Raw genomic sequence first — 57,671 nt, 5'->3', positions numbered from 1 at the left:
GGGCGTCGAATTGCCGATTGGCAGATAGACCAGTCCCAGCTTTTCATCCGCACTTATCGGGCCCCAACTGTTGGGGGTGGCCGGCGTGTAGGTTTTGCCCGCTGCCGGTCTGCCGGGAACATCGGGAGCGCCCATGTCCCACGCCCACGCCAGTTTTCCGGTCACCGCGTCGAAGGCGCGGATCACGCCGGAAGGCTCGCCCCAGAACTGACCGTCAAGCACCATGCCGCCGAGCACGACCTTGCCCTGCACGATCGCCGGCGCGGACGTCGGGTAGTAATAATGCGCCGGTGCCGGGCTCATGCCGTCGAGCAGATCGACCCGACCCGCACTGCCGAAGCCCGCGCAAAGCTTGCCGGTCCGCGCATCGAGGGCAACAAGCTGGGCGTTTCCGGTGTTGGTGAGGATCCGCTCGGCACAGGGACCGTCGCCACCGGGCACCCGGTAATAGGCGACACCCCGGCAGGTGCGCCCCTCGCCTCCGGCGGCCGCCATCCGCCAGCGCACCGCGCCGGTCTCGGCATCGATCGCGAACACGTCGTTGACGCCGTTGCAGGCATAGAGCGTGTCGCCGATCATGATCGGGGTCACCTCGAGCCCTTGTTCCCGGCTGAGATCGTTAGTGTCGATGGGCGTGCGCCAGGCGAGTTGCAGGTCGGACACGTTGGCAGCCGTGATCTGCGCGACCGGGCTGAACCGCGTCCCCGCCAGATCGTTGCCGTACTGCTGCCAGTCGCTGCGGCCCGGCCCAGTAGCGGGCTTCACGGCGGCCGGATAGGCTGATGCGACGCCGGCCTGCGTGATCGGGTCGACGGGATCGGGATCGGCCGCATGCAGACCCGCTCCCACGACGAAGGCGACGGCACAGGCGGCCAGGAAAGTCCCCGCCGTCATCCACCGGGCCAGGCGCGGAACAACGGTGGCCTCCGGCTGAAGGCTGCGCACGAACCACGGCGTCAGCATCCAACTGCCCACCACCAGCCAGGCGACCATCCGCGGCATGATCGACCAGCCGGCATATCCCGCTTCCCAGATCGTCCACACCAGCGTCGCGACGACGATGGCGGCATAGACCCACCGCCCCTCGCGCCGCGCCCGCCATATCAGCACCGCGGACCACGCCAGCGCCGCGCCGGCCAGAAGGTAATAGGCAGAGCCGCCCAAGCTGGCGAGCCAGCCGCCGCCGATGACGAGGATCAGCGCCAGCAACGCCAGAAACGCGGCATAGATGCGGCGTTGAACCTTCCCTGTGGATCGACCTGGCGACACCCGCCTACCCCTTTCGCAAACCCCGGATCGTCAGAAAGTCGCTGCCTTGCTCATGTGCTTCGAGCAGATCGCGTCAACGGTAATCAACCGACCATTTGTCGATCTGCAGGCGACCGAAACCGCCGAACGGCTCCACGCCGATAGCGACGCCGGTGTACCATTCGCGGCCGGAAACGACTTTCTGCTGCTTCAGCCACTTCAGGGCCGCCAGCATGTCGATGCGACCGCTGCGCACATCGGCACCATCTTTCGCCAGGAACATCACGAATTTCTCATCCCTGACCACGAGCCAGTGACGCCCCTCTCCATCAGTATAGCTGCCGATCGGCTTTCCCTTTTCGGCATATCCGCGCGCCTTGTCGGGGATGTGGAGGAACCAGCCGATCTCCAGCAGCTTGGACTCCGGTTCTTCCGGATCGCTGCGCAGATAGAACTCCGTCAGCACATCTGCAGTGCCCGCCCGGGTCTGCCGGGACCAGGCAAAGGTCTGCGATAGAACCTTGATGTCATCGACCCGACGCGCGGGAACCGGCGCTTCGGCTGCCGCCCCGTCATAGTTGCCATGCTCGATGCCCATGTACCCCCAGACGCCGGCGACGCCGCCGCGCGGAGAGAATGGCGGCCAGGAAAACTGGAAGCCGGTGTTGTTCGGAAAATGCACAAGATCGATGCGGACCTTGTCCGCATGGGGTGCCCAGAAGCGCATGATCCCCTGTTCCCCGCCCCACGGCACCGCGAAAGCCAGGTATTCGCCGCGTGAGAAGTTGTTGCGATCGCCCACCGACATGCGGGGATCGTTACCTTCGTATGTCATCCAGAATGCGAGAACACCCACCCCCAGCAATACGAACAGAACCAAGCCAACCAATGCCGTGCGAATGAAATGCAAGAGTGCCACCCCGAGGTTGTGCAATTGGAGACGAGTGGCCTGAAAATAGCGAAAAGGGCTGCGCTGTCCACCCGGCGGCGATTCAGCAGCGGGACGACCTGGGTCCACCCCGCAAGGCCACGGCAGCAAGCTGCCGAGCCTTGCGGTAGGGGCAGCGAAGCTTGAGCCGAAGCCCTTGCCGCTGCGACGTGGCCCGCTCGTCTACTGTTCCGCCGGATGCATGGCCTTGATCTTGTCCGCCAGCGTGCGGCCATCGCCGTTGTTGTGGATGCGACCCTTTGCGACGTCATCCCAGGTGATCAGCGGATAGAGATTGTGCTTCTTGGCCTGCTCTTCGAACAAGGCGCGCAGTTCCGCCACCTTTTCCGGGTACTTCTTCGCCAGATCGACGCGTTCGGTGTAATCAGTGTTCAGATCGTAGAGCTGCCAGGCGTTCTCGTCGAACGCCACCTTGCTGCCGGGGCTGCCGGTGATGAGGCCGTTCGGATAGGGCAGCGAAGCCTTCCAGCCGTCGCGATAGATCGCACGCGAGCCGAAGATGTAGTAATACTGCTCGCGGTGGCGCGATGCTGCGGCCGCGTCGGTGATCGAATAGGCGAGCGAAGTGCCCTCGATCGGCTGCTGGGCAATGCCGCGAATGGCTTCGGGCGCCTTGATCCCGGTCAGCTCCAGCGTGGTCGGCAGGATATCAATAACGTGTCCGTATTGGGACCGCACGCTACCGTCGCCCTTGATCCCGTTCGCCCACGAAAGGATGAGCGGGTTGCGCGTGCCGCCTTCGGCATTGGCATCCGATTTCCAGTGGCGGAACGGGGTGTTGGCGGCCTGCGCCCAGCCGAGCGGGTAATTGCCCTCGGTCGCCGCAGCGGTGCCGATCTGGTCCAGCTTGCCTAGGTTGTACTTCAGTGTCTCGGCATCGCTCAGCGGCTTCGACATGATCGAGCGATCGACATCGCCTTCGGGCGTGCCCTCCTTCGAAGCGCCGTTATCGCCCACAATCACCACGAACAGCGTGTTGTCGTACTGCTTGATGTCCTTGAGGTGCTGGACGATCCGGCCGATCTCGTGATCGGTGTAGGTCAGATAGCCGGCGTAGACTTCCATGAACCGGGCATAGAGCTTGCGCTGTTCGGGCGACAGCTTGGCCCATGCCGGCACGCTGGCATCACGATCCGGCAGGATGGCCGTGGCGGGGATGATGCCTTCGCTTTTCTGCCGGTCGAATACCTGCTGGCGATAAACATCCCAGCCTGCATCGAAGCGGCCCTTGTACTTGTCGCTCCACTCGGCCGCTACCTGGTGCGGCGCGTGGGTGGCACCGGGCGCGTAGTAGAGGAAGAACGGCTTGGTGGGGGCGGCCTTCTTCTGGCGATCGATATAGGTGATCGCCTTGTCGGTGATCTGCTCGCTCAGGTGCCGGCCATCAGGCTTTACGTGCGCCTGATCCTCGACCAGGTCGGGCTTGTACTGGTCGGTCTGCGAACCCAGGAAGCCGAAGAAATGGTCGAAACCCTTGCCGGTCGGCCAACGGTCGAACGGGCCGGCGTCGGTGGCGTCTTCGTCCGGGGTCACGCCGTACTTGCCGACAGCAAAAGTGTTGTAGCCGTTGTCGCGCAGGACTTCGGCGATCGTCCCGTCCTCCGATGGCAGACGGCCGTCCCAACCCGGAAAGCCGGCGGACAGGACCGTGTGCGAAAAGCCTGAGACGTGGACCGATGCCGAATCGCGGCCGGTCAACAGCGCGGCGCGGGTGGGAGCGCAGATCGCGGTGGTGTGGAAGTTGGTGTAGCGCAGGCCCTGATCGGCAAGCGCTTCGAGCACGGGCGTATCGATCCCCCCGCCGAACGCGCTGGCGGCACCGAAGCCGACGTCATCGAGCAGGATCCACACGATGTTCGGCGCGTTCTTGGGTGCCTGGACCGGGGCTGGCCACCATTCCTTGGATTCGGCCAGGGTCCGGCCGATCTTGCCCTGATAGGCGGGCTCTTGCGGAGCTTGCGCGGCGACGGGAAAGGATGCCGCCGTGGCAAGGGCGGTCATCGAAAGCAACAGGTTACGTCTCACGGGAAATCCCCCAGGATAAGTGCACCGGACGAAGCCGACGCGCTTGCGGCCCGCCCATGCGGGCGGGTTCGGGCGCGGCCGCATGGCCGGATGATGAAAGATGAGAACCCGGGCGCGGTCGCCTTGGGATGTCCGCAGCCGCGCGATGTTTGCGTGGGCTGGAGCCAGGAGGCTCGACAAAACTCAACTACATCGATAGAGAATATGCTGTCAAGCGGTCCGACCTGTCCTCACGAGGTCCGCGCATCACACGCCCCCCGCACGTTCACGAATGAGGACCACGATGCCTTCGCCCGATCAGGCCGCCGCCCTGCCGTTTCATCTCATGGCCAAGCCCAGCGGCCCCGCCTGCAATCTAGACTGCGCCTATTGCTTCTATCTCGACAAGGAAGCGCTGTTTGATCGCAAGCAGACCCGCCGGATGTCCCCCGAAGTGCTGGAGGCCTATGTTCGCCAGACGATCGCCGCCACTCCTGCCGGCGCGCCGGTACAGTTTACCTGGCAGGGGGGCGAACCGACACTGCTGGGGCTCGACTTCTATGCCCGGGCGGTCGATCTGCAAAAACGTCATGGCGCGGGTCGAACCATCGAGAACAGCTTCCAGACCAACGGTACGCTGATCGATGACGATTGGGCCCGTTTCCTTGCCGACCATCGCTTTCTTGTCGGGTTGAGCCTCGACGGTCCCGCCTTCGTCCATGACCGCTATCGCCGCTATGCCAACGGCAACCCCTCGCACGCGCTGGTCATGCGGGCGCTCGAACGGCTGCAGCGGCATGGCGTGGAAACCAACGCGCTTGCCTGCGTCGATGCCCATAGCGCCCACCACGCGCTCGAGGTCTATCGCTTCCTCAAGGCTGCAGGGCTGCAGTTCATCCAGTTCACCCCCGTCGTCGAACGCCTCGCCGGGGCGGGGGACAAGGCGCGCGGTTTCGAGCTCAACGGCCCCGGCCGCGATGCCGATGCGGCGCTGGCCGAGTTCTCGGTGGCACCGCGCGATTGGGGCGTGTTCCTGGCTACCGTCTTCGAGGAGTGGCGCAGAAACGATATCGGCCGGGTGTTCGTGATGAACTTTGAATGGACGCTCGCCGCGTTCATGGGCGCGCCGGGCGTCGTCTGCCACCACCAGCCCGAATGCGGCCGGGCCCTGATCGCCGAGCATGACGGCAGCGTCTTCAACTGCGATCACTTCGCTTATCCCGAATACAAGCTGGGCAACCTTGTGAACGATTCGCTGGCATCGATGGTCGATTCGACCGCGGCGCGTGAGTTCGGCAAGGCCAAGTCCACCACGCTCCCCGCGCAATGCCGTCGCTGCCCATGGCTCAAGGGCTGCTGGGGCGGCTGCCCCAAGCACCGTTTCACGCAGAGCGAGGATGGCGAAGCCGGCCTCAATTATCTCTGCGCAGGCTATACGCATTATCTCGGCTCGGTGACGCCGTGGATCGCGGCGCTCGCGACAGCGATCCGCGATGGCCGCGATCCGGCCGTAGTCTCGACGATGCGCGCGCCGCAATAGCCCGGCTGACGGGTCGGAAAGGAAACCTATTCTTGACGAACGAATTTCAACTAAATAAGTAGACATTATCCCAAGCGGGAGCGGCGTCCAGGTCGCCCCGCGAGTTTCAAGGGTTCCTGGACCGCGGCATTTGACCGGGAAGCAGCTTGCTCCGCGTAAACAACCGCTAAAGCGCGCGATGCTGGGGCGACAGCGCCAGGCCTCGTGTTCCCCTCAACAACAGAGGTGACATGATGCGAATGACCATGACGCGCCGCTGAGCGCATTTGCCGGACCGGGTGGTCAGCCTTCCTGGATGGAGGCGCGATCAACGCCCGGCCGACCCACCACACCGAAACCCCGCCTGCCGTCCGCGCGCAGCGGGATCGCCATGCCAGCCTAGTCTGCGGGACCGCCCGCAGGACCGGTCCACGCGCGGCTGCCGCAGGTCATCGCGCCCGATTGGGTCAGCGAGGGACGCCCCGCGTCTCCCGTTGCCACGGCACCGCGCCGGGCCCGGCAAGGCACACAACCACAAGGTTCCAGGGATCAAACAATGAAGACCGCTTTCAAACCCGTTTCCGTCGCCCTTCACGCTTCGGCCAGCGCGATCGCGCTGCTGGCAGGCGCACCCGCCTTCGCGCAGGACATTGCTGCATCCTCGGCATCCGTCAGCGTCGCACCCGACGCCGAGGAAAGCTCGGAGTCGATCGTGGTCACCGGTTCGCGCCGCCGCGATGAGAATGTCCAGGACATTCCGCTGGCGGTATCCGTGGTCAGCGCCGATTCGCTCGAAAAGCGCGGCGATTTCACTCTGGGCCAGATCCAGCAGCAGGTCCCCAGCCTGCAGGTGTTCAGCTTCAACCCGCGCAACACCAACATCAACATCCGTGGCCTTGGCTCCAACGTCGCCCTCACCAACGATGGTCTGGAGAACGGCGTCGGGTTCTACATCGACAACGTCTATTACGGCCGCGTCGGCCTGTCGCAGTTCGACCTCGTCGATCTGGACAGCATCGAGGTCCTGCGCGGACCGCAAGGCACGCTGTTCGGCAAAAACACGACGTCGGGCGTCATCAACATCACCAGCCGCAAGCCCAGCTTCGACCCCGAATTCTCCGCCGAAACGAGCATCGGCAGCTACGGGTTCCACCAGATCCGCGCTTCGGCCAGCACCGGGATCGTGCCGGATCTGCTGGCGGTGCGCCTGTCCGCCGCGTTGAGTGAGAACGACGGGTTCACCGTCAACAAGACCACCGGCACGCGCGCGCAGGACTATCTCAACAAGTCGGTCCGCGGCCAGTTGCTGTTCACGCCCAACAGCGACGTTTCGATCCGGATCATCGGCGACTACTCCCGCCAGAAGCAGCATAACGTGATGAACCTGTTCGTCGCCAACCACACCACTTACGCGGACGGCGTCACCATCCCGGGCAGCTTCGCGATCCGCGCCGCGCACTTTCCAGGATATACTCTGCCCGATTTCAACGCCTTCGACCGCGTGGGCGAAGCGAACAGCCACTATCAGGCCAACATGGCGGGCTATGGCGTTTCGGGCCAGCTCGACTGGGATCTGGGCAGCGCCGCGCTGACCGCGATCAGCGCCTATCGCTGGTGGGACTGGGATCCCGCCAACGACGGCGACAGCACATCGCTGCCGGTGGTCGTGAAAGCCCAGCAAGCCAATCGCCAGCGCCAGTTCAGCCAGGAAATCCGCCTCGCCTCCAAGGGCAACCGCACGTTCGATTACGTGGTAGGTGCCTATTACTTCTGGCAGACCGTGCGCGGTTATGGTGCAACCGGTTACGGTTCGGCCGCACCGACCTGGTTCCTCGCTGCATCGACCCCGGTGACCAACGCTGCTCTCAACGGGTATGAGGTCAACTCCTACTCCGAGCCGCAGACCAAGACGGTCGCCGCCTTCGGCCAGACCGACTGGCACATCACCCCAAGCCTGACCCTGACCGCCGGCATGCGCTTCACCCACGAGGAAAAGAAGGGCAGCTTTGAACAATGGGTGGCCGGAGCGGCCGATATTTCCGGTTTTTCGGCCGAAACCCAAGCGGCGATCCTCGGCACTCGGGCCAATTTCAACAAGGTCGTGCCGCGATACGAGACCAGCTTCAGGGACAACAGCCTGTCGGGCCTCCTCTCGCTGGCATGGAAGGTGGGTCCGGACGCGCTGATCTATGGCACTTACGCGCGCGGCAACAAGTCGGGCGGTCTCAACCTGACGCAGCTTCCCGCCAGCATCACCGATCCGACGGTTCGCCCGGAAAAGGTGGATTCGTTCGAACTCGGCCTCAAGAGCCAGTTCCTCGATCGCCGCGCCACCTTCAACGCTGCAGCATTCTGGACCGAAATCAGCGACTATCAGACCGCGATCACGGACGTGGACCCGGCGAACACTGCGGTCGTGCGCCAGTATATTGCCAATATCCCCAAGGTGCGCTCGCGCGGGGTGGAGGGAGACTTCCGTTTCGCACCCAGCGACGCCTTCTCGGTCTACGCCTCGGCCAGCTACACCGACGCGAAATACGTGACGTACACCAATGCCCCGGTGGCTCCGGAACTGCACGGCATCCTCGCCAACAACCTGTCCGGCGAGCAACTGCCCGGCGTGCCCAAGTTCGCCTATAGCCTTGGCGCGGACGCCAGCGCGCCGCTGGTCAACCTCGGCGGCAAGGAGGTGGGTGTCTATGCCCACGCCGACTGGTCGTGGCGCGGCCACTTCAACACCTCGTCCAGCAACTCGGCCTGGGCCGAAGTCGCGAGCTTCGGCCTGCTCAACGCGCGCGTCGGCCTGAAGACCGACGACGGGCTGTGGGACGTCTCGCTCTGGGCCAAAAATCTGCTCGACAAGGACTATTTCCTCTCGCTGTCGGCTGCCGCGACGGGCGTCGTGACCGGGCAGGTGGGCGAGCCGCGCACCATCGGCGCCACTTTGCGCACCAAGTTCTGAACCCGCTTCCGCACCTCCCTCCAGGAGCACGAACATGCTGCACGATCCCCGGACGATGTATGGAGCGCTGCCGGCGCGCCGGCTGAGCAGTGCCAGGCTGCTGCGCTTCTCCGCCGTGGCCATCCCCGTCATCGCTGCGGCTCAGCCGGTCATGGCCTACGTGCCGGCAATCCTGGCCAAGGACTACCACGTCCCGCTAACCACGCTGGGTCTGGTGTTCCTGGTGGGGCAGGTGCTCAACTCGCTGCTCGACCCGGTGATCGGCGCGCTGAGCGATCGCACCGCCAGCCGGTTCGGGCGTCGGCGGCCGTGGATCGCCGGCGGAGCGGTAGCTTTCCTGTCCGGCGCGACGATGCTGTTCTTCCCGCCCGCCGAGGTGGCGGTGCCGTGGATCGCGACAGGTGCCCTGCTCTACTACGTGGGCGCATCCTCGATCCTCACCGCGCTGCTGGCCTGGTCGGGCGAGATCAGCGAGGATTACAACGAGCGCACCCGCATCGCTTCGACGTTCACTTTGCTGAGCTCGTGTGCGCTGGTGCTCACTTTGCTCCTGCCCGCCGTGGCCGACCAGCTTCGCCCGAACGATGGCCCATTGCGCCTGCACCTTTTCGGCGCGCTGGTCCTTGCCGTCGGCATTCCCGGGTTGCTGCTGACGCTCACATCGGAGCAAGACCGGCCGGCCGTCTCCGCAAGGACGCCGCTCGCCCTGCGCGATGCCTTGCACGCCGTGTTCGGAAACCGCCTGCTGCTGCGCGTGCTCGCGTCCGACACCGCCGTCACCGCCGGCCAGGGCGTGCGCACCGCGCTGCTGCTGTTCGTGGTCACCATATACTTCGGCAAACCCGAGTGGGCTGCCGGCTTCTTCCTGTTCCAGTATTCGTTCGGCATCCTTGCCGGCCCGATCTGGCAGCGGATCGGCACCGCGCTCGGCAAGGGCCGCGCCGCCGTGCTGGCCGAACTGGTGCAGGCCGCGATCAACTTCGGCCTCGTATTCCTGACGCCGGACCGGTTCTGGCTGCTGCTGCTGCTCGCCTTCCTCCAGGGTCTGTCGCAAGGCTCGGGCAACCTGCTGCTGCGCTCGATCGTCGCCGACGTTGCCGATCTGCACCGATCCGCCACCGGCGAGGAGCGCGTGGGCCTGTACTATTCGGTGTTCAGCGTCTCGCAGAAGCTGGGCGGAGCGATCGCGGTGGGCATCGCGCTGCCGCTGGTCGCCGCCTTCGGGTTCGATCCCGCCGCCGCCCGGAACACGCCGGACGCGCTGCAGGCGCTGGTGCTGGTGTTCGGCCTGGGCCCGGCGCTGGCCCACACGCTGGCCGCCATCTGTGTCTTCGGGTTCCCGCTCAACGCCGAACGCCATGCCGAGATCCGGCGGCAACTGCGCGCGCGCGACGACGTCTTCGCCCACGCTTCGGCCACCCCGGCCGAGTGACCGTCCCTCCAGCTCCCACCGCCCACACAGGAGAAATGACCATGAATGCGATTACCACTTACGCCAATGCCCGCGATCCCCACTCCCCGCTGGACATCGTCCCCGTGACCGGCACCATCGGTGCCGAAATCCGCGGCGTCACCCTCTCGGGCGACCTTGATGCCGAGACCGTCCAGGCGATCAAGGATGCGGTGGTACGCCACAAGGTAGTGTTCTTCCGCGACCAGCACGAACTGGACGACGCGCGGCATGAAGGCTTCGCCGGGCTGTTTGGCGATCCGGTGGCGCACCCCACGGTACCGGTCGCCGAAGGATCGCGCTACTTGCTCGAACTCGACAGCAAGGAAGGCTATGCCGCATCGAGCTGGCACACCGATGTAACCTTTGTCGATGCCTACCCGAAAGCGTCGATCCTGCGCGGCATCACCATTCCCGAAGCGGGCGGCGACACGCAGTGGGCAAATGGCGAGACCGCTTACGAAGGCCTGCCGGAATCGCTGCGCCAGCTCGTCAACAACCTGTGGGCGGTGCACACCAACCTCTATGACTATGCCGCAGTGCTGCAGAATGCGCCCAAGGGCGACGGAGCGGAGAAGGAGCGCCAGCTTTTCCAGAAGAACGTGTTCGCCTCGACCGTCTATGAAACCGAGCACCCGGTGGTGCGCGTCCACCCGGTCTCGGGCCAGCGCAGCCTGCTGCTCGGCCACTTCGTCAAGCAGTTCGTCGGCCTTAACCAGGCGGATTCCGCGCGGCTGTTCCAGATCCTGCAGGACCACATCACCCGGCCGGAGAACGTCGTGCGCTGGCGCTGGCGGGCGGGCGACGTGGCGTTCTGGGACAACCAGGCGACCCAGCACCGCGCCGTAGCAGACTTCGGCCTCCAGCGCCGCACCCTGCGCCGCGCGACCGTCAGCGGCGAAGTGCCGGTCGGCATCGACGGCCGCCGCAGCCGCACGGTGCGCAAGGAAAAGGCTACCGAATTCCAGCCGGCCTGAGAGCCGGGGCGCTTCACCACAATCGTCAGGGGCAGCGACCACGTGTCGCTGCCCCTCGTTTTCATAGCCGCATGCGCCTTTACCGGCAGCGAACCTCTTGTTTGTGTTGCCCTCCTTTCTTGGCTAGCCTCGCTCGAGGTCGTCCAGTGGAAATCGAAAATTGAGTCTCAATCTCGCCGCGACTTTTGCGTTGTTGCTGATCCTGCTGTTGTTCAGCGTAGCAGCGTTGGTCGAAGCGCGCAGCGAGCGGTTGCGCAAAGCGCCCCGGATGCGACATGTCGCCTACACGCTGGCGCTCGGCGTTTACTGTTCCAGTTGGACTTTCTACGGTGCCGTGGGGAGCGCGGTTCGTGACGGCTGGTCCTATCTGCCCATCTACCTTGGGCCGATACTGCTGCTGATAGTCGCGCCCCGCTTCCTCAGAAGCCTGTCCCGGGCGGTTGCGGAGGAGCAGGCCGCGACCGTTTCAGACTTTATCGCTGCACGTTTTGGCCATGACGTGATCGTGGCGCGGCTGGTGACCATCATCGCCCTTTTCGGGACCATACCCTACATCGCGCTTCAGTTCCGGTCGATCGGCAGAGCGTTTTCAGCGGTTTCCGGTCAGAACGTGTCGGACACGATGATGGTCGTGGCTGCGGGTCTTCTTGCCGTTTTCTCCATCCTTTTCGCCGCGCGCCGATTTGAGCTGGCCGGTCGAAGCGAAGGCCTGCTGTTTGCGATCGGGGCGGAATCCCTGATCAAGATCGTCGCAATGCTGCTGGTCGCCACGCTCGCGATATCGATGCTGATAACGGCCCCCGACGCGGCGCTCGCGCAAAGTCGGGAAATATTGAGCGCGCGCTTCGCACCCGGCCATCTATCGCTCGATTTTGCGGTGATCTTCCTCATCTCGGTGATGGCGATCGTCGTTCTGCCTCGTCAATTCTACATGGGATTGGTCGAGGCGCAGCAGACCGACGATCTGGTCCGCTCGCGTTTCGGGCTGGCGGCCTACCTGGCTGCGATGGCCATTGTGGTTCTGCCAATCGCGCTGGCCGGATCGGCGTTTCTCTCCGCGGGACAAATGCCGGATCTGTACGTTCTGCAATTGCCGACGAGCGTCGGCCGGACGGCGATTGTAGCGATCGCCCTGATTGGCGGCATCAGCGCCGCCGCATCGATGGTGATTGTCGATTCGTCCGCCTTGGCGACCATGGTGTCCAACGACCTTATTTTTCCGTCGATCTTGCGAAGCAGACAAGCGCTGGCGGACGGGGCGATCGGACGACAAATGCTGCGCGTCCGACGTGCGTCGATCATAGCGATCATTGCGCTTTCGCTGGCCTGGGCGGAACTTGTGTCCGCGCGGGAATCGCTGGCATCCATCGGGCTCGTGGCATTTGCGGCCATGGCGCAATTCACGCCGCATCTGATCTTGGCGGTGGCGCGCCCCGACAGGGACCCTATTCCGGCGCGTGCAAGTCTGGCGATCGGACTGATGCTCTGGGCTTACACGCTTGGCTTGCCGCCGATCCTGCCAACCGCATTGCTTGATTTCCTCGCGACCGGCCCTTTCGACCCGTTACGCCTTTTCGGCATTGGACAGGCGTCGCCTCTGGTTCACGGTGTGGTCTGGAGCCTGGGAGCCAATCTTCTAGCTTTTGCGCTGGTGTCGGCGCGTGGCGTCACAAATGGCCCGCTGTCGCTTCAATTGCGGGCGAATCGCAAGGTCAGCGATCTTGAGGGGCTGCTGCAACTGACCGCAAGCTTTGTGGGCGAGGAGCGTGCCGAACGGGAATTTCCCGCAGTCCGGAACGGGGTGCCTATTGACCGGCGGTCGGCAAAGCGGGCGCAACAGCTCATTGCCGGGATCGTCGGCACGTCGTCAGCGCGATCTTTGGTCGCATCGGCGTTGGCCGATGGTCAGATGAGCCTGCAGGATGTCGCCCGCCTTCTCGACAAAGGTGGCCAGTCCCTCCGTTTCTCTCGCCAGTTGCTTGCCGACACCTTCGAGAATGTCGATGCAGGCATCAGCGTGGTGGATGCGGAACTCAATCTTGTCGCCTGGAACAGCCGCTACGAGGAACTGTTCGATTATCCGCCAGGCATGATCCGCGTCGGCGTGCCCGTCGCCGACCTGATCCGTCACAACGCCGGCCGGGGAGATTTCGGACCCGGCGATGCCGAGCACCATGTCGAGAAGCGGCTCGACCATCTGCGCCGTCGGCTGGCGCACAGCTTCGAGCGACGGCGCAACGACGGGCGCGTCATCAAAACCGTCGGCGGGCCGATGTCGGGCGGTGGCTACGTCATGTCGTTTACGGATATCACGAGCGAGGCCCGCATCCGTGAAGAGCTGCAGCATACCCTCGACGAACTCGAACACCGGGTCGCGGAACGGACCCGAGAGCTGTCCGAAGCCAATCGCAGGCTCGCCAAGGCCGATCGCGAAAAGACCCGGTTCCTGGCGGCCGCCAGCCACGACCTGCTCCAGCCGCTTCATGCCGCGCGGTTGTTCGCGGCAGCGCTGGATCGCGACACGCAGGGCCCGACCCGGCTCCTTGCCCATCGCGTTCAGAGCGCCATTGTCGCCGCGGAGGATCTCCTGCGGGCGCTTCTCGACATTTCCAAGCTGGACGCGGGCGGCGTTAACCCTCGGCCGGAGCCCGTTTCACTGCAAGACTTCCTCGGTGATCTATGTGAAAGTTTCCGGCCGCTTGCCGAAGAGAAGGCGCTCGTTCTTCGGCTGGGGCCATGCCCCGGCGCTGTTCATACCGACCCCGCCCTGCTGCGGTCGGTGATGCAAAATCTGCTGACCAATGCCCTGCGTTACACGCCAACCGGCCGTATCCTGATCGGAGTGCGGGCGCGCGGAAATGAATGGCGGATCGATGTGATCGACACCGGTATCGGGATTCCCGAGGACAGGCTTGGCGCGATCTTCGGTGAGTTTACGCGCATCGGGGAAATCGATGTCGATGGGCTCGGGCTTGGCCTTGCGCTGGTGGAACGCATCACACGCCTGTTGGGAGGCCGCATCGACGTCGTGTCCGCGCCCGGGAAAGGCAGCCGCTTCAGCCTGTCGCTCCCGAAGTTGCACGGATCGGCCCCGGCGAATCCTGCGACTTCGAGGCAGTTCCACGCCAGCGTTCAGCAACCACTGTCCGTGTTGGTGGTGGACAATGATGAGGCGATCGTCGCCGCGACGAGTGCGCTGTTGGAGAAACTCGGCCATCGTCCGGTGCCCGCGCGGACCATAGCCCAGGCGGTCGCGGCGCACGATGGCGTCGATCTTTTGCTGGTCGACTATCAGCTCGACCATGGCGAGGACGGATTGTCGCTGATCGAAGCTGTGCGCCAGCAAGGCTCAACCCGGCCTGCCCTGCTGATCACAGCCGAGAACAGAGAAGACATGCGCGCGCGCGCTGCGCGATTGAACGTGCCGATACTGACTAAACCGGTTGATCCCGAGCGGCTCATGCAGGCGATCGCACAGCTTTCAGTGACGAAGATCGAGACCTAGCGATCGGGCGACAAGGGCCGCCTGCGTCCGGTTGCTCACGTCCAGTTTGCGCATGATGGCGGTCATATGCGCCTTTACGGTCGCTTCGCTGATGTGGAGGCTATAGGCGATCTGCTTGTTGAGCTGGCCATCCAGAACGGCGAGCAGCACCTTCAGTTGCATCGGGGTCAGGTCGGCGACGGCGTTCCGGACGTTGGCCACATCATTATCCTCGCGGGGAGGGACGCGGCTGCGACCATGCAGAGCCCCGGAAATGGCAGCCTCTATCGCCTCGAGCGCACTATCTTTCGGAAGGAACCCGATGGCACCGAATGCCCGTGCCTCTTCGGCTGCGGCAGCGCCCTCTGCGCTGGACACGACAAGGATCGGCACGTCCGGTTGTTCGGCGTGGAGAAGGGCAATACCCGAATAGCCGACGGCACCCGGCATTTTCAGGTCGAGCAGGATCAGCCGAAGAACGGCGGCGTCACTCGCCGCGCGCGCCGCGGCGGCCAATGTTCCCGCCTCGATGATCCGGGCCTCGGGCAGCACGCGTCCGACGGCTAGAGCAAGCGCCTGCCGGAAGAGCGGGTGGTCATCGGCAATCAGGACGCTTTCGGTCACGCAGTCTCCCGATGCGGTCGGTTTGCCCGAAGATGGTCGACGACGGATGGATCGGCAAGTGTGGAGTTGTCGTCGAGGTCGCTTACGACGAACGCCAAGGCGCCCTGCCCCTTGATTTCAAGCGGTACGCCGACGACCCCAGCTTCGGCGATCATCGGCTCTCCTGACTGTGGATGTGCTTTTGATCCTCCCTAACTCGTAGCGCGCACGATGCGACCTTAGACCAAGGTCGTAGACGTCCGACCATGGTCGCTCTGCCGGAATGGCCATCGTCCTCTCAAGGTGGGCTTCCCGAATCTCGAAATCGGGACGGAAGGAGAGGGGAATGAACAAAGGAGGTAAAGCGCTGCTGGGCGCGCTGCTTGCCGCATCGGCACTGACAGCGCCACAAGCGGCGGTCGCCAAGGCTGCGAACAGCATCGAAGCGCGGCTTGAGCGGCTGGAAGCCGAGATGAAGGGCCTGCGTCGCGATCTGGATGTCAGCAAAATCGAAAACGAAGCGCTCAAGGTTCGAGCCGAACGGGCGGAAACGCGGGCGTTGGCCGCCGAGGCCGAGGCGCAGGAGAATGGCAAGCGACTTGCCGTCGTCGAGGCGCGCCCGGCAGTTCCTCCAGCGCCGAAGCCGCAGGCCGACGGTTTCAAATCCGGTGCGACGACGATCAAGCTTGGCGGTTACGTGAAGTTGCTGGCTGGCACGACGCGGTTCGGTAACGGTGAGTTGGCCACTAATGCGCTTGGCCGCGACTTTTATTTGCCGCAGCAAATTCCCACCGGGACTGCGCCTGCCAGCAGGATCACCGAGTTCACGGCGAAACAGTCGCGCTTCTGGCTGAACTTCGGCACGGATGTGGCCGGTCACGCGGTCAAGGCCTATCTTGAAACGGATTTCCAGACCGCGCCGGGCACGCAAGGGTCGCAGCGGACCACGAACGGCTACAACCTCGCCTTGCGGCGCGCCTATCTGCAGGTCGATCGCTGGACCTTCGGCGAAGACTGGAGCACCTTCCAGTTCACGGGTGCCTTGCCGGAAAGCACCGATTATGTGGGCGGCGCGGAAGGCACGGTGTTCGTTCGCCAGCCTCTGGTCCGTTACAGCGCACCGCTTGGCAAGGGCATGACCCTGCACCTTGGGATCGAAAACCCCGAGAGCGGAACCGCGACATCAGGGTCACCGACACTGATCGAGAATGGCGACGACCATCTGCCCGATTTCACGGCGCGGCTGGTGCATAGCGGCAAGTCTGGTGAGCTGTCGCTTGCCGGCGTTTTCCGACAGATCCGGACGGAAACGGGCGCGGTCTCCGCTGACGCCAGCGGCTATGGTGCCAGCCTGGGCGGAAAGCTGTTTCTCAATTCCGCCAGGACCGGCGATGTCCGCTTCATGCTGACCTATGGCCGCAACATCGGCCGCTATGTCGGGCTGAACTTTGCGCCCGACGCGGTCTATGTGCCGGCAAGCAACACCTTGGCGAACGTCGACGTCCTCGCGGCGATCGGTGCCGTTCGCGTTCCGCTTGCACCGCGCCTTCGCGCCAATCTGATGGGTAGCTACCAGAGCGTCAGTTACGACGGATCCCTTTCGCCAGCGGACATCGCGACGTTCAACAAGTCGGCTTGGAGCGCGGCAGCGAACCTGTTCTATTCTCCCGTCGACAGCGTCGATGTGGGCATCGAATACCGCCACGGTGCGCGCAAACTCGTCAACGGCGCGGATGGCTCGACAGACCGGCTCGAAGCCGCATTCAAATACAGCTTCTGAACACAGGAGGGAGAGGACCAATGGACCTGAACCTGCATGAAACGCCCGAACACTATACGGGCTTACCCAAACACCATCAGGCAACGCACGACGAAAAGCTCATCATCGGCGCGTCATCGCTGGGCACGGTGTTCGAATGGTATGATTTCTATCTTTACGGCCTGCTGACGGCCATCATCGCAGCGAAGTTCCTCACCGGGCTTAACGCGACGACGGCGTACATCATGGCCCTTCTCGTGTTCGCGGCCGGGTTCATCGTCCGCCCGTTCGGGGCGCTGGTGTTCGGTCGCATCGGAGACATGGTCGGTCGCCGCTACACATTCATCATCACCCTGCTGGTGATGGGTCTTTCGACTTTCCTCGTCGGCTGTCTTCCCACCTACGAGACAGCGGGCGTGGCTGCCCCGATCATGCTGGTGACCCTGCGGATGTTCCAGGGCCTGGCCCTGGGCGGCGAATATGGCGGCGCCGCCACCTATGTCGCAGAACACGCGCCCGAGGGAAAACGCGGGTTTTACACAAGCTGGATCCAGATCACCGCCACGGCAGGTCTCGCCATGGCGCTGCTCATTGTGATCCTGGTGCGGTCTCCGGTCACCGGCGTCGGCGAAGAGGCTTTCAAGGAATGGGGATGGCGCGTTCCATACCTCACGTCGGGCGGCTTTCTCGCAGTGGGCCTGTGGCTGCGCCTGAAGCTTCACGAAAGCCCGGTGTTCCAGAAGATGAAGGCGGAGGGCACGTCGTCCAAGCGTCCGCTGACCGAGGCCTTCGGAGAATGGAAGAACCTGAAAATCGTCGTGATCGCCTTTTTTGGCGCCATCGCCGGCCAGGCGGTCGTCTGGTACACGGGCCAGCTCTACGCGATGTTCTTCCTGGAGAAGATGCTCAAGGTCGACGGCATCACCGCCAACACGCTGATCGCCGTCGCCCTGCTGCTTGGCGCACCGTTCTTCCTGTTCTTCGGCTGGCTGTCCGACAAGATCGGACGCAAGGCGATCATCATGGCGGGTTGCGCATTGGCGACCGTCACATTGTTCCCGGTGTTCCACAGCCTGACGTCGGCAGCCAATCCGGCCCTCGCCAAGGCTCTCGCCCAGGCACCCGTGACGGTGACCGCTGATCCGGCCGAGTGTTCGTCGCAGTTCGACCCCGTCGGCAAGAACCCGTTTGACACGACCAGTTGCGACATCGTGAAAAATGCCCTCGCCAAGGCGGCTGTAAACTACACGAATGTTGACACCCCGGCGGGCACCATCGCCTCGATCAAGGTGGGCGACGCGACCTTTGTGGCACCTGACCCCGCCAAGGTCAGCGGAGACGCGCGCAAGGCAGCCATTGCGGCCTTCACGGCAAAGGTCATCGGCGCGCCGGCGGTTGCCGCAGTTCCGGCAAAGGATGGCAAGCCGGCGGTTGAAGCGAAGGCCGCTGTCACCGGTGAGCTGGCCAAGGTCGGCTATCCGGCAAAAGCTGATCCTGACCAGATGAACAAGCCGCTCGTTGTGGCGATCCTGTTCTACCTCGTGCTGCTCGTGACGATGGTCTACGGCCCGATTGCGGCGATGCTTGTCGAACTCTTCCCGAGCCGGATCCGCTACACATCCATGTCGTTGCCCTACCACATCGGCAATGGCTGGCTGGGCGGGCTTCTGCCGGCGATCGGGTTTGCGATGGTCGCGTCCAAGGGTGATATCTACTACGGGTTCTGGTACCCCGTAGTGGTTGCGGCAGCGACACTCGTCATCGGGCTGTTCTTCCTGCCCGAAACCTACAAGCGCAACATCGACGACTAATCGCTCCCCCGGGAAGACGCCGCGCCTTGAGCTTGGTCAAGGCGCGGCGTCGACCACGGACGCACACAGCCGCCGACCCTCGACGGAGTATTCCATGACCACCCGGCTCAGCACCCGATCCGGCGTCGTTCTTGACGTTCACCCCGCCCGCAAGACAGATGAAGCCGCGCTTGCGGCCTTTTTCGATTCCGTAACCGACGAGGATCGTCGCTTCCGCTTCCTGGCCGCGGCCGCGCATGTCAGCCACGAACAATTGGCACCGCTGGTCAGCGCCGATCACTTCCGATCGGAGAGCTATCTTGCCTTCGATGCCGGAAACGGACAGCTTGTCGGGTCCGCATTGCTTGCCTGCGACAAGGCGATGGACACCGGCGAGATCGCCGTTTCAGTGCGACGCGATTACAAAGGCAGGGGCGTCGGCTGGGCGCTGCTGGACTTTCTGGGCAGCAAGGCTCAAGCGCGCGACCTGCGCCGCGTGATCGCCATCGAAAGTCGCCAAAATCACGCCGCCATCGAGCTGGAACGCGAAAAGGGCTTCACGCCTGAATCTTTCGAGGGCGACCCGACCCTCGTGGTCCTTTCCAGGACATTCCGGTAAAAGCTGAGCCCGCAAGCGAGCGAAGCGTATCAACGCGATTGGCGCGAGAGCACTGAAACCCCGGAGCTCTTCCCGCTGCCGCAATGGCATTGCCGACCATCTGATCTTTCCGCCCTCACCCAGCCTCGCCGCTGCAGGAGGGCGGACCTGCTTGTATTTCACATGCCGGGACCAAACACCTAGGTCAGTTTTCTTTTCCTATCCAAACACGGCCCAGCCTTGACCCAAGGCTGGAAAGCCCTTTGACTGGGAAACCGCCGATGTCTGAGTGGAAGTGCCTTTAAGAAGGTGGTGCCGCTTAGGTGACTCGAACACCTGACCCCATCATTACGAATGATGTGCTCTACCGGCTGAGCTAAAGCGGCATATACCCGATATCGCCGTGCCGCCCGATCGGGCTGCAGGACAGGTGGCGGCGTTTAGCCAGCGTCGGGGCGTCGCGCAAGTGGAATTGCATCGTCTGCCCGGATGCCGCGCGGCGGGGCAAAAGCTGGCGGCAACCGCCCGGGGATAGGTTCGGCCACGCGGGCCGGGGCGGTCGCCGCCAGAAGGCTTTGCGAGTATGCACCGCCCCGACGGAGCGCGAAGGAAGGGGTCGTTGTCTTCCCTGCTCCGGGTGCCTGGGCGGGTCCTGGCGGCATCGTGGAGGACACCGCCCGGACAAGTGCGATAGTGGACGCAGCGGCGGCGCCGGGCGGTGGGGCTTGCCACCCCGGACTTGTGAGAATTGCCACCATCCGGCGGGCCCGCCGCCGGTGGCGCGGATCAGGCGCGGCCGAGCCGCGCTTCGCGCGCACGCTGGATCAGCTCGACATCGCCGGCGGCGGCGCGGACCACTTCGGCCAGACGCCCGACATCGAGGATCGAGAGGGTCCGGCCCGCGCTGCGGGTGATGCCCTGCTCGGTCAGATAGCCGAGTTCGCGGGTGACCGCTTCGCGGTGCGTGCCGATGCGGTTGGCCAGTTCGGCGTGAGTGGGCGACGGAGCCAGGGTCGCCGCGTTGTCGTCGATCCCGGCGTCGAGCGCCATGCGCAGCAGTTCGCAGTGCAGGCGGCTGCGCACCGCCAGGGCGTTGAGTTCGAACACCCGCTCGGTCATCGTGCGCACCATCCGCACCAGCCGGAGCGCCAGCCAGCCGGCGCTTTCGGGCGTGGCGAGCGCGGCTTCGCGGAACTGGCGGGCCGGCACCCGCGCCACAGTGGCCTTGCCGACGGTGGTGACGCTGGCCGAGCGCGGCGCACCGTCGAGCGCGGCGAATTCGCCGACGATCGCGCCGACACCGGCATCGGAGAGGATAATCTCGCGGCCGTTGCGTGAGACCAGTTCGACCCGCAAGGTGCCGTCGAGCACGATGAATACATCGTCGGTATCGTCCTGATGCCCGATCAGGGTCTGCCCCGCGCGCAGTTGCACCAGCCGCGCATGCGGGGCCAGCGCCGCGCTCAGCTCCGCCGGCAGCCCCGCCGGCAGCAGCGCCGAAAGCTTCTCGATCCCGCTCATTGGCCGCCTCCCTTGCCCCTGCATTTCCTTTTGGCGGATTTTTCTTTAGGCGCAATCGCCATGGTCGCTTCGGTAGAACCCTTTCACGCCATCGCCATCAGCCGGCTGGCCCACGAAATGGCCGCGACGGGTGCGGCGGTGATCCACATGGAGTTCGGCCAGCCTTCCACCGGCGCGCCGGGCCCGGCGATCGCGGCGGCGCACCGCATTCTCGATGCCGATCCGATGGGATACTGGGAAAACACCGCGCTGATGGAGCGCATCGCCCGCTATTACCGCGATGCTCACGGGGTGACGGTGGCGCGTGATCAGATCATCCTGACCTGCGGGGCCTCGCCCGCGCTGGTGCTGGCGCTGACCAGCCTGTTCGCGCCCGGCGCGCGGGTGGCGCTGGCGCGGCCCGGCTACGTTGCTTATCGCAACACCCTGCGCGCGCTGTACCTGGAGCCGGTGGAGATGGACTGCGGCGCGGAGCAGCGCTTCCAGATCACCGCCGCCGCGCTCGACGCGATCGATCCGCCGCCCGATGGCCTGATCCTCGCCAGCCCGGCCAACCCCACCGGGACGATCATCGCGCCTGAGGAACTGGCCGCCATCGCGGCGGTCTGCCGCCGCAAGGGCATCCGCGTGGTTTCGGACGAGATCTATCACCGGCTGGTCTATGACGGCGAGGCGCAATCGATGCTGCGCCACCTGCCCGATGCGCTGGTGGTGAACAGCTTTTCGAAATTCTACAGCATGGCCGGCTGGCGGCTGGGCTGGCTGGTGCTGCCGCCCGAACTGATCGCCACGGCGCGCGCGCGGATGGGCAACCTGTTCCTCACGCCGCCCTCGCTGGCCCAGCATGCGGGGCTGGTGGCGTTCGATTGCGTCGAGGAACTGGAGGGGCACTTGCGCACCTATGCGCGCAATCGCGAACTGCTGCTCGATGCCCTGCCCCGGCTTGGCCTTGCCCGCATCGCCCCGCCGGACGGTGCGTTCTACATCTGGGCGGACATCGGCCACCTGACGGACGACAGCCTGGATTTCTGCACCCGGCTGCTGCGCGATACCGGAGTGGCGACGGCGCCGGGGATCGACTTCGACCCGGTCAACGGCCACCGCTTCATGCGCTTCAGCTTCGCGGTATCGACCGGCGAGGTGGCAACGGCGATCGAGCGTATGATCCCCTGGTTCGCCGGCCAGAAGCCGGGCTGACCAGACCTTCATGCCTGCCAGTCAGGTTGTAGCAAGTTGGAACGGCGGCATATGTCGGGGAATTTTCCGTGGTTGACCCGGCGTTCGCGCTGGGGTTGATCCGGCGCATCGAAAACACAGGCACAGATATGGCATACCGCGTGACCCCCGGGACCGAACAGGACGACATCGTCGCGCAGTTGCGCGACTTCCTCCACGATTGCGTCAGCAGCGCCCCCGCCGAGGAGGGCGACCGGCTGCGCGAGGCCGGCTTCCTGCTGGCGGGCATGGATGCCGAGCGCAACCGCGACATGCCTGCGCGGGTGGAGGCGCTGCTGCAGTCCGGCGGCGGCGAAAGCGCGGCGCTGGCGCTGATCGGACGCGACAGCCCGTTCATGGTTTCGCGCGGGCCCAACGGCCGCTGCCTTGCCTCGCTGTTCGGCAGCGATGCCGGCGAAGAGATCGTCGCCGAGGGTGCGACGGTGGCACTGGCGCTTTTGGCTGCATTCGCCTCGGCAATGGTCTCCCGCATCGAAAGCGACACGTTCGGCGGGCCTTTCGGCGAAGGTATTGCGCGCGCTTCGGTGCGGTTGCACTGACTATCGGGATCGGCAGTCGATACCGTCACACCCAAACGCCCTCTTCCCGTTCAAACGCCCCTTTCATGTAAAATCGGGAACAGTCGGGTGGTCAGTTCACCAGCGCCGCCTCTATCGCGATGCGGATGGCATCCGAGGTGTGGTTGGCACCCAGCTTGTTGAGCATGTTGGCGCGGTGGATTTCCACGGTGCGCGGGCTGATCGATAGCTTGTCGCCGATCAGCCGGTTGGACAGGCCGCTGGCGACACCGCTCAGCACTTCCTTCTCGCGCCGGGTCAGCCGGTCGATCCGGGCGCGGGCCATCACTTCGCGCAGCTTGGCGCTGCCCACCGTCTCGGCCCGGGCAACGGCGCGGCTGAGTGCGCCGTTCAGTTCATCGGCGGCAATCGGCCAGGCGACGTAATCGATCGCGCCATCAAGGATCGCTTCGACGATGCGTTCGGCCGAGGGGGTTTCGCTGAAGGCGATGATCGGGAACCATTCACCATGATCGGCCATGCATTCGATGAGGTTGCCGACCGCATGGGTATCGTCATGCACAAGCACCACGCCGGAGCGGGGCCACGAGCCGGAAAGTTCAGCGATCGTCTCGAACGGTTCGACGTGGATCTGGACAGCAGACAGCGCGTGGCTGATCGTGGCGCGGCGGCGCATGTCGGCATCGATGAGGATGAGGTTGGTGATGCGTTCCACGGCACGTCTCCCTAACGGATTGTGCCTAGGGGATATTCGCATGCCGCCGTGCTGGCCCGCGGGACCTGTTCCGAATTCGAGGTTTCAACTATGTAATCACCCGCAATCCCATGGTTTTCCACGTATGGAGGAACACCAATTCGGTTGCGGCCGTGGCTGCCTGCTCCCGATCAGGGGCCCTGCAAGGCCCGGCCGATCTCCGCGAAGTCATCCCGCAGCACGGCGATGCGGCGCGAATCGAATTCGATCGCGGCATCGAGGATCGTGCGCCGCGCGGATTCGTAAAGCTGGCGCAGCGCCCCCGCCACGCCCGCTTCGCCCGATACGCCCAGTTGCAGGGCGGTGATCGCGGTCAGCGCGCGCGTCATCGAACGGCTCTTGAGGCTGTTGTCGCCCAGCCCTTCGGCGTGGAGCGCGGTGCCGAGCGCGCTGACCAGATGTTCGTAGCACAAGTGCACCAGATCGGACGGGCTGGCACCTTTGACCCGCGCGTCGAAATCGACACGACGATAGGCTTCGTGGGGAGAGCGCTGGACCAGCATGCTAGTCACCTGAATCTGAAGTTGGCTTCATTGATTTCGTCATCCCGGGCTCGACCCGGGATCCCGCTTTTCTTCCGTCCGGGCGCAAAAAGAAGCGGGCCCCCGGGTCAAAACCGGGGTGACGTAAAGAGACCAACTTCGATTCCATCACACTAGTTGCCCGACTTGTTCCACTGGGCGATCTGGTTCTGCAGCATCGTCAGCGTCGCCTTGGACTGGCCGATGCGGGTTTCGGAAGTGGTGAACTGCGAGGCCAGCCGCGCGCGCAGCTTTTCCTGCTGCGCCGCCAGATCGCTCTGATCGGACGCGTTGCGGGTGAGCGCCTTGGTGTATCGCGCCAGCGATCCGCCGATCGATCCGGTATCGCTGGCGGCGGAAGCCTTGCGATAGATCGCATCGACCGTGGCGAACACGCCGTGCAGGCCGTTCGTGAACATGTCGGCCACGCCCTGCGGATCGCTCGCCAGCGTCGCGGCAAGGCGTGCGCCGTCGAGCGAGAAGCTGCCGTCGCGTTCGGTCTTGAGGCCGAGGTCGGCGAGGGTGCGCGCGGAGCCGGTGGCACCGGGGATGATGACGGTGCCTGCCAGTTGCGACAGTGAGCGTTTGAGAGCGCGGGCCCCGCCGTCGCTTGCCAGATCGCCGCCGATCGCGGTGGCCTTGTTGACCTCGGTCATCACCTCGTTCAGCGCGTCGGTGAAATCCTTCATCGCCCCGGCGATCGAGGTGGCCGGATCGGCGAAGCTCACCGTGGTCGGCGCGCCGATGTTGGTGGCGGCAAGCTGCAGTTTGACGCCGGGAATCGCCTCGGAAACGCTGTTCGAAGCCGCAGTGGCGGCCAGTCCGTCGATCTTGAACGCCGCGTCGCGTGCGGTGGACAGCAACTGGCCGGTGGTCGATGCCGGGGTCCAGGCCAGGTCGGACAAGCCGGGGGCCAGCGGGTCCTCACTCACTTCCACCTGAAACCCGTTGGCCGCGCCCTCCGCGCCCTTCATCACCAATTGCGCGCCGTTCACGGTCTGCGCGACATAGGCGGAGACGCCGGCGTTGGCGGCGTTGATGGCGGTGGCCACATCGGCCAGCGTCGCGCCGCCGGCAATCGGGATCGCCACAGCGGCGTGGCCGGCGTCAGCGGCAAACGTGCCGCCCGATACGGTACCGAACCGCAGCGTCAGTGTTCCCGCGCCCACGGTGCTGGTCGGTGCCGCATAGGCCTGTCCCGCCAGCGTCTGCCCGGCGGCAAGCTGGGTGACTTCCAGCGAGTAGGTCCCGCGCGGGGTCTGCGATCCGGTCAGCGTGGCAGCGGCAACGGCGGAATTGGCGAGTGCCGGAGTGCGCGCGAGATCGCCCGAGCGCACCAGCGTGCCCAGCGAGGTGTCCAGCCCGAGCAGCATCGACTTGATGCTGGAGATAGAGGAAATCTGCGTGCCAAGCTGGTCCGCCTTTTCCGCCAGCCGCTGGTTGCGGACGGAAAACTGCGCGGTTGCCAGTTTGTTGGCAAGGTCCAGCATGTCGATGCCGCTGCCACCGCCCAGCGCGGTCACCAGTGAACTGGTGGCGGTGGGCGAGGTGGCGGGAGATGTGCTGGTGACCATGATTGTCAGAACGGCTCCGGTGATGGTTCGTTAAGCGCTGGCGCGGGTATTTCGATCATGCCATCGATCCCGGATCGGGGCGTCCTTCGGCATCGAAGCGGACCGTCACCGGCACTACGACTTCGGGCCGCGGACGCGGTTCGCCGCGCTTGAGCGAGAGGACGAAGGCGAGGATCGCGGCGACCGCGACATAGTGCTCCTCACGGATCAACTGCTTCTCGCGAACGGTGTAGAAAACCGAGCGGGCAAGCGCCGGGTATTCCAGCACCGGCACCGCCTGCTCGGCGGCGAGTTCGCGGATCGCCAGCGCCTTGTCGCCGCGCCCCTTGGCCACCAGCGTGGGCGCGGGGGCGCGGGCCGGATCATAAGCCAGCGCGACGGAGAAATGGCTGGGGTTCGTGATGACGAAGGTGGCTTCCTTCATCGCCGGGATCAGCCCGCCCATCGCGATTTTGCGCTGACGCTCCTTGATCGCGGCCTTCTTTTCAGGCGCACCCTCGCTCTCCTTGGCCTCGTCACGCACTTCCTGGAGAGTCATCCGCAGGCGCAGGAAGCGGCGGATCAACTGCACCGGCAGGTCGACCAGGGCGATGGCGAACAGCCCGGCCGACAGGAACAGCAGCAGCAGGATCAGCCCGTTCCAGGCATAGCTCACCTCGCCGAACAGATCGCCGCGCCCCAGCCGCGCCAGCGTTTCCAGCCGGCCGCTGCCCCACACCCACGCGATCGTGCCGAGCAGGCCGACCTTGGCGAGGCCCTTGACGATCTCGATCCATCCCGCAGGCCCGAACATGCGCTTCAGGCCGCTGACCGGATTGATCCGCGATGCCTTGGGCGCAAGGTTGCCAGCAATCCAGCGCCCTTCCCCGAACCCGAGCTGCGAAATCAGGCTGGCTGCCATCACCGCCAGTCCCAAGACCAGGATCGGCGGCAGCGCAGCGATCAGGGCGGCAATCAGCAGCCGGCCGGGTTCGAACCGGTCGATCGAAGCGCGATCCCAGGTGAAGCCGGCGCGCAGCAGATCGGCAAGGACGCGCATCAGCCACGGCCCCGCCACCATCATCCACGCCGCGCCCACCAGCATCGCCGCCGCCGTTGCCAGTTCGCGCGAGCGGATGACATCGCCATGCCGCGCCGCCTCGCGCTTGCGCTTGTCGCTGGGCGCGAAGCTCTTTTCGCCTTCCTGTTCGCTCATCGCCGCAACAGCCCTGCCACCGCGTCCAGCGCATCGCCGTTGAGGCGGATCATGATATCGGTCAGCACCGGGGCGGCCACCAGAAGTGCGGCAAGCCCGGCCAGCACCCCCGCCGGCAGGCCCAGCGAAAACAGGTTGAGCGACGGGGCAGAGCGGCTGAGGACGCCGGTCACCATCTGCACTACCAGCAGGACCAGGCAGACCGGCAGCGCGATCGTCGCCCCGGTCACGAACATCATCGCGCCCAGCGCGGCGACCGCGTGGAATTGCCCGGCACCCAGCCAGGTGTGCCCCGGCGGCAGCAGGCGATAGCTTTCCACCACCAGCCTGATCCATTGCAGGTGCCCGCCCATCGCCAGGAAGATCAGGGTCATCAGCACGGTGAAATACTGCCCGATCGCGGGCGAACTGGCCCCGGAGTTGGGATCTACGGAGACCGCCATGTTCATCCCCATCGCGCCGCCGATCACTTCCGCGCCCAGGATCGGCGCGGCGAACGCCATCTGCAGCACGAAGCCGAGCGACAGGCCGACCAGCACCTCGCCCAGCACGCTGAGCAGGCCCGGCACGCTCAACAGCGCCGGCGGGGCGGCCACGCCGGTCCAGCCGCAGACCAGCACCGCCACCGCCCCGGCAACGATCACCCGGGCCTGTGGCGGTACGGTGGGAATGCCGAACAGCGGTGCCGCCACCAGCGCCGCGCCGATCCGCGTCATCACGAAGATCAGCCGCCAGAATTCCGCTTCCAGCGCCCCGAAGCCGAACGATAGCTGGATCACCGCGGTGCCTCGCGCGTGGCCGGGACCGCCGCGATCTGCGCAAATATCTCTTCGGTGAAATCACCCACCAGCGTCAGCATCGAGCCGCCCAGCACCACCAGCATCAGCGCGGTAACCGCCAGCTTGGGCACGAACGTCAGCGTCTGTTCGTTGACCGAGGTGGCCGCCTGGATCACCCCGACGACCAGCCCCACCGCCAGCGACGCGATCAGCACCGGGGCGGCGATCAGCGCGGTGACCCACAGCATCTTGTCCGCCAAAGACAGCAGGGTGGTGACATCATCCATGGCGAACGCTCCCGATCACGTGAAACTTGCCGCCAGCGATCCCATCAGCAGCGACCAGCCATCGACCATCACGAACAGGAGCAGCTTGAACGGCATCGAGACGACCATCGGGCTCATCATCATCATCCCCAGGCTCATCAGCACGGACGAGACGACCAGATCGATGACGAGGAACGGCAGGAACAGCATGAAGCCGATCTGGAACGCGGTCTTCAGTTCGCTGGTGACGAAGGCGGGCAGGAGGATCGAGAACGGCACGTCGGCAGGCGTGGCGAAGCGCGGCGAATGGGCGATATCGGCGAACATCGCCAGATCGCGTTCGCGGGTCTGGCGGATCATGAAGGCGTGGAATTCCACCCCGGCATTGGCGATCGCCTGCTGGGCGTTGATCTGGTCCGCCGAATAGGGCGCGATCGCGGTCTGGTTCACCCGCTCCAGCGTCGGGGCCATGACGAACAGCGACAGGAACAGCGACAGGCCGATCAGCACCTGGTTAGGCGGCGATTGCTGCAGGCCGATCGCCTGGCGCAGGATCGCCAGCACCACCAGGATCCGGGTGAAGCTGGTCATCATCAGGATCAGGCTGGGCAGGATCGTCAACAGCCCCATGATCATGAGCAACTGCAACGACATGCTCATCCCCGGCCCGTCGGTCCCGCCCATCGCCCCAAACGCGCGATCGAGCGCGCCGGGAATGGCGGTCTGGGCATGGGCAGCGGGGGCGATCAGCAGCGCCGCCAGCGCGGCAAGACAGCGCTTCACGGCAGCACCTCCGCCCGGCGCGGCGCTTCGGCCAGCCGGGTCATCCCGCCGCGCGAAACGCCGACGAGTATCTCGCGGTCATGAAAGGCGATCACCGCCAGCCGGTGGCTGGGCGAGAGCATCGTCGTCTCGATCACCCGCGCCGCCCTGGCGCTGCCCCCCGCCAGCGCGCGGTCCTGCATGCGCTTGGCGAACCGCAGGCTGACCCAGGCGAGGCCACCGATCAGCGGCAGCAGGATCGCCAGCTTGAGGATATACCACAGCATCAGCGCGCATCCTCGTCACCCGCCGCGCGCGGCGACAGGCCGGGAATTCCGCCCGGAACCGGCGGCGTATCATCGCCGAGCAGTTCGACGATCCTGAGGCCGAAGCGGCCGTTGTGGGCCACCACTTCCCCGCGCGCGATGGCCTTGCCGTTGACCATCACGTCCAGCAGTTCATCGGTCATGCGATCCAGCACGACGAGGCTTTCGGGGCCCAGCGTCATGATCTCCTTCAGGGTCATCTGGGTACGGCCAAGCTCGACCGTAAGGCGCACGTCGACGTCCTTGAGGAAATCGAAAGCGCGGGGATGGATGCTCATGATCGGGATATCTTTCGTTTGAGTTCGGGCGCGGGGGGATCAGAAGGCGTGGCCGATCTGGATGGCGACACGATCCTCCACCTCGCCCACGGTGCCGGTGGCGACGGTGCGCCCGCCCACCCGCAACGGCACCGCCCGGGCGATGGCGACGGGGATCACATCGCCCGCTGACAGCGCCGCCACCCGCGCGAAATCGAGCCGCATGTCGATCACCACGGCACTGACCGAAAGCGGCAGCGATGCGTAAGGTTCGGCGGCCGGATCAGCAGGCCCGTCCCGCCGCGGGCCCCGGGCTCGATGGCGCGGGACGGTGGCGACGGCGGCAAGGGTGGCAATCGGGAAGGCGATCGTCAGCGACCACGGCGCAGCGCCCTCTTCCTCCACCTCGATCGCCAGTTGCAGCAGGTCCGCGTTCATGGCGAAGGGATCAAGCTGGCGCAGGCTAGTCTCGCGGCGGCACGGGACCACCCGCAGCGGCTGCGCCCCGCCAAGCGCCGTCCCCAGCGCTTCGGCCAGCGTCGCCTCGATCCGGCCGAGCAGCAGTTCGGCGGAAAGCGGAAAGGCATCGGGCAGCGGATCGGGCACCTCGCCCTTGCCGCCGAACGCCCGGTCCACCAGCCGGAATACCGGCGCTGCGGCAAACGTCGCCAGCGCGGGATGACCGTCCGGCCCCAGCGCCAGCAGCGAATGCATCGCCAGCGTGTCAAGTTCGGCCTGAATCGCGCCGAGCGTGGTGTCCATCGGCATCCCGATGCTAACCACCGGCGCGCGCCCGCCCGACAGCCGCGCCAGGCCGGCGGCCAGCGCACGGGTCAGCCGTTCGCCGATCAGGGACAGCGCGGGGACCAGTTCGGCGATGCCGGGGCCCGAACCCAGCAGTTCCTGGCAATGCCGGGCAACCGCGCGCTCGGCTATCAGCGGGTGATCGAGCTTCATCATGTCACTGGACGATGAAGGTGCGGAAGTAGACGGCATCGACGCCGCCGAAGCCTTCCTTTTCCGTCAGCACCTGATTGATCGCGGCGGTCATCCGCTTTTGCAGCCGCTCCTTCCCCTCCACGGTGGACACGTCGTTCTCTGGCGTATCGGCGAGGATGGTGAGAAAGCGCGAACGGATCGCCAGTTCATGCTTCTTGAGCCACAGCAGTACCCGACCGTCGCGGCGGGTGGAGCAGGCGATGCTCATCTGCACCAGCGCCCCGGTGTCCTTGAGGTTCGACGTGAATTCGTCAGCGAAGGTGTAATAGGCGGTGCGGTATTCGTCGCCGCCATCACCCTCCACTTCGGCGAGGCCCGCCCCTTCACCCTCGCCTTCCTTCTTGGCGGCATAGGGGTCTTCCTCGCCCTTGCGGATCAGCTTGGGGCTGTTGTCTTCCTTGGCCTTTGCCTCGCCGCCGCCCATCATCTTCATCGCCGCGAAGCCGCCGCCACCGCCGACCGCCAGCAGCGCCACCGCGCCGCCGATCAGGACCAGCTTGTTGCCGCCTTTCTTCGCCTTGCCCTCTTTGGGCGTCTTGTCGCTCATTACCCGTTATCCCTTCGTCGTAAGATCACGCGTAGATGCCGCCGCGCCGTTCGGCCGCAGCGGCCGATCCGGTGGCGGTCACCGCGCCTTCGCGCGCAGAGGATGCCGGTCCCCCGTCGCGCGCCGATTGCTGGTCGCGGGCGTGCCCGCCGTCCGATTGGTTGCGTGAAGCCCCGCCCTGCCCGCCGCCGCTCTGGGCGACGCCGTCCTGCTGAGACGCGAAGGTGGGGCGTGGATCGTGCTGGGATGGCTGCTGTTGCCGCCCTGTGCCGGTGCTGTTGTCACCCGTATCGGGCGCAGGACCTGCCGCCAGCGCCGCCTGGACGGAACCGGCCAGATCGGCCTGACCACTCGCCAGCGTCACCGACAGGCCGCCGGCATCGTGGCGGAATTGCAGGCCGATGGTGCCAAGTTCTGCATGAACCAGCGAAGTGCGCACGACCTGCGGCGATGCCGCCTCGCGCGCCTCGACCAGACGGCTGACCAGCGTATCGAAATCCTGCGGCGCAGGAGTGCCGCTGGCCGCAGCGGGCGCTGGCGGCAGAGTATCGGGTGCAGACAACAGCCCAACCGCAGCCGCGCCGGTCGCCAGCAGGGGCGCGGGTGCCGGTGAGGCGATGACGGCGGTGGGACGATCGGTGCTGTCGGGCCGGCTTGCCTGTTCGCGCGGCCCGGCCGCAGGGCGCGCGGGCCGGGCCCCGGGTTCGGCCTGCTGCGCGAGAACCACTTCGGCAGGAGCGTAAGCGGAGCCCGTTTCAGACGCTGCGGCGACCGTGATCGGGCCCAGGACCGGCGGGATGACTGCGGGCTGAAGCTGCGAGGAGGCACTGGGTAGCGGCTGGGGCGCGCCGATCACCGGAGCAGCCGCAGCTTGCGGCAAATGGGGACTCACCGCCGTCGGCAGGCCCGGTGCGGGACCGGCTGCGGACGGCGGCAAGTGGGATGACGGCACGATGGCTGCCAGCGCGATCAGCACGCCGGCGGGGTCCATGGCCGTTGCAACGGGAGCTTCGATCGGGGGGAGATCGTCGCCCGGCGCTTGATCGGCACCCGGCAGAATCTTGCCGGGAGCCTTGCCGCCATTGCCGCAGGGATGCGACAGGACGGCCGGGACATGGCTGATCGTGAAATCCGCAAGACCGGGGGCGGACGCTGCCGGCAGCAGGCCGATCCCGTCGAGAATTGCCGAAAAACCCTGGATTTCCTCGCCGGCGATCCGGACGCCGGACGTGCCGATGGGCAACACGTTCAGAGCCTGGGCAGGCGGTTGGGCGGAAATCTGGGTCATGCCGTGCGGGTCCTCGAAGCAACCATGCACGGTGCTATTCAAGACCCGTGCCAGACGGCTTGCGTGAGCCCAGAACCGGAGCTTGCGCCGATTTTCCGATCATCCGCTCCTGCAATGCAGCGCGCTCTTCGGTGGCGGCCCGGCGACGCTCGGCTTCGGCCAGGAGGCGCAGCTTGGCATCGGCAATGGCGCGGGCGCGGGCGGCATCGCCCTGCGTCGTCTGGCTGAGCGTGTTGAGACCGTGGACGAAGCTGCCAAGCTGGCGCAGCGACGCACCATCCTGCACTTCGCGGCGCGCGGCATAGTGCGAAGCCATCGCCCCGGTCCGGTCGGACAGCGCCTGAAGCTGGGCCAGCGTCCCTTCCGCCGCCGCCGCCTCGCGCGCGGCGTTCTGCTTGGCCAGCGCGCGCACTTTTTCCAGCCGCCGCAAGCGGACAAGGCGGGCGCATTCGGCCTTCATCGCGGCAGTTTCACGCGAGGAGCTGCGTCAGCTCTGCAGCGCTTTCGGCAAGATCGACCACTTCGTCGGCCGGCTGCCCCAGAAAGCCGCTCAGCGCATCGTGCATGGCAATGGCGCGATCGAGCTGCGGGTCGGCTCCGGCGCGGTACGCCCCCATCAGCACCAGATCGCGGTTGGTCTCGTAACTGGCGATCAGCGCCCGGAAAGCGCGGGCACAGCGCTGGTGTTCCGCCCCGACGATATCGTTCATGACCCGGCTCAGCGACGCGGCGATATCCACCGCCGGGTACTGCCCGCGCTGGGCCAGCTCGCGCGAGAGCACGATGTGTCCATCGAGGATCGAGCGCGCGGTATCGACCACCGGATCGTCCTGATTGTCGCCATCGGCCAGCACGGTGTAGAGCCCGGTCACTGACCCGCCGGTCTGCGCCGAATTGCCGGCCCGTTCGACCAGCTTGGTGATCGTCGCCAGTGCCGAGGGCGGATAGCCGCGCGCCGCGCCGGGTTCACCCAGCAGCAGGCCGATCTCGCGCGCGGCGTGGGCCACGCGGGTCAGGCTGTCCATGATCAGCAGGACGCGCTTGCCCTGCGCGCGGAAATGCTCCGCCATCGACGTGGCCAGCATCGCCCCGCGCAAACGCAGGTTCGGCGCATGATCGGCGGGCACCGCGACGACGACGGTGCGCTCCTTCTTCTCGGCATGCATGTGCCGCTCGACAAAATCCGAAACCTCGCGCGCACGTTCGCCGATCAGCCCGACGATCACGACATCGGCCCCGCCCGTCTGCGCCGCGCCGCGCGCGATCATGTCGATCATCACCGATTTGCCGACGCCGGACCCGGCTATGACGCCGATCCGTTGCCCCACGCCAAACGTGGTCAACGCGTTCAGCGCGCGCACGCCAGTGTCGAACCGCAGCCGCACCGGGCTGCGATCGAGCGCGGAGGTGCGAACGCCCCCTGCCGGCCATTCGGTGCGGGTATGGATCGGCAGCCCGCCATCGATCGGATGTCCCTCGCCATCGACTGCGCGGCCGAGGAATGCGGCACCCACGGGCAGCAGCCCCGGCCGTCCTTCGGCCCAGACCCGGGCACCGGGACGCAAGAGGATCGTATCCCCCAACAGCATCATCATCGTGCGACCATTGCGAAAGCCGATCACTTCGGCGGCCAGCGTCTGACCGCCACCGTGCGCCACGCGGCACATCGCTCCGACCGGCACCGACAGCCCCGACACTTCGAGCAGGCCGCCGTCGCACGCCGTCACCAGCCCGAACCGGCGCGGCGACAGGTCGATCGGGTCGGCGGCCAGGTCCGCCAGGATAGGCTCCCACAGTTTCAGCACCGGTGCAGCGCCTCGGCAATGGCCAGCCGCCAGCTTGCCGGGCCGTCCTCCACCCCGCCGGTCCGGCTTTCGACGCGGATGGTGCCGCGTTCCAGCGTGGGATCGGGCTGGACGTTCCAGTCGCTCGCGAACCGCTCGGCAACCAGCGCCATGTCTTCGGGATGGAGGCGGATCAACCGCTCGTCCTCCGCCCGCGACAGCATCGCCACCGCAACGCCGATGCGGCGCACCAGCGCATCCTCATCCAGCGCCAAGGGGGCGATCGCCGCCTCGCACAGCGCCGCCACGGTATCGCGCAGGCGGCGGCGCAAGTCTTCTTCCAGCAGTCCGTCCAGCCGGGCAAACGACAGCGCCAGCCCCTCGCGCGCGGAGGCGTCCTCCGCAGCGCGCAGATCGGCCTGGGCCCGCGCATCGGCATAGCCCGCCTCGTGCCCCTGGGCATAGGCTTCGGCAAGGGGATCGAGCACCTCGCAAGGCTCGACCAGCACCTCCAGCACCGGCTCGGCCGTAACCCGCACCGGCAGGTTCAGGCCGCTGAACCGTCGATCCGGCACGAAGCCACCCGACGCGCCGAGGTGTTCGAGCAGCGAAAACCCCGGACGGGAAACTTCGGGCCCGTGGTCCGGGTCGAGATCGCGGAACGGCCAGCGGGCGACGAAGCGATCAGACATAGTCGTCGTCGCCCGAACCGAACACGATGGTGCCGTCGGCCGCCAGGCGGCGAGCGACCGTCACCACCTCCTTCTGCGCGGCGACGACATCGGCCAGCTTGACCCGCCCGCGCGCCGCAATCTCGTCGCGCACGCCGTCCGCCGCGCGGCTCGACATGGCGCGGAAGAACGGCTCGCGCTCGGCCTCGCCGACGCCTTTCAGCGCGTCGATCAGGGTATCGTTCGGCACGTCGCGCAGCAGCGAACCCATCGCCTGCGGATCGAGCACGAACAGGTGTTCGAACTTGAACATCTCGTTCTCGATCTCTTTCGCCAGCGCCTTGTCGAGCTTGCCGATCTCCCCCATGACGCGCTTCTCCACCACCTTGCCCGCGCCGTTGATGATCCCGGCCGCTTCGCGCGCGCCGCCCATGGCAAGCGGGGCCTGGCCGTGGCATTCACCGATCCGGCGTTGCAGCAGTTCCTCCAGCATCGCGATCGCCTGCGGGGATACCGGCCCCAGCGTGGCGATGCGGTGGACGATCTCCGGCTGCGCCGCCGCCGGCAAGGCGTGCAGCACGGCGGCGGCAACCTCGGGATCGAGCTGCACCAGCAGCACCGCCAGCGCCTGCGGGTGTTCGCCGTGGACCAGCGGCACCAGCGCCTCGGGCGTCAGCCAGCGCGCCAGTTCCAGCGCCGGGCCGCGCGTCTGTTCGGCCGGCAGGATGCGGCGCATCAGGTTGTCGGCCTTCACATCGCCCACCGCGCGGCTGAACATGGTATGCACCTGCCCCACCCGGTCATGCGCGACGAGGCCGAGCTGCTCGGTCCGGTCGACGAAGCCGGCGATCGCCTCGGCGATGATGTCGGGACTGATCTCTCCCAGCGCGCACATCTTTTCGCCGAGCAGGCGCAATTCAGCGGGGCTCAGTTCGCCCAGGATATGGCTGGTCTGGTCTTCGGCCAGCAGCATCATCATCACGGCGGCACCATCGGCGGGGAACAGCGGGACCACCTGGCTCATTGCGCCGGCTCCTTCGCGCCCTCGGCATCCGCGCCTTCGGGCTGGTTGAGCATCTGGCGCAGCACCTGCACCGCGCTGTCGGGCCGTTCGGCCACCAGCCGCTGCGCGAGATTGAGCTGCTGACCGAGCAGTTGCGCGCGGCTGATCTGCGGTTCGTCGAGATCGGCGGGATCGAGGCCGGGGATGTGCGGCTTGGGCGGCAGCAGTGCCGGCTGACCATCAAGGCCGATGCCGTCAGCATCGCCCGCAGGCTCGTCCTCGTCAGCCGTACCCTTGACGTGCTTGCCTTTCGCACCCTTCTTCTCGCCCCGCAGGACGCTGACCATCGGCCGCACCCCGATCAGGAGCACCATCAGCACCGCCAGTAGCGCCGCGCCGTTGCGCACCACCATGGCAAACCACGGCGCCTCGTAGAACGGCACCGGAGCTTCGGGCGCAGGCTCGAACCCGCGCACCACCACCTTGACGACGTCGCCGCGCGCCGGATTGGCACCAACAGCAGCGCTGACCAGCGCCTCCATGTCCTTGAGGTCCTGCGGCCTGGAACCCTTGGCCGCCACCGAACTGATCGCGACGGCGACCGACAGGCGTTTGACCCCGCCAGGCCCGGAATTGGACACCGAAACCTCGCGCCCCAGCTCGTAGGTCTTGCTGGACGAGCTCTCGCCATTGGTCGGCGGCATCGCCGGGGCGGCCGGCGCAGCAGTTCCCGGCGGGCCGGGCTGCGCGGTGGTCGGCGGCGGCGGGATGTTGGACAGGACGCCGGGCACGCCCGCCGCCTGCCCCGCGCCGCTCGATTGCGACTGTTGCTGGCTTTCGGCGCGGACAACGCCATCCTTGTCATAGCTTTCGCGGGCAGAAGTGACGTCGGCCATGTCGAGATCGACCTGGACCTCGGAGGTGTAGTTCCCTTCGCCCAGCACCGGCTGCAGCAGCGCGTCCACCTGATCGCGCAGCTTCGTTTCCATCCGCGCCTGCAGATCGAGCCGATCCCCTTCGGCCGCACCGCCTTGCGAGAGCAGCCGCCCGTGCTGGTCCACCACCTTGACCGCATCGGGCAGCAGCCCGGGCACCGATCCGGCGACAAGGTTGACGATCGCCTGCACCTGGCTTTCGGACAGCGACCGCCCCTTGACCAGCCGCACCATCACCGAAGCGGTGGGCGGCACGTTTTCGCGCACGAAGACGGATTTCTCCCCCTCGGCGATGTGGATGCGCACGCCTTCCACGCCGTCGATCTCGCGGATCGTCATCTGCAGGTCCTGCTCGCGCGCGGCGCGCAGGCGCTGGCCTTCCAGCGAACGGCTGGCCCCCATCGGCAGCTTGTCGAGCATCTGTTCGCCGGTTTCCGGCGTCGCCAGCGCACCGTCCGAGGCAACCAGCATGCGCGCCTTGTAGAAGTCCCCCTCGGCCACGGTCAGCGCGCCGGTCTGGTTGTCGATGCGATAGCTGATGCCCGCCTGATCGAGCGCGGCGACCACCGTGGCGCGATCGCCGTCATCCAGCTCGGCATAGAGCGTGCGCTGCGGTGATGGTGCCATCGCCGTCCACGCCAGCGCCGCCGCGCCGATTGCGGAAAGGCCGACGAACGCGGGCAGCGCCTTCTTCACCGCCGGCTGACCGGCGAAGGCGGCAAGCCGGGTCAGGATCGGGCCACCATCGCGCGCGGTCAGCGGTGCCAGCAGCGTGCCGCCGCCGATCGCTCCGTCAGGCAGCGCGGGAACGAGTTCGGCCATGGCCTATCAGACCCCCATCCGCATGATGTCCTGATAAGCGGACAGCAGCTTGTTGCGGACCTGCAGGGTCGCCTCAAAGGCCACCCCCGCTTCCTGGCGCGCCAGCATCACCTTGGCGACATCGGTGACATCGCCGCGTTCGTAAGCGGCGCTGATCCCTTCGGCCTTCGACTGGACGGCGCTCACGCCATCGAGCGCGGAGCGCAATGTATCGCCGAAGCCGCCGCCCGGAGCAGGCGCGTCGGCCCCCGCCATGGTGCCGGGCTGCTGCGCCCCCTGGGCCGAATGCAACTGCTGGAGAAGTTCGTTCTTCTCGATGATCTGGGCGCGTATCTGCATGATCTGCTGGATTCCGCCAATCCCGGAAACCCCGCTCACCGCCGGCCTCCGGCAACGCTGCGGCCGACCTCGACCCCGGCTTCGCGCAAAGAGGCCAAGCGGTAGCGCAAGGTCCGCTCGGATATCCCCAGTTCGCGCGCGGCCCGAACCCGGTTGCCGTCGCAGGCGCTGAGCGTGGCGATGATTGCCCGCGCTTCCGAAACCTGGACGATGCTCGACAGCTTGCGCTCGACCTCATTGTCGCCATCGTCAGCCGGGGCACCCGTGACAGCCGCCAGACCGCCGGGCAAAGTGCGCACCAGCCGTGCCGGATTGTCGAACACGATATGCGCGGGCGTGATCGCCTCGCCGTCGTGGGCCAGCAGCAGCGCGCGGCGCATCACGTTTTCCAGCTCGCGCACGTTGCCGGGCCAGGAATGCAGCCGCAGCATCGCCAGCGCCGCCTCGGTCGGAACCGGCACCCGGGCCGGGTCGGGCGCATGGCGCAGCGCCATGCCGATCGCCAGCGGGGCGATATCGTCCGCCCGTTCGCGCAAGGGGCGCAGCGACAGCGGGAAGACGTTGAGGCGATAGTAGAGATCGGCGCGGAACCGGCCTTCCGCCACTTCGGTGGGCAGATCGCGGTTGGCGCAGGCGATCACGCGGATATCCACCTTGATCGGCCGGGTCGCGCCGATCGGCACCACTTCCTGTTCCTGCAGCGCGCGCAGCAGCTTGGCCTGGAGCGCCAGCGGCAGTTCGGCGATCTCGTCCAGCAACAGGGTGCCGCCGTCGGCAGCGCGCATGAACCCCTCTCCGGCCTGGGTGGCCCCGGTGAACGCGCCCTTCTGGTGGCCGAACAGCATGGCTTCCAGCATCGCTTCGGGCATCGCGGCGCAGTTGACCGCGATGAACGGGCCGTTGCGCCGGGGGCTGCGGGCATGGATGAAGCGGCTGAGCACTTCCTTACCGGTGCCGGTGGGCCCGTTGATGAGGACCGGGATATCGCTGGCCGCCAGCCGCTCGGCCAGCGCGAAGACCGACAGGCTTTCCGGGTCCGCAACGATCGGATCAGAAGGCGAAGCGATCGCGGCCAGCACCATCGCCAGCGCACCTTCACTGGTGGCATCGGCATAGGTTATGGCGATCCCGCCGCCCGGCCGCCGGCCCAGCCTGGCATGCCGCCCGCGCTCCAGAACGACCTGGCGCGAACGGGGCATGGCGGGCGAAATATCCTTACCGTCACGCAAATCGATTGCAGCGCAGTCGTAAAGCGATGCCGCGATTCCCGCTGCCCGACGCACCAGAGCGCCATGCAATCTAGAAAATTCAGTATCTTGTGCGAGCCCGAACATGGTCGGAAAACCCCCCGGAATTAACCAATCTCGGGAGAGCTTATGGGTCGCAAACGTCAAAGGGTTCGGAAATTTAAGTCCTCGTCTTTTCCCGTAATTTCGTGGGCAGCGGCGATTTTCGCAAAGGTTTTCACCGACCGGGCCGCCTTAAAAACCATCACCGCCCGCCGCTCTTGCATCTGGCAGTTGCGCCGGATGGGCCGGCAACGCTGCCGGGACTTCGGGACACCCAACGGGAGCTTCAAGTAATGTCTGTCATCAATACCAATATCAGCGCGGTCAAGGCCGCCAACGCCTCCACTTCGGCCAGCAAGATGCTGGGTACGGCAATGGAGCGCCTGTCCACCGGCAAGCGCATCAACTCGGCCAAGGACGACGCCGCCGGCCTCGCCATCGCCACCTCGATGACCGCGCAAGTGCGCGGCATGAGCCAGGGCATCCGCAACGCCAACGACGGCATCAGCCTTGCCCAGACGGCGGAAGGCGGCCTGTCCGAAGTGTCGAACATGCTCCAGCGCGTTCGCGAACTGTCGGTGCAGTCTTCGTCCGCGACATATCAGGCGTCGGACCGCACAGCGATGCAGTCGGAAGTGACCGCGCTGACCGAACAGATCAGCGATGTGCTGACGCAGACCAAGTTCAACGGCAACTCGCTGTTCTCGACCACTGCCGGCACCGACGTCACATTTGACATCCAGACCGGTGCCAACAGCGGCGAGACGATCACGCTCACCTCGACCGCGATCGACGGCACCAATATCGACGCTACCGCGCTCGACGTCTCTTCCGCCACCGCCGCCTCGACCACGATCGATAATGTCGATCTGGCGCTGGCCGACGTCAATGCCACCCGCGCCTCGCTCGGTGCCGGCCAGAACCGCCTCGAATCGGCGATCAACAACCTGACCAACAACGTCACCAACCTGTCGGATGCGCGTTCGCGGATCGAGGACGCCGACTATTCGAGCGAAACCACGCAGATGGCCAAGGCGCAGATCCTCAGCCAGGCATCGACGGCGATGATCGCGCAAGCGAACCAGAGCCAGCAGAACGTCCTTTCGCTCCTGCGCTAAGGGCGAGCGCGGCAAGGCCGCGCACCATCTCGACCGGCCCGCTTTCCCCCGGAAGCGGACCATCCGGGCCCGGCGGCTCCCCAGTCCGCCGGGCCCTTTTGGCGTCTCCGGGCGATGCGCGGCACGCTTGCGCCAGCGCCATGCGATTTGTACCCCTTGCAGGAACAAAACCGTGCGTCCCCTGCGCGGTGACAATCCCCGAGGAGAGCGAGCATGACGACACCGATCGACAGGACGATTCTGGTCACCGGCGCATCCAGCGGCATCGGCGAGGCTGCCGTGCGCGAACTGGCCGGTGCCGGCGCGCGCGTCTTCATCGGCGCGCGGCGGGAGGACCGGCTGAAGACGCTGGCCGATGAACTGGGCGACAATGTCGGCTGGCAAAAGTTGGATGTGACCAGCGCGGACAGCTTTGAGGCTTTCGTGGCGGCGGCAGGCGCACGGTTCGGTGCGATCGATACGCTGGTCAACAACGCCGGGATCATGCCGCTGTCGATGCTTGCGGATCTGAAACGCGATGAATGGACGCGGATGATCGACGTCAACATCCACGGTGTCCTCAACGGCATCGCCGCGGTGCTGCCGGGGTTCCTGGCGCAGGGCAGCGGACATATCATCAACGTGGCGTCCGTCGCCGCCCACAAGATCGCCCCCACCGCCGCCGTCTATGGCGCGACCAAGTACGCGGTATGGGCCATCACCGAAGGCTTCCGCCAGGAGCACCCGACCCTGCGCGCGACCACCATCTGCCCCGGCGTCGTGGCGACCGAACTGGGCCATGATATCACCGTGCCCGAAGTGGCGGCCGGGATGGAGCAACTGCGCCAGAATGCGCTGACCCCGGACGCCATCGGCCGCGCCATCGCCTATGCCATCGCCCAGCCCGACGGCGTTCACGTCAACGAGATCATCGTGCGCCCCGCCGGCCCGACGTTCTGACGCCGCCGAAGCCCGCACGCCAATGCTCTCTCAGGAGCGCGTCCGCTCCACTTCGTCATCGCGAGCGACCGAAGGTCGCGCGGCGATCCAGCGCGGTTTATGCTGCCCTGGATTGCTTCGCCCGCTACGCGGGGTCGCAAGGGCGAGTGCTAGGGAATAGTTGCTTTCGGATTACATCCGGCCCCGCAAAAGCCCTGTCAGCCTTAACGATCTCCTAACCAAATTCGTTCATTCCCGTAGGACGAACACGAAGGGGCATGAAGTCGATGGGGTCGATCAGGACGATGCGCACGGCGGGGGCGGGATCGGATAAGGGCGAGTGCGAGACTGACGCCGACGTCGCCATCATCGGTGCCGGGCCCGCCGGGCTGACCGCCGGTTATCTCCTGACCAAGGCCGGGCTGTCTGTTGTCATCATCGAAAAGGACGATACTTACGTCGGCGGCATCAGCCGCACCGTGGAGCACGAGGGCTACCGTTTCGATATCGGCGGCCACCGTTTCTTCTCGAAAAGCCAGCAGGTCGTCGATCTGTGGAACGAGATCCTGCCCGATGACTTCATCGAGCGCCCGCGCATGAGCCGCATCTATTACGAGGGCAAGTTCTACTCCTACCCGCTGCGCGCGTTCGAAGCGCTGGGCAACTTGGGCCTGTGGCGGTCGACGCTGTGCATGGCCAGCTACCTCAAGCACCGCCTGATGCCGATCCGCGACGTCAAAAGCTTCCAGGACTGGACCACGAACCAGTTCGGGGCCAAGCTGTTCTCGATCTTCTTCAAGACCTATACCGAAAAGGTCTGGGGCATGCCCTGCGACGAGATCAGCGCCGACTGGGCCGCGCAGCGGATCAAGGGCCTGTCGCTGTGGAACGCGGTGATGGACGGCGTGAAGCGCAGTCTCGGCCTCAACAAGCGCCCGAACGACGGCCAGGCGGTCAAGACCCTGCTCGAAACCTTCCGCTATCCGCGCCTTGGTCCCGGCATGATGTGGGAAACCGCGCGCGACAAGATCGTCGCCACCGGCAAGGGCGAAGTGGCGATGGGCCACGCGCTCAAGCAACTGGCCGAGGGCCCCGGCGGCACCTGGCGGGTGACCGCGAAGCACGGCCGGACCGAACGCACGATCACCGCACGCCACGTCATCTCCTCCGCGCCGATGCGCGAACTGGCGGCGCGCCTGCACCCGATGCCGCAGACGGTGCCGCAGGCGAACGATCTCAAGTATCGCGATTTCCTGACCGTAGCGCTGATGATCCGCGCCGACGATCTGTTCCCTGACAACTGGATCTACATCCACGACAGCAAGGTGAAGGTCGGCCGCATCCAGAACTTCCGCAGTTGGTCGCCTGAAATGGTGCCCGACGAAGCGATGGCGTGCGTAGGCCTGGAGTACTTCTGCTTCGAAGGCGATCGCCTGTGGGCGATGGGCGATGACGAGCTGGTCCGCCTTGCCACGCACGAGATGAAGGTGCTGGGCCTGTGCAATCCCGACGACGTGACCGGCGGCGTGGTGGTGCGGCAGGAAAAGGCCTATCCGGTCTATGACGAGGCCTATGCCGCCAACGTGGATGCAATGCGGGTGGAGCTGGAAGAGCAGCATCCCACGCTGCACCTTGTCGGCCGCAACGGCATGCACCGCTATAACAACCAGGACCACGCGATGATGACCGCGATGCTGACGGTCGAGAACATCATCGCCGGCGAACGCCTCTACGATACCTGGTGCGTCAACGAGGACGCGGAATACCACGAAGCCGGCGAAGAAGGTGCCGACAAGGCCCTGCCCGCGCGCGCCGAGGGAGCGCCCGCCCGTCAGGTGCCGAGCGCCGATCAGGCTGCCGCGCTGGCATCCGTGCGCGCCGTGCCGGAACGCCTGCCGAACCGGGCCGCCGCCTGATGCAGCAGCTTGTGCGCGGCGTCTTCACGCACACCTTTTCTCGGTATGTCACGGCCAGCGCTGTGGCACTGGGGATCGACGTCGCCTGCGTGGCCGCGCTGGCGGCGCTGGGCACCGGCAAGCCGGTCGCGGCCGCCGCCGGCTATTCGCTCGGCATCGCCGCCCACTGGTTGCTGTCCAGCCGCGCGGTGTTCGATGGCGCCGTGGCGGCTGACGGCCCGGCCCGCCTGCGCCAGAAGGCGCTGTTCGTGATCTCCGCCGTGATCGGCCTGGTGCTGACCACCGGCATCGTGTCGCTCGCCACCGAGCTCGGCATGCACCTGGCCCCGGCCAAGGCGATCGCCGTGGCAGTCAGCTTCCTCGCGACCTGGCTGATCCGTCGCAGCATCGTCTTTCGCGCCGTTCCGCTGACGGCCTGACGCCGCCGCGCCATTGCCCGGCCACAAGGAACGCGCGATGCTGGCCCGGACCATGGACACCGCCACCCTTACAGTACCCGTGAACGCACCGAACCGATTCGATACCGGCCGTGCCCTGCTGCTGGCCGTGTGGGTGGTGCTCGTCGGCTATCTTTCGATCCATCATGTGTTCTGGCGCGATGAAGTGCGGGCGCTTTCGTTCGCCATCCAGGGCGATGATCTGGCGCAGATGTTCGCCAAGGTGCGCGGCGACGGGCATCCGCTGGTGTGGTTCCTGATCCTGCGCGCCGGGCATGCCGTGATCGGATCGGCCATCCTGCCGGTAGCCGCCCATGCGATCGCCTTCGCCTCCGTTGTCCTGCTGCTGTGGCGATCGCCGTTCTCCTTGCCGACGCTGGCGCTGATGGTGGTAAGCCATGTCATCGCCTGGGAATACGCTGTGATGGCGCGCAATTACGGCATTTCGATGCTGCTGATGTTCGCCTTTGCTGCGCTCTATCCGCAGTGGCGCGCGCGCGGATTGTGGCTGTGTGTGCCGCTGGCGCTGCTGGCCAACACCAACGCCCATTCGGCCGCGCTGGCCTGGCTGCTCTACGGCGCATGGATGCTGGACCGGTGGCAGGGCTGGCCGCTCTGGCGGACCTGGATGCTGCGCCTTGCGCTGCCCGGCGCGGTGCTGCTGGGGCTGGCGACGCTGGCCTGTTTCCTGTCGATCTGGCCATCAATCAACGATGCCGCCACGTTCGCGCGGCCGATCACCCTTGCCCGGATAGCGCGGGCGGTGCTGCTGCCGGGGGCTGAATTCACCCTGATCGACGATGCCCCGCTGTCCCTGGCCCTGGGCGCGACGGCGCTGCTGGCCGGATGCACGCTGGTGCTGTGGGGGCGGCCGCATTACCTGCTCGCCGCGATCGGCGGCCTCTGCGCGCTGTCGCTGCTATTCGCGGTGGTCTATCCCGCCAGCAACCGCCACCGTGACCTGTGGCTGGTGTTCCTGATCGCGCTGGCGTGGATGCGGCTGGATGCCGACAGGACCGGCGATGGCCCGCCCGCGCCGCTGCGGCGGATCGGGCAATGGGCATTCCATGCGTTGCTGGCTTTTCAGGCGCTGATGACCGTGTCAGAAATCCAGTCCGCCATGGCCCGCCCCGAAATTCCTCGCAGCCGGGCCAAAGAACTGGCCGCGCTGCTGGCTTCGCGACCGGACCTTGCCGGGGCGATCGTCATTGCCGACCCCGACAACATGATCGAAACGCTGCCCTATTATGCCCCGCGCACCCCGGTCTGGCGCATCCGCCAGGGCGGCTACAGCGCGATCGACATCTTCACTTCGCACGGCGCGACGCTGAACCTGACCCTCGACGATATCCTGACGACCGCCCGGCGGCTCCATGCCTGCACCGGCCGCCCGGTCGCGATCCTGATGCAACGGCCACCCCGGCCGGGAGAGGATGTGACGGTGCCGTCGGTCTATAACTGGACGACGCTGATCACCCCGGCGATGACGCAGCGCTTCCTGGCCCAAACCAGCAGGATCGCCCGGTTCGGCCCCGCTGAAACGGACGAAAGCTACGCCGTCTACCGCTATGTGCCCTCCTCCGGCAGCGCGGCGCCGGGCGACTGCGCGGCTATGCGCGTTCCAGCCACCAGCGCAGCAGCAGGTTGGCGACAGCCGTGACCGGCGGGGCGATGAACGACTCGCCTTCTTCACCGCGATCCCCTGCCGCCATCGCCTCGGCCACTTCGGCGCGGGTGAACCAGCGGGCGTCTTCGAGTTCGGTGACGTCGATCGTGATATCGCCGCTCTCCGCCACGGCATGGCAGCCGATCATCAGCGATGACGGGAACGGCCAGGGCTGACTGACGACGTATTGCACATCGCGCACGCGCAGCCCGGCTTCCTCGAATACCTCGCGGGCCACCGCCTCCTCGATCGTCTCGCCCGGCTCGACGAACCCGGCCAGCGCCGAATAGCGACGCGGCGGAAAGCGCGGCTGTCGGCCCAGCAGCAAGCGGCCTTCGTGCTCCACCGTCATGATGGTCACCGGATCGACCCGGGGGAAGTGTTCGGAAGCGCAGGCGCTGTCATTGCAGGTGCGCTGCCAGCCGCCCTTGGCGACATGGCTGGGCGAGCCGCAGACCGAGCAGAAGCGGTGCCGCATGTGCCAGCTCACCAGTGCCCGGGCAGTGCCGAACGTGGCCAGGTCCCCGGCGGAAAGCTGCGCCATCGATTGCCACAGGCGCGGTCCCGGTATGCTCGCGCCATCGCGGTTGCGCGCCGGGACTTCGGCAAAGCAGGCGCGTTCGCCATCGAGGCCCAGGAACACGAGCTCGCTGTCCGCCGCCGCCTCGCCGAGACTGGCCCATTCAAGCCCGCCGTCTGCCGTCAGCACCGGATCGAGGCCGTCGAGCCGCAGCAGCCGGGCACTGGCGGTCATCCGCGCACGCAGCGCCACATCGTCCATCCGGAGATGATCGGCACGGTCGAGAACGCCGCCGGCGAAGGCGACCGCGCGGCCGGGCGGCGGCGGCGACTGGATCAGGCTATTGGTCATCAGGTCCTCTTCTCCAACAGGCCGGTCACGTCCGCCTTCAGCGCGGACTGGAACTCGGCAAGCACGCCAAATGCGGTTGGCGGCATGAATTGCGCAAAAAACTGGGAACGCAAGCCCCGGCGTGCATCGACCATGCCGACCGTACCCGCCGCGCCGGCCCAGCCGAACACACCGCCCTCCGCGCCAAGGCCGACCCGGCCGCCCGCCCCGAACCCGCTATTGGGCGCGAAACCCACCTCTCCGGTGACTCCGGGCGGCAGCAGGTTACCGGTGCCCAGCCGCACCGCCGCCTCGCTCATCACCCGCTTTCCGGCAAACATGCCGCCTTGCGCCAGCATGCGCAGGAACCGGTCATAATCGCGCGGGGTGGATACCAGCCCGGAGCCACCGCAGCAGAACGGCGGCGGCTCAAGAAAGATCGAGCTATCGCCTTCGTCGATCGGGATCAGCGCGCCGCCGAACACCGCGTGGTTCGTCGCCAGCCGATGCGCCTTGGCTTGCGGGACCTGCCAATCCGTGTCCGACATGCCCAGCGGGTCCAGCAGCCGCTCGGACACAAAGGCCGCGAACGACTGGCCGCTGACCACTTCGATCACCCGGCCCATCACGTCGAGCCCGGCGGAATAATGCCATGCCGTTCCGGGATCGGCGACCAAGGGCACCTTCGCCATGCCATCCGCGAAAGCTGCCAGGGTCGGCACGACGGGCCCGGCGGGAAAGCCCGGCAAGGGGATCGGCAGCCGCGAGATGCGGCCGGGCACCAGCCCCTTTTCCTCCATCAGCCGCTTCACCGGCCCGCCCTGTTCCACCGTATAGGCAAGGCCCGAGGTATGCGTCAGCACCTGGCGGATCGTGATCGGGCCGGGCGCGCGGTGCACCCGGTCAAGCGGGCCGTCGTAGGTGTCCAGCACCCGCATGTCGCGATAGGCAGGCAGCACATCGGCAAGCGGCTGGTCGAGCCTCAGCTTGCCTTCATCGATCAGGATCATCGCCGCCATGCCGGTGACCGGCTTGGTCATCGAATAGATGCGGAACAGCGTATCGGCGTCCATCGCGTCGAAATCGACGAAGCCCTGCGTTCCGGCCGATACGAACTGCGCCTCCTGCCCCGGCACGCCCAGCGAGGCGACCGCACCGGGGAGCTTGCCCGGCCCGACCCAGCGCGCGATCATCGCCCGCACCTGCGGCAGGAGATCCGGCTCATCGGCGGCGCGCGCCAGGCTGGCCAGCGCCGCCGTGGAAAGGCCCGCCACCGCGCCCAGCCGCAACAGCATGCGGCGATCGAGCTTCTGGGACAGCGTTTCGAGCGATGGATTCATGCAACATCCTTCATCGCCGCAAGTCCCAGGGCGGCGGCTTTGGCGAACAGCGTCGGCAAGCCTGCCTCGTCCAGCCGGTCGAGCGGCCACCATTCGCCCGCTGCATCGGCCTGTGCCGGATCACCGGCCCCGCCGTGTACATCGACCGACAGCTCGAGCGAAAAGTGCGTGAACACGTGCCGCACCACCCCGGCGCGCTGCCACGGGCCGGGGAGCGGCGGCGGGGTGCCACCATCGGCCCTTGCGCTCCAGCCGTCATCCGGCAGCGCGCGCATCCCGCCCAGCATGCCCTTGCCCGGCCGGGTGACCAGCCAGACATGCTCGTCCCGCTCGATCCAGAACGCCCGCCCTTGCCGCGCGGGCTTGGCCGCCTTGGCCGGCTTGACCGGATAGGCTTCCGCCTGCCCCGCCGCGCGGGCGGCGCAGGGTGGGGCCAACGGGCACAGCAGGCAGCGCGGGTTGCGGGGCGTGCAGATTGTTGCCCCAAGGTCCATCATCGCCTGCGCGAAATCGCCTGCACGGCTTGATGGCGTGATCGTCTCGGCCGCCGCGCGGATCGCCTTGCGGCCGCCGGGCAGCGGATCGCCGATCGCGAACAGCCGCGCCACCACCCGCTCGACATTGGCATCGACGACCACCGCGCGTTCGCCGAACGCGATCGCGGCGATGGCGGCGGCAGTATAGGCCCCCAGCCCCGGCAGCGCGCGCAGCGCCGCCTCGGTCTGCGGAAATTCGCCGCCCGTGGCCGCAACCGCGCGGGCGCAGGCAAGCAGGTTGCGCGCCCGCGCATAATATCCAAGCCCGGCCCAGGCCGCCATGACATCACCGTCCGCCGCCTCTGCCAGTGCAGTAACGCTGGGCCAGCGCGCGGTGAACCTGGCGAAATAGTCCTTCACGGCCATGACCGTGGTCTGCTGCAGCATCACTTCCGACAGCCACACGCGGTAAGGATCGGGCGGGGGCGTGCCGGGCGGGCTGCGCCAGGGCAGGACGCGGGCATGCACATCGTACCAGTCCAGCAATGCCTGCGGGATGATTTGCGAACTGGCTTCCATGCCGCCGATATGGCATCCAGCGCCCCGCAATGGAATGGGAACCTCCGAAAGCCGGGAAGACCGCGACTGCCGGCAAAGGCGCAAAGCGCTTCGAACGGCCGCGCGGCGGCGCGGCGCGGCAGATCGCCGACCTGATGCCGGAAGTCGGCCGCACCGCATTCCGGCGGTTCGGGTTCGTGCAATCGAGCGTGGTGAGCCGCTGGCCCGATATCGTCGGGCCGCGACACGCACGGGTTTGCATCCCCGAATCGATCCGCTTTCCGCCCGGCGAAAAGAGCGAGGGCATCCTCCAGCTTGTGGTGGTGCCCGCCCATGCCCCGCTGATCCAGCATGTGATCCCCGAGATCATCGAACGGGTGAACCGCTTCTTCGGCTACAACGCTGTCGCCCGCGTGAAAATCCGGCAAGGCGAGGTTAAGCCGCCACCTGCTTCAGCGCAGAAGACCGCGCCGCCTTCGCTCAAGCCGGTGCCGCTCGAACTCGGGGAATCGCTGCGCGACATCGGCGATCCGGAATTGCGGGCGGTGCTGGAATCGCTGGCGCGCGCGATGTCGGCGAATGGGAACGGACAGGACCAGTGACGAACCGCAGACTAGCCCTTGCAGCATTGATCGCCGCAGGCCTCGGCCTTGGAACCGCATCGCTGGATGCCGCGCCCCCTGCCAAGCGCAAGGCAGTGCCGCTGGCTTCATCCACCGCGCACAACTGGAACGGGACCATCGCCGTCGCCGCCAACGGCGCGCATACGCTGGGCAATCCCGAGGCCCCGCTCAAGCTGACCGAATATGTCAGCTACACCTGCCCGCACTGCGCCCACTTCACCCGCGATGCCGAAGCCCCGCTGCGGCTGACCGTGGTGCCACGCGGCCAGGTGTCGGTGACGGTCAGCAATGTCCTGCGCAATGCGGTGGACGTGGCGGCGGCGCTGATCGTCAATTGCGGCGACGACAAGCGCTTCTTCGTGCGCCACAACGCCATGCTCGCCACGCAGGAAAAGTGGATCGTGCAGGCCGAAAACCTTTCCGAACCGCAGAAGCAGCGCTGGGGCAACGGTCCCCTGCCGCAGCGCCTGCGCGCCATCGCATCGGACCTGGGATTTTACGACATGGCGCAGAACTGGGGCATCGGCCGCCCGCAGGCGGATCGCTGCCTGGGCGATACGGCCATGCTGGACAAGCTGAAAGCCCAGCAGGACGCCGCCAACACCATCGGCGTCAAAGGCACCCCCAGCTTTTCGATCAACGGTGCCCTGATCGATGACGCCTATAGCTGGGACGCGCTCCAGCCGATCCTGTCGGCCCGCGTCGCCGCCCTGCCCGGCCAGCCGTCGTGATCGGCTGACCTTTTTCGCCGGGGGTAAGCTTGTGGAGATGTCCGCAGACGCCGCCCGCTTCGCTTTGAACTGCTCCGGCGCATCGGTTAGCATCGATGCGCCTTTTGCCAAGGGAATCGCCCCAAGATGATGCGTGTCTCCACTATCCGCCCGTTTGCGTTCGGCCTCGCGCTGGTTCCCCTCGCGCTGGCCCTTGCTGCTTGCGGCAAGAAGGACGATGCGGCCCCGGCGGCGCTGGCCTCCGGCGATCCGGTTGCCAAAATCGCCGCCCCCGCCGGCAAGGCCTGGGCCGATATGGTGGAAGTGACGGCCGACGGTGGCTATCGCCTCGGCAACCCGGAAGCGCCGATCAAGCTTATCGAATACGGCTCGCTGTCCTGCCCCCACTGCGCCAAGTTCACGCAAGACGGGCACGAGGAACTGGTCAACGATTTCATCGCCAGCGGCCGGGTAAGCTGGGAATTCCGCAGCTTCGCCATCCACCCGCAGGACGTGCCGCTGACGATGCTGGTGACCTGTTCGGGAAAGGAGGCGGTGTTCCCGCTGGTCCAGCAGGTCTATCTGAACTTCGACGCGATGAACGCCCCGCTGGCCGACAAGGCGGTGCAGGACAAGGCGAACGCTGTGATGCAGTTGCCCGCCGCGCAGCGCCTGCCGGGCATGGCCGAAGCGCTCGGCTATACGCAGTTCTTCGCGCAGCGCGGGATTGCCGTGGATCAGGCCAACAAGTGCCTGGGCAATGTCGATACGGCCAAGCAGATCGCCGAATTCTCGGACAAGTACACCAACGACGGGATCACCGGCACGCCCACCCTGCTGGTCAACGGCAGCAAGGTCGATTCCACCGAATGGGAACAGACCAAGGCCGCACTCAAGGCGGCGGGGGCGCGTTGACGCGCCGGCTTCCGGCCTGACGCGGGGGCGCGGGGGGCATGCGCATCCGGCGGCTCAAGCTCAGCGGCTTCAAGAGCTTCGTCGAGCCTGCTGAACTGCGCATCGAACCCGGGCTGACCGGGGTCGTCGGGCCTAACGGCTGCGGCAAGTCCAACCTGCTCGAAGCGATCCGCTGGGTGATGGGCGAAGCCAGCGCCAAGTCCATGCGCGGCGGCGGCATGGAAGACGTCATCTTCGCGGGTACCGCCACCCGCCCCCCGCGCGCCTTCGCCGAAGTGGTGATGACCGCCGAGACAGCCGCCGACGCGCAAGGCCGGCGCGAGGATCTGGAGGTCGTGCGCCGGATCGAGCGCGGGGCGGGCAGCGCCTATCGCATCAACGGTCGCGATGTGCGCGCCAAGGACGTGGCGCTGGTGTTCGCCGATGCCGCCACCGGCGCGCACAGCCCGGCGCTGGTCAGCCAGGGCCGCATCGCCGCCGTGATCGCCGCCAAGCCTGCCGAACGCCGCGCCATGCTGGAAGAAGCGGCCGGCATCGCCGGGCTGCATGTCCGCCGCAAGGACGCCGAACAGAAGCTGCGCGCGACCGAGGCCAACCTGGCCCGGCTGGATGACCTGATGGCCGGGCTCGATCGCCAGGTGGCATCGCTGCGGCGCCAGGCCAAGGCGGCGGAACGCTACATCGCCCTCTCCGATCGCATCCGGCTGGCGGAAGCGCGGCTGGTGTTCGCCCGCTGGCGCGATGCCGCGCAAGCGGCCGAAGCGGCGCGCAAGGAAGCTGCCACCGCCGAGAACCGTGTGGCCGAAGCGCAGGCGCTGGCGGCTGAGGCGCAGGATGCCCAGGCCGAAGCAGCGCAGGCGCTGGCCCAAGCGCGCGACGAACTGGCCGACCGGCGTGACGACGCCAATGCCCAGGGCCATCGCCTGGCCACGCTGACCAGCCAACTCGAAGCGGCCGAGCAACGCCTCAAGGACCTGGACCGGCAGCACCGGCGGCTGGAGGAGGACCGGGGCGATGCCGACCGTCTCACCCGCGACGCCGCCGAGGCGCTGGCCCGGCTGGAGCGGGAACTGGCCGAAAGCCGCGAACGCCTCGCGGCCGACGAGGCCCAGCGACCGCGCGTGGCGCACGCGCTGGAAGGCGCGGAACAGGCCAGCCGCACCGCCGAACTCGATCTGGCGCAGGCCACCGCCGCGCAAGCCGGGGTAGAAGCCGAATGGCGCATCGCCGAGGCGGAATGCACGCAAGCCCGCGCGCGGCTGGACCGGCTGGACCAGGACGCTGCGCGGGTCGGCGGGCAGATCAGCGCCTTGGTCGCCGCCGGCGATCTCGATGCCGCCGTGGCGCAGGCGCGCGGTACCGCCGAAGCTGCCAGCGCCGCGCTCGCCACCGCCCGCGCCCGGCTGGACGCGCTGCAATCGGGCAAGGCTGACCTGCTGGCGGAACGCGACGAAGCCTCCTCCGCGCTCGCCACCGCGCGCGCCGATCTGGCCGGGATCGAGCGTGAGCACGCAGCGCTGCTGAAGGACCGCGAGGCCCGCGCAAGGGGGGCGAAGGCCGCGCATGGCCTGCCCGTCGCCATCGACGCGGTCCGCGCCGCGCCGGGTTACGAGCGCGCCGTGGCGGCAGTGCTGGGCCGCGACGCGCGCGCGCCGTTGGGCCAGGTCGTCGGTGCGGACGGCCGGTTCTGGACCGGAGCCGCCGCGCCGTCGCCGGTGCCCGACACGCTCGCCCGCCATGTCACGCAGGCCCCTGCCGAGCTGGCGGCGCGGCTGGCGCTAGTCCATGTCGCCCCCGAAGACGACGGCCGCGCGCTCGCCCCGGGAGAGTGGCTGGTCACGCTAGGCGGGGTGTTGCGCCGGTGGGACGGCTTCGTCGCCCGGGGGGAAGGCGCGGCGGAAGCGGCGCGGCTGGAGGCGGAGAACCGTTTCGCCGAACTCGACGCCCGGCTCCCGCCGTTGCGCGATGCCGCCGGTGCCGCAGAGGCGCGCAGCGGCGATGTCCAGCGCCGCCTGTCGGCTCTGCAGGCCGAACTGATCGGGGCGGAGCGCGCGGTCGCCGGGGCCACCGATGCCGAGCGGGCCGCGCTGCGCGCCGTCGATCAGGCCGATGACGCCCGCCAGCGCCAGGCCGCGCGGCGCGCCGAACTGGACCAGTCGCTGGCCGAGCTTGCCGCCCAACGCGAAGCGGCACAGGCTGACCGCGCAACTGCCGAAGCCCGTCGCGCCGCCCTACCCGACCCCGAACTGGGCCGCGCCGCCTTGGAAAACGCACGCCTGCGCAATCAGACGGCGCGTGCGACGCTGCAATCCGCCGCCGCCTCGCTTGCCAGCCACGATCAGGCGCTGGCGGCGCTGCGGGAGCGGACGGCAACGCAGGCCGCCGATATCCGCGGCTGGCAGGCGCGCGCCGGCGATGCCGCCAACCGGCTGGCGCAGATGGCCGGCCGTCAGGAAGAGATCGAGGCCGAGCGCGCCGTGATCGCCGCCAAGCCCGCAGCATTGATGGCGCAGATCGAAGCAGCCGAAGTGGTGCGGGAACGGCTGGGCAGTGAATTGCGGCAAGCCGAAGCAGCGGTCACCACCACCACCGAGGCCGCCAAACTGGCCGACGCCGCGCTGGGTGCGGCGCAGGAGAGGCTGGCCGCCGCGCGCGAGGGGCGAGCGGGAGCGACCGCGCGGGCCGAGGCGGAGGATCAGCGGCGGATCGAAATGGCGCGTGTTTCGGGCGAGCGGTTCCAGTGCCCGCCCCCTGTACTGCCCGAACGCTTCGCCTTCGCATCGGCTGAGGTGGGCAGTGCGCCGGACGAGTCCGCCGCGATGGACCGGCTGGCGAGCGAGCGCGAAAGGATCGGCCCGGTCAACCTCGTCGCCGCTGACGAACTGGCCGAGGCCGAAGCCCGGCTCGGCACCAACGCCACGGAAAAGGCCGAGCTGACCGAGGCCGTGAACCGCCTGCGCGGCTCGATCGGCAACCTCAACCGCGAGGGGCGCGAACGGCTGCGCAGCGCCTTCGAGGCGGTGGACGGCCATTTCCGCCGGTTGTTCACGCAACTGTTCCAGGGCGGGCAGGCCCACCTGGCAATGGTGGATTCGGACGATCCGCTGGAAGCCGGGCTGGAGATCCTTGCCCAGCCGCCGGGCAAGCGGCTGCAATCGCTGACCCTGCTGTCCGGGGGCGAGCAGGCTTTGACTGCCGTGGCGCTGATCTTCGCCCTGTTCCTGACCAACCCCGCGCCGATCTGCGTGCTCGACGAAGTCGATGCCCCGCTCGACGACGCCAACATCGAGCGGTTCTGTGACCTGCTCGACGCGATGACGAAGGAGACCGACACCCGTTACCTGATCGTCACGCACAATGCCGTGACGATGAGCCGAATGCATCGTCTGTTCGGCGTGACAATGGTGGAAAAGGGCGTGTCGCGACTGGTGAGTGTCGACCTGATCGGTGCGGAGGAACTGCTGGCGGCGGAGTAGGGGTTGACCGGTGGTATTTTTGTAGTTACATAAATAGTCCGCGCTGAACAAGAGTTCACGCCCCATTTCGCAGTCTTTGCGCTAAGCCACTTGGCGGAGGCGCGGGTGGACATCGAGTTTGACGACGACAAACGGCAGAGAATCCTCGCCGAACGCGGGGTGGATATGGCCGCTGCCGGCACCGTCTTCGCGGGCGAATATGTCCAGATCGAGGACGATCGCGCGGACTACGGTGAGACCCGCTATCGCGTGTGGGGCTATATTGGAAACGAGCGCGTCCATCTGGTCTGGACGCCGCGAGACGGCAAGCGCCGCATAATCACGATCTATCCGACCCATGAACGAGAACACAAAGCCCGCTTCCGAACCCTGGACTGATCCGGATGACGATTATGTCGAGTGGACAGAGGAAATGTTCAGGACGGCCGCCATATACAAGGGCGATCAACTGGTCCGACCGGCAACGGGGACGCTCCGATCGCTTGGCCGCCCCGCCTCACCCAACCCCAAAAAGCAGGTCACGCTGCGGCTTGATCCGGATGTGATCGAAAAGTTCCGCGCGACCGGCAAAGGCTGGCAATCGCGCATCAACGCCGAATTGCGCAAGGCGCTCGGGATCTGACCTTCAGAACCCCGCACCGTCGGGCCAGTTGGGCGCGGCGAGGCCGAGGACCTTGAACAGCGCGCCCATCTGGCCTTCGGCGGTCAGGCGGGTGCAGGCGGAATGGATGGCCTCGGCATGTTCGGGCGCGACTTTCGACAAGGCTTCGGCACGCGCCTCGATGCCGAGATTGCGCAGGAAGCGGCCTTGCTCCACCGTCCCCAGCCACCGGCAACCGCGCGAGAGGGCGGCGTTGGACAAGGCGTGGAAATCGACATGCGCGGTCAGGTCCGCCTCTCCGGGCAGGGCGAAAGGATCGACCTTCATGTGCGCGCGCACGGCCTGCAGGGTGGAGCCGGTGCGCGGTTCGTCATAGCCGTAATCGATCAGCAGCGCCGCGCCGCCCTGATCGATCAACCGTCCGGCGATTTCGTAAACCACGGCGGCGGCAGCCGGGCTGGTCTCGACGATGGTGCCATCGGGCGTGCCGCGCAGGTCCGGGCGCTGCTCGGCGCGGACGGCAGCGTCCATCGGCATCGTGCCGAGCACCGGCAGCAGCCGGCCGTCCTGCCAGCCGACCATCCGTTCGCGCCAGCCGGCCTCCGTCCGGACGAGTTGGCGGACCGGCAGCGCATCGAGAAACTCGTTCCCGACGATCAGCAGCGGGCCGTACATCGGCAGGGTAGAGAGATCGTCGTGCCAGTAGGCCTGCGGAACCGCTTCGAGCTGGATCGCCTTGAGCGCGGTCGAACCCTCGACGAAATGGACGGAAGGCTCCAGACCATAGCGCCGCATCGCCCGCAAGGCGTCCTGCGCGAGCGTGCCCCGGCCGGGGCCGAGTTCGACATAGTGGATTTCATCAGGCCGCCCGGCGTTGATCCACATATCGGCCAGCCACAGGCCGATCAGTTCGCCGAACATCTGGCTGATTTCCGGCGCGGTGATGAAATCCCCGTCCTCGCCCAGCGGGTCCTTGCCGGCGTAATAGCGCGCGTTCGATTCGCCCATGTAGTGGGCAAGCGAGATCGGGCCGTAGTTTTCGATCAGCCGGCGAAAGATCGCGGTCAGCGCCTCGGTTTCGTGCGGGACCGTCATCCCTCCACCGCGCTTGAGGCCGCAGCCCGCTGCGCGCTGCCGAGCGCAGGACGCAGCATCGCCCGCACCACCAGACCGATCCCCAGCGCGATCAGCGGAATGGTGAGCCACTGACCCATCGACAGCCCGGTCGATCGGGCGAATTCGGCCAACTGGGCATCGGGTTCGCGGAAGAATTCCACCGTAAAGCGCGCCGCACCGATCCCGGCCGTGAACACGCCGACCAGCAATCCCGGCCGGAACCGCGCGCGGGTCAGCCAGTAGAGCGAGAGCATGATGACGATCATCAGCAGCCCCTCCAGCCCCGCTTCGTAAAGCTGGCTGGGGTGGCGCGGGAGCTGGTCGGGCGCATCGGGAAAGATCATTGCCCACGGGACGGGAGACGCGACCACCCTGCCCCACAATTCGCCATTGATGAAGTTGGCGATGCGGCCGAACAGCATGCCGAACGGGACGCAGACCGCAATGTAATCGGCCACCCGCAGGAAATTGAGCTGCCCGCGCCAGGAAACCCAGGCCATCGCCAGGATCACCCCGATCAGACCGCCGTGAAAGCTCATCCCGCCGTGCCACAGGCTGAGCAGTTCGCTAGGCCGGGTCCACAAGCTGGGGATGCCGGTGTCACCGCCGGTATAGAACGTCGCGTAGCCGAGCCGCCCGCCGAGGATGATGCCGAGCGTACAGTAGAAGAACAGGTCATCGGCGTGGCGCTGGGCGAGCGGCGCGCCGGGCGAGCGGATCATGCGCGAAAGGTGCCAGTATCCCAGCATGATGCCGGCGAGATAGGCCAGCGAATAGTAACGCAGACGAAAGGAGCCGATGTCTATGCCGTTCTTCAGCCCCAGGTCCGCCCAGCGGATCGGTTCGTAACTCTGGACGGCGCTCGCGGCCATGGAAATCAGGGACAAGTCACGGACCTCGCTTGCATTTTCATGGGACACACCGCACTTCCTGGTAACAGGCGCTTGCCGGGGCGTCGTGCGGCCTTCTGGCATAGCCGGCACGTCGATGGTAGCGGGTAATGTTCGCACCGGCGTTGCGGGTGAAGTGGAAACAATCGGACGGGCGCTGCTCGCTCGCTAGGTAGAAGTCCCAGGTCATGACCGTGATCCGCATTGCCTCCCCCCGCGCCGTGATCGACCGGCGCAATCTGGTTGACCGGATTGCCGGCATCGTCGAGGATATCGGCGCGGCCAAGGGGCGTCAGGCCGTGGTCGAGCTGCTGCGCGAGGCGCTGGAGGATGGCCGCTCCGAGATCGCCCGCCGCCTGCGCGAGAAGCCCTCGGCCGGGCACGAAGTGGCGGAAGCGCAGGCGTTTCTGGTCGATCAGTTGATCCGCCTGATCCACGATCATGTCACCGCGCATGTCTATCCGGCGATCAACCGCTCGACCGGCGAGCGCCTGGCGATCCTTGCGGTCGGCGGGTACGGGCGCGGCGAGATGGCCCCGCATTCCGATGTCGACGTGGCTTTCATCACCCCGATCAAGTCCACCCCGTGGTGTGAGCAGGTGATCGAGGCGATGCTCTATTTCCTCTGGGACCTGGGTCTCAAGGTCGGCCATTCCAGCCGCTCGCTCAGCGAGATGGTCAAGATGTGCCGGTCGGACCTGACCATCCGCACCGCCATGCTGGAAGGCCGCTATGTGTGGGGCGATCAGGCGCTGTTCGACGAAGTGCGGCAGAAGTTCTGGAAGGAAGTGGTTTCCGGGACCGAGCGCCAGTTCGTCGTCGAAAAGCTGGCCGAGCGTGAGGAACGCCACAAGCGTATGGGCGACAGCCGCTATGTCGTCGAGCCCAATGTCAAGGAGGGCAAGGGATCGCTGCGCGATCTGCACACGCTCTACTGGATCGGCAAATACATCTATCAGGTCCGCGACCCGAGCGAGCTGGTGTCAGTCGGGCTGCTGTCCCCGCGCGAATACCGCTCGTTCCGGCGGGCCGAGACATTCTTCTGGGCGGTGCGCTGCCATCTGCACACCATCACCCGCCGGGCCGAGGACCGGCTGACCTTCGACCTGCAGCGCGAAGTCGCCGCGCGGATGAAATATACCGACCGGCCGGGCAAGAGCGCGGTCGAGCGGTTCATGCACATGTTCTTCCTGCAGGCCAAAGTGGTCGGCAACCTGACCGGAGTGTTCCTGGCCCAGCTTGACGAACAGTTCGTGCGCAAGCAGCCGCGCGGCCTTCTGGCAGGGTTCCGCGCCCGGCCCCGCAAGCTCAAGGGCTACAGTGTTTATGGCG

The 57,671-nt window shown here is 66.6% G+C and carries 51 protein-coding genes, 1 tRNA gene and 1 pseudogene (2 of these 53 only partly in view); 22 read left to right on the top strand and 31 right to left on the bottom strand.

Annotated features, from left to right (window positions below):
• The 3 genes from IE122_RS09545 to IE122_RS09535 all read right to left on the bottom strand — a co-directional run.
• On the bottom strand, window positions 1–1,269 hold the 5' portion of the coding sequence (locus IE122_RS09545; protein ID WP_189620927.1) for a membrane-bound PQQ-dependent dehydrogenase, glucose/quinate/shikimate family. 1,125 nt of this gene lie to the left of the window's left edge; the window shows 1,269 of its 2,394 coding nt (coding positions 1–1,269); it begins with the start codon at window positions 1,267–1,269; its stop codon lies off the left edge, out of view.
• A 73-nt stretch (window positions 1,270–1,342) separates the two neighbouring features.
• Complete coding sequence (locus tag IE122_RS09540) at window positions 1,343–2,287, bottom strand: hypothetical protein (protein WP_189620926.1); 945 nt, start codon at window positions 2,285–2,287, stop codon at window positions 1,343–1,345.
• Between the two features lie 72 nt (window positions 2,288–2,359).
• On the bottom strand, window positions 2,360–4,198 hold the full coding sequence (locus IE122_RS09535; RefSeq protein WP_189620925.1) for an arylsulfatase: 1,839 nt from the start codon (window positions 4,196–4,198) through the stop codon (window positions 2,360–2,362).
• A 307-nt stretch (window positions 4,199–4,505) separates the two neighbouring features.
• Here IE122_RS09535 and IE122_RS09530 point away from each other — a divergent pair, with 307 nt between their 5' ends.
• The 5 genes from IE122_RS09530 to IE122_RS09510 all read left to right on the top strand — a co-directional run bounded on the left by IE122_RS09530 (window position 4,506) and on the right by IE122_RS09510 (window position 14,614).
• Complete coding sequence (locus tag IE122_RS09530) at window positions 4,506–5,741, top strand: anaerobic sulfatase maturase (protein ID WP_229813961.1); 1,236 nt, start codon at window positions 4,506–4,508, stop codon at window positions 5,739–5,741.
• 535 nt (window positions 5,742–6,276) lie between these two features.
• Window positions 6,277–8,682, top strand: coding sequence for a TonB-dependent receptor (locus tag IE122_RS09525; RefSeq protein WP_189620924.1), 2,406 nt, complete (start codon window positions 6,277–6,279; stop codon window positions 8,680–8,682).
• Between the two features lie 34 nt (window positions 8,683–8,716).
• Complete coding sequence (locus IE122_RS09520) at window positions 8,717–10,114, top strand: MFS transporter (protein WP_189620923.1); 1,398 nt, start codon at window positions 8,717–8,719, stop codon at window positions 10,112–10,114.
• Window positions 10,115–10,155: 41 nt separating this feature from the next.
• The gene (locus IE122_RS09515; RefSeq protein ID WP_189620922.1) at window positions 10,156–11,109 is read left to right on the top strand and encodes a TauD/TfdA dioxygenase family protein; all 954 of its coding nucleotides are present in this window, start codon (window positions 10,156–10,158) and stop codon (window positions 11,107–11,109) included.
• Window positions 11,110–11,269: 160 nt separating this feature from the next.
• Window positions 11,270–14,614, top strand: a complete 3,345-nt coding sequence (locus tag IE122_RS09510; protein WP_189620921.1) for a hybrid sensor histidine kinase/response regulator — start codon at window positions 11,270–11,272, stop codon at window positions 14,612–14,614.
• Here the strand turns inward: IE122_RS09510 and IE122_RS09505 are convergent.
• Window positions 14,591–15,217: a response regulator transcription factor gene (locus tag IE122_RS09505; protein ID WP_189620920.1), complete on the bottom strand. Its 627-nt coding sequence runs from the start codon at window positions 15,215–15,217 to the stop codon at window positions 14,591–14,593. The genes IE122_RS09510 and IE122_RS09505 overlap by 24 nt on opposite strands.
• Window positions 15,214–15,375, bottom strand: a pseudogene (locus IE122_RS09500) (AMP-binding enzyme); the annotation flags it as partial. The gene IE122_RS09505 and the pseudogene IE122_RS09500, both read right to left, overlap by 4 nt.
• Before the next feature lie 104 nt (window positions 15,376–15,479).
• Between IE122_RS09500 and IE122_RS09495 the strand changes: the two are divergent.
• From IE122_RS09495 to IE122_RS09485, 3 genes are all read left to right on the top strand, one after another.
• Window positions 15,480–16,976, top strand: coding sequence for a DcaP family trimeric outer membrane transporter (locus IE122_RS09495; RefSeq protein ID WP_229813959.1), 1,497 nt, complete (start codon window positions 15,480–15,482; stop codon window positions 16,974–16,976).
• Window positions 16,977–16,996: 20 nt separating this feature from the next.
• Window positions 16,997–18,766 carry an MFS transporter gene (locus tag IE122_RS09490; RefSeq protein ID WP_189620918.1) on the top strand — a complete coding sequence of 590 codons (1,770 nt, stop codon included), beginning with the start codon at window positions 16,997–16,999 and terminating at the stop codon, window positions 18,764–18,766.
• 94 nt (window positions 18,767–18,860) lie between these two features.
• Window positions 18,861–19,364, top strand: coding sequence for a GNAT family N-acetyltransferase (locus IE122_RS09485; protein ID WP_189620917.1), 504 nt, complete (start codon window positions 18,861–18,863; stop codon window positions 19,362–19,364).
• A gap of 289 nt (window positions 19,365–19,653) precedes the next feature.
• Here the strand turns inward: IE122_RS09485 and IE122_RS09480 are convergent.
• Together IE122_RS09480 and IE122_RS09475 are read right to left on the bottom strand one after the other, a co-directional pair.
• A tRNA-Thr gene (locus tag IE122_RS09480) sits at window positions 19,654–19,729 on the bottom strand.
• Window positions 19,730–20,129: 400 nt separating this feature from the next.
• A complete protein-coding gene (locus IE122_RS09475; RefSeq protein ID WP_189620916.1) occupies window positions 20,130–20,864 on the bottom strand; it encodes a Crp/Fnr family transcriptional regulator in 735 nt (244 codons plus the stop codon).
• Between the two features lie 60 nt (window positions 20,865–20,924).
• Between IE122_RS09475 and IE122_RS09470 the strand changes: the two genes are divergently transcribed.
• Window positions 20,925–22,061: a pyridoxal phosphate-dependent aminotransferase gene (locus tag IE122_RS09470; RefSeq protein ID WP_189620915.1), complete on the top strand. Its 1,137-nt coding sequence runs from the start codon at window positions 20,925–20,927 to the stop codon at window positions 22,059–22,061.
• Window positions 22,062–22,189: 128 nt separating this feature from the next.
• Complete coding sequence (locus IE122_RS09465) at window positions 22,190–22,639, top strand: hypothetical protein (protein WP_189620914.1); 450 nt, start codon at window positions 22,190–22,192, stop codon at window positions 22,637–22,639.
• 91 nt (window positions 22,640–22,730) lie between these two features.
• Here IE122_RS09465 and IE122_RS09460 read toward each other — a convergent pair whose 3' ends face one another.
• The 19 genes from IE122_RS09460 to IE122_RS09370 all read right to left on the bottom strand — a co-directional run bounded on the left by IE122_RS09460 (window position 22,731) and on the right by IE122_RS09370 (window position 38,774).
• Window positions 22,731–23,333 carry a response regulator transcription factor gene (locus tag IE122_RS09460; RefSeq protein ID WP_189620913.1) on the bottom strand — a complete coding sequence of 201 codons (603 nt, stop codon included), beginning with the start codon at window positions 23,331–23,333 and terminating at the stop codon, window positions 22,731–22,733.
• Between the two features lie 170 nt (window positions 23,334–23,503).
• Entirely contained in the window at window positions 23,504–23,875 is a 372-nt protein-coding gene (locus IE122_RS09455) for a flagellar protein FliS (protein ID WP_189620912.1), read from the bottom strand.
• A 152-nt stretch (window positions 23,876–24,027) separates the two neighbouring features.
• Window positions 24,028–25,467: a flagellar filament capping protein FliD gene (gene fliD, locus IE122_RS09450; RefSeq protein ID WP_189620911.1), complete on the bottom strand. Its 1,440-nt coding sequence runs from the start codon at window positions 25,465–25,467 to the stop codon at window positions 24,028–24,030.
• Between the two features lie 55 nt (window positions 25,468–25,522).
• Window positions 25,523–26,662, bottom strand: coding sequence for an EscU/YscU/HrcU family type III secretion system export apparatus switch protein (locus tag IE122_RS09445; protein WP_189620910.1), 1,140 nt, complete (start codon window positions 26,660–26,662; stop codon window positions 25,523–25,525).
• Window positions 26,659–27,441 carry a flagellar biosynthetic protein FliR gene (locus tag IE122_RS09440; RefSeq protein WP_189620909.1) on the bottom strand — a complete coding sequence of 261 codons (783 nt, stop codon included), beginning with the start codon at window positions 27,439–27,441 and terminating at the stop codon, window positions 26,659–26,661. The genes IE122_RS09445 and IE122_RS09440 overlap by 4 nt, the downstream gene beginning before the upstream one ends.
• Window positions 27,438–27,728 (bottom strand): flagellar biosynthetic protein FliQ, encoded by a 291-nt coding sequence (locus tag IE122_RS09435; protein WP_189620908.1) that lies wholly within the window; start codon window positions 27,726–27,728, stop codon window positions 27,438–27,440. Before IE122_RS09435 ends, IE122_RS09440 begins: the two co-directional genes overlap by 4 nt.
• Window positions 27,729–27,743: 15 nt before the next feature.
• Window positions 27,744–28,490 (bottom strand): flagellar type III secretion system pore protein FliP, encoded by a 747-nt coding sequence (fliP, locus tag IE122_RS09430; protein ID WP_189620907.1) that lies wholly within the window; start codon window positions 28,488–28,490, stop codon window positions 27,744–27,746.
• On the bottom strand, window positions 28,487–28,756 hold the full coding sequence (locus tag IE122_RS09425; RefSeq protein WP_189620906.1) for a flagellar biosynthetic protein FliO: 270 nt from the start codon (window positions 28,754–28,756) through the stop codon (window positions 28,487–28,489). The genes fliP and IE122_RS09425 overlap by 4 nt, the downstream gene beginning before the upstream one ends.
• Window positions 28,756–29,073 (bottom strand): flagellar motor switch protein FliN, encoded by a 318-nt coding sequence (gene fliN, locus IE122_RS09420; protein ID WP_189620905.1) that lies wholly within the window; start codon window positions 29,071–29,073, stop codon window positions 28,756–28,758. The genes IE122_RS09425 and fliN overlap by 1 nt, the downstream gene beginning before the upstream one ends.
• A gap of 39 nt (window positions 29,074–29,112) precedes the next feature.
• Entirely contained in the window at window positions 29,113–30,012 is a 900-nt protein-coding gene (locus IE122_RS09415) for a FliM/FliN family flagellar motor switch protein (RefSeq protein ID WP_229813957.1), read from the bottom strand.
• 1 nt (window position 30,013) lies between these two features.
• Window positions 30,014–30,598 (bottom strand): flagellar basal body-associated FliL family protein, encoded by a 585-nt coding sequence (locus IE122_RS09410; RefSeq protein ID WP_189620904.1) that lies wholly within the window; start codon window positions 30,596–30,598, stop codon window positions 30,014–30,016.
• 25 nt (window positions 30,599–30,623) lie between these two features.
• Window positions 30,624–31,886 (bottom strand): hypothetical protein, encoded by a 1,263-nt coding sequence (locus IE122_RS09405; RefSeq protein WP_189620903.1) that lies wholly within the window; start codon window positions 31,884–31,886, stop codon window positions 30,624–30,626.
• Between the two features lie 34 nt (window positions 31,887–31,920).
• Window positions 31,921–32,346 (bottom strand): hypothetical protein, encoded by a 426-nt coding sequence (locus IE122_RS09400; protein ID WP_189620902.1) that lies wholly within the window; start codon window positions 32,344–32,346, stop codon window positions 31,921–31,923.
• Window positions 32,347–32,356: 10 nt separating this feature from the next.
• A complete protein-coding gene (locus tag IE122_RS09395) occupies window positions 32,357–33,691 on the bottom strand; it encodes a FliI/YscN family ATPase (RefSeq protein WP_189620901.1) in 1,335 nt (444 codons plus the stop codon).
• Window positions 33,685–34,362 (bottom strand): FliH/SctL family protein, encoded by a 678-nt coding sequence (locus IE122_RS09390; protein ID WP_189620900.1) that lies wholly within the window; start codon window positions 34,360–34,362, stop codon window positions 33,685–33,687. The genes IE122_RS09395 and IE122_RS09390 overlap by 7 nt, the downstream gene beginning before the upstream one ends.
• Window positions 34,355–35,365: a flagellar motor switch protein FliG gene (locus IE122_RS09385; protein WP_189620899.1), complete on the bottom strand. Its 1,011-nt coding sequence runs from the start codon at window positions 35,363–35,365 to the stop codon at window positions 34,355–34,357. Before IE122_RS09385 ends, IE122_RS09390 begins: the two co-directional genes overlap by 8 nt.
• Window positions 35,362–37,101: a flagellar basal-body MS-ring/collar protein FliF gene (gene fliF, locus IE122_RS09380; RefSeq protein WP_189620898.1), complete on the bottom strand. Its 1,740-nt coding sequence runs from the start codon at window positions 37,099–37,101 to the stop codon at window positions 35,362–35,364. Before fliF ends, IE122_RS09385 begins: the two co-directional genes overlap by 4 nt.
• A gap of 6 nt (window positions 37,102–37,107) precedes the next feature.
• Window positions 37,108–37,479, bottom strand: coding sequence for a flagellar hook-basal body complex protein FliE (gene fliE, locus IE122_RS09375; protein WP_189620897.1), 372 nt, complete (start codon window positions 37,477–37,479; stop codon window positions 37,108–37,110).
• Window positions 37,476–38,774, bottom strand: coding sequence for a sigma-54 interaction domain-containing protein (locus IE122_RS09370; protein ID WP_189620896.1), 1,299 nt, complete (start codon window positions 38,772–38,774; stop codon window positions 37,476–37,478). Before IE122_RS09370 ends, fliE begins: the two co-directional genes overlap by 4 nt.
• Window positions 38,775–39,022: 248 nt before the next feature.
• Between IE122_RS09370 and IE122_RS09365 the strand changes: the two genes are divergently transcribed.
• From IE122_RS09365 to IE122_RS09345, 5 genes are all read left to right on the top strand, one after another.
• Window positions 39,023–39,847 carry a flagellin N-terminal helical domain-containing protein gene (locus IE122_RS09365; RefSeq protein ID WP_189620895.1) on the top strand — a complete coding sequence of 275 codons (825 nt, stop codon included), beginning with the start codon at window positions 39,023–39,025 and terminating at the stop codon, window positions 39,845–39,847.
• A gap of 213 nt (window positions 39,848–40,060) precedes the next feature.
• Complete coding sequence (locus tag IE122_RS09360; RefSeq protein WP_189620894.1) at window positions 40,061–40,786, top strand: SDR family oxidoreductase; 726 nt, start codon at window positions 40,061–40,063, stop codon at window positions 40,784–40,786.
• 284 nt (window positions 40,787–41,070) lie between these two features.
• Window positions 41,071–42,681 carry an NAD(P)/FAD-dependent oxidoreductase gene (locus IE122_RS09355; RefSeq protein WP_189620973.1) on the top strand — a complete coding sequence of 537 codons (1,611 nt, stop codon included), beginning with the start codon at window positions 41,071–41,073 and terminating at the stop codon, window positions 42,679–42,681.
• Window positions 42,681–43,100 (top strand): GtrA family protein, encoded by a 420-nt coding sequence (locus tag IE122_RS09350; RefSeq protein ID WP_189620893.1) that lies wholly within the window; start codon window positions 42,681–42,683, stop codon window positions 43,098–43,100. The genes IE122_RS09355 and IE122_RS09350 overlap by 1 nt, the downstream gene beginning before the upstream one ends.
• Window positions 43,101–43,179: 79 nt before the next feature.
• Entirely contained in the window at window positions 43,180–44,778 is a 1,599-nt protein-coding gene (locus IE122_RS09345) for a hypothetical protein (RefSeq protein ID WP_189620892.1), read from the top strand.
• On the opposite strand, the gene nudC is transcribed toward IE122_RS09345, so the two are convergent.
• Genes nudC through IE122_RS09330 form a run of 3 tightly spaced genes read right to left on the bottom strand, consistent with a single transcriptional unit; the run spans window position 44,729 to window position 48,029 of the window.
• Entirely contained in the window at window positions 44,729–45,655 is a 927-nt protein-coding gene (gene nudC / locus IE122_RS09340; RefSeq protein ID WP_189620891.1) for an NAD(+) diphosphatase, read from the bottom strand. The genes IE122_RS09345 and nudC overlap by 50 nt on opposite strands.
• Window positions 45,655–46,974, bottom strand: a complete 1,320-nt coding sequence (locus IE122_RS09335; protein ID WP_189620890.1) for a serine hydrolase domain-containing protein — start codon at window positions 46,972–46,974, stop codon at window positions 45,655–45,657. The genes nudC and IE122_RS09335 overlap by 1 nt, the downstream gene beginning before the upstream one ends.
• The gene (locus IE122_RS09330; protein WP_189620889.1) at window positions 46,971–48,029 is read right to left on the bottom strand and encodes an A/G-specific adenine glycosylase; all 1,059 of its coding nucleotides are present in this window, start codon (window positions 48,027–48,029) and stop codon (window positions 46,971–46,973) included. The genes IE122_RS09335 and IE122_RS09330 overlap by 4 nt, the downstream gene beginning before the upstream one ends.
• Before the next feature lie 29 nt (window positions 48,030–48,058).
• Here IE122_RS09330 and IE122_RS09325 point away from each other — a divergent pair, with 29 nt between their 5' ends.
• From IE122_RS09325 to IE122_RS09300, 6 genes are all read left to right on the top strand, one after another.
• Window positions 48,059–48,610 carry a DUF721 domain-containing protein gene (locus IE122_RS09325; protein ID WP_189620888.1) on the top strand — a complete coding sequence of 184 codons (552 nt, stop codon included), beginning with the start codon at window positions 48,059–48,061 and terminating at the stop codon, window positions 48,608–48,610.
• A complete protein-coding gene (locus tag IE122_RS09320) occupies window positions 48,607–49,362 on the top strand; it encodes a DsbA family protein (protein WP_189620887.1) in 756 nt (251 codons plus the stop codon). The genes IE122_RS09325 and IE122_RS09320 overlap by 4 nt, the downstream gene beginning before the upstream one ends.
• 126 nt (window positions 49,363–49,488) lie before the next feature.
• A complete protein-coding gene (locus tag IE122_RS09315) occupies window positions 49,489–50,256 on the top strand; it encodes a thioredoxin domain-containing protein (protein WP_189620886.1) in 768 nt (255 codons plus the stop codon).
• 38 nt (window positions 50,257–50,294) lie between these two features.
• Window positions 50,295–53,732: a chromosome segregation SMC family protein gene (locus tag IE122_RS09310; RefSeq protein WP_189620885.1), complete on the top strand. Its 3,438-nt coding sequence runs from the start codon at window positions 50,295–50,297 to the stop codon at window positions 53,730–53,732.
• A gap of 105 nt (window positions 53,733–53,837) precedes the next feature.
• Window positions 53,838–54,110: a BrnT family toxin gene (locus IE122_RS09305; RefSeq protein WP_189620884.1), complete on the top strand. Its 273-nt coding sequence runs from the start codon at window positions 53,838–53,840 to the stop codon at window positions 54,108–54,110.
• The gene (locus tag IE122_RS09300; protein ID WP_189620883.1) at window positions 54,070–54,354 is read left to right on the top strand and encodes a BrnA antitoxin family protein; all 285 of its coding nucleotides are present in this window, start codon (window positions 54,070–54,072) and stop codon (window positions 54,352–54,354) included. Before IE122_RS09305 ends, IE122_RS09300 begins: the two co-directional genes overlap by 41 nt.
• A gap of 3 nt (window positions 54,355–54,357) precedes the next feature.
• Here IE122_RS09300 and IE122_RS09295 read toward each other — a convergent pair whose 3' ends face one another.
• Window positions 54,358–55,428, bottom strand: a complete 1,071-nt coding sequence (locus IE122_RS09295; RefSeq protein WP_189620882.1) for a class I SAM-dependent methyltransferase — start codon at window positions 55,426–55,428, stop codon at window positions 54,358–54,360.
• Window positions 55,425–56,321: a prolipoprotein diacylglyceryl transferase gene (gene lgt, locus IE122_RS09290; protein WP_229813954.1), complete on the bottom strand. Its 897-nt coding sequence runs from the start codon at window positions 56,319–56,321 to the stop codon at window positions 55,425–55,427. Before lgt ends, IE122_RS09295 begins: the two co-directional genes overlap by 4 nt.
• A 206-nt stretch (window positions 56,322–56,527) precedes the next feature.
• On the opposite strand from lgt, the gene IE122_RS09285 reads away from it, so the two are divergent.
• Window positions 56,528–57,671: the 5' end (the start) of a [protein-PII] uridylyltransferase gene (locus IE122_RS09285; RefSeq protein WP_189620880.1), read on the top strand. The gene runs 1,607 nt beyond the window's last position; only the first 1,144 of its 2,751 coding nucleotides appear in the window; its start codon is at window positions 56,528–56,530; its stop codon lies off the right edge, out of view.

It is taken from the genome of Novosphingobium colocasiae (assembly GCF_014652555.1).
Classification (GTDB): Bacteria; Pseudomonadota; Alphaproteobacteria; order Sphingomonadales; family Sphingomonadaceae; genus Novosphingobium; species Novosphingobium colocasiae.
Note: the sequence above shows the minus strand (reverse complement) of the source record. Positions and strands in the feature narration are given on the sequence as shown.

Coding starts and splice junctions, on each gene's coding strand:
- IE122_RS09435 (WP_189620908.1), bottom strand. CDS start 27,728: ATGGATGATGTCACCACCCTGCTGTCTTTGGCGGACAAGATGCTGTGG.
- IE122_RS09300 (WP_189620883.1), top strand. CDS start 54,070: ATGAACGAGAACACAAAGCCCGCTTCCGAACCCTGGACTGATCCGGAT.
- IE122_RS09335 (WP_189620890.1), bottom strand. CDS start 46,974: ATGAATCCATCGCTCGAAACGCTGTCCCAGAAGCTCGATCGCCGCATG.
- IE122_RS09415 (WP_229813957.1), bottom strand. CDS start 30,012: ATGATGAAGCTCGATCACCCGCTGATAGCCGAGCGCGCGGTTGCCCGG.
- IE122_RS09390 (WP_189620900.1), bottom strand. CDS start 34,362: ATGTCTGATCGCTTCGTCGCCCGCTGGCCGTTCCGCGATCTCGACCCG.
- IE122_RS09445 (WP_189620910.1), bottom strand. CDS start 26,662: ATGAGCGAACAGGAAGGCGAAAAGAGCTTCGCGCCCAGCGACAAGCGC.
- IE122_RS09520 (WP_189620923.1), top strand. CDS start 8,717: ATGCTGCACGATCCCCGGACGATGTATGGAGCGCTGCCGGCGCGCCGG.
- IE122_RS09525 (WP_189620924.1), top strand. CDS start 6,277: ATGAAGACCGCTTTCAAACCCGTTTCCGTCGCCCTTCACGCTTCGGCC.
- nudC (WP_189620891.1), bottom strand. CDS start 45,655: ATGACCAATAGCCTGATCCAGTCGCCGCCGCCGCCCGGCCGCGCGGTC.
- IE122_RS09355 (WP_189620973.1), top strand. CDS start 41,071: ATGCGCACGGCGGGGGCGGGATCGGATAAGGGCGAGTGCGAGACTGAC.
- IE122_RS09365 (WP_189620895.1), top strand. CDS start 39,023: ATGTCTGTCATCAATACCAATATCAGCGCGGTCAAGGCCGCCAACGCC.
- IE122_RS09515 (WP_189620922.1), top strand. CDS start 10,156: ATGAATGCGATTACCACTTACGCCAATGCCCGCGATCCCCACTCCCCG.
- IE122_RS09470 (WP_189620915.1), top strand. CDS start 20,925: ATGGTCGCTTCGGTAGAACCCTTTCACGCCATCGCCATCAGCCGGCTG.
- IE122_RS09485 (WP_189620917.1), top strand. CDS start 18,861: ATGACCACCCGGCTCAGCACCCGATCCGGCGTCGTTCTTGACGTTCAC.
- IE122_RS09530 (WP_229813961.1), top strand. CDS start 4,506: ATGCCTTCGCCCGATCAGGCCGCCGCCCTGCCGTTTCATCTCATGGCC.
- IE122_RS09370 (WP_189620896.1), bottom strand. CDS start 38,774: ATGTTCGGGCTCGCACAAGATACTGAATTTTCTAGATTGCATGGCGCT.
- IE122_RS09495 (WP_229813959.1), top strand. CDS start 15,480: ATGGCCATCGTCCTCTCAAGGTGGGCTTCCCGAATCTCGAAATCGGGA.
- IE122_RS09385 (WP_189620899.1), bottom strand. CDS start 35,365: ATGAGCCAGGTGGTCCCGCTGTTCCCCGCCGATGGTGCCGCCGTGATG.
- fliD (WP_189620911.1), bottom strand. CDS start 25,467: ATGGTCACCAGCACATCTCCCGCCACCTCGCCCACCGCCACCAGTTCA.
- IE122_RS09325 (WP_189620888.1), top strand. CDS start 48,059: ATGGAATGGGAACCTCCGAAAGCCGGGAAGACCGCGACTGCCGGCAAA.
- fliF (WP_189620898.1), bottom strand. CDS start 37,101: ATGGCCGAACTCGTTCCCGCGCTGCCTGACGGAGCGATCGGCGGCGGC.
- IE122_RS09360 (WP_189620894.1), top strand. CDS start 40,061: ATGACGACACCGATCGACAGGACGATTCTGGTCACCGGCGCATCCAGC.
- IE122_RS09455 (WP_189620912.1), bottom strand. CDS start 23,875: ATGCTGGTCCAGCGCTCTCCCCACGAAGCCTATCGTCGTGTCGATTTC.
- IE122_RS09490 (WP_189620918.1), top strand. CDS start 16,997: ATGGACCTGAACCTGCATGAAACGCCCGAACACTATACGGGCTTACCC.
- IE122_RS09330 (WP_189620889.1), bottom strand. CDS start 48,029: ATGGAAGCCAGTTCGCAAATCATCCCGCAGGCATTGCTGGACTGGTAC.
- IE122_RS09295 (WP_189620882.1), bottom strand. CDS start 55,428: ATGACGGTCCCGCACGAAACCGAGGCGCTGACCGCGATCTTTCGCCGG.
- IE122_RS09410 (WP_189620904.1), bottom strand. CDS start 30,598: ATGAGCGACAAGACGCCCAAAGAGGGCAAGGCGAAGAAAGGCGGCAAC.
- IE122_RS09405 (WP_189620903.1), bottom strand. CDS start 31,886: ATGACCCAGATTTCCGCCCAACCGCCTGCCCAGGCTCTGAACGTGTTG.
- IE122_RS09535 (WP_189620925.1), bottom strand. CDS start 4,198: ATGACCGCCCTTGCCACGGCGGCATCCTTTCCCGTCGCCGCGCAAGCT.
- IE122_RS09350 (WP_189620893.1), top strand. CDS start 42,681: ATGCAGCAGCTTGTGCGCGGCGTCTTCACGCACACCTTTTCTCGGTAT.
- IE122_RS09310 (WP_189620885.1), top strand. CDS start 50,295: ATGCGCATCCGGCGGCTCAAGCTCAGCGGCTTCAAGAGCTTCGTCGAG.
- fliN (WP_189620905.1), bottom strand. CDS start 29,073: ATGAGCATCCATCCCCGCGCTTTCGATTTCCTCAAGGACGTCGACGTG.
- IE122_RS09475 (WP_189620916.1), bottom strand. CDS start 20,864: ATGAGCGGGATCGAGAAGCTTTCGGCGCTGCTGCCGGCGGGGCTGCCG.
- IE122_RS09465 (WP_189620914.1), top strand. CDS start 22,190: ATGGCATACCGCGTGACCCCCGGGACCGAACAGGACGACATCGTCGCG.
- IE122_RS09425 (WP_189620906.1), bottom strand. CDS start 28,756: ATGCTGTGGTATATCCTCAAGCTGGCGATCCTGCTGCCGCTGATCGGT.
- IE122_RS09400 (WP_189620902.1), bottom strand. CDS start 32,346: ATGAAGGCCGAATGCGCCCGCCTTGTCCGCTTGCGGCGGCTGGAAAAA.
- lgt (WP_229813954.1), bottom strand. CDS start 56,321: ATGGCCGCGAGCGCCGTCCAGAGTTACGAACCGATCCGCTGGGCGGAC.
- IE122_RS09315 (WP_189620886.1), top strand. CDS start 49,489: ATGATGCGTGTCTCCACTATCCGCCCGTTTGCGTTCGGCCTCGCGCTG.